The organism is Arthrobacter koreensis (assembly GCF_035792275.1).
Lineage (GTDB): Bacteria > Actinomycetota > Actinomycetes > Actinomycetales > Micrococcaceae > Arthrobacter_B > Arthrobacter_B koreensis_A.
Window position 1 is genome coordinate 1 of record NZ_JAMWKK010000007.1, and the last position, 56,381, is coordinate 56,381.

The following is a 56,381-nucleotide window of genomic DNA, read 5'->3' on the forward strand; positions in this document are numbered from 1 at the left end:
AACCAAGCCCGCACCGATGCCCTGCAACCGTGGCTAGACTTCTACAACCACCAACGCCCACACAGCAGCCTCGGAGGCAAAGCACCCATCACCCGGTGTAACTAACGTGCTGTCTCAGTACAACTAGCCCCGCACGACGGCGGCCATTTGGTCGCAGAGCAGTAGCCCTCCAGAGAAATCCCGGCTCCCCTGAGGGAGCCGGGATTTTCCGCATGTCCAAAAAGGCCCATTGACGGAAATGTGATCCATGCCATACATTTTCCGTAACCTGAATCGCCTTTCAGGTTAGTGCTCCAAAACCCCGGCCCGGCCGGCACCGAATGCATCCACTGCAGCCACCGCACTGAAAGGCACACCACCGTGAAGGCAACAACGAAGTTCCTCCTCGCCACGGCCCTGACCACCGGGCTGGCCCTGTCCGCCTGCGCCCCGTCCACCGACGCCGGCACCGCACCGGCAGAAGGCGGCGAAGCGCCGTCCAGCGTCGACGTCGGAATCGTCTACTCGAAGACCGGGCCGCTGGCGGCCTACGGCGAGGCCTACTACGAAGGCCTGCAGGCAGGCATCGATTACGCCACCGACGGCACCGGCAAGGTAGGGGACACCGAGCTGAACATCACCTACCACGACGACGGCGGAGACCCGGACAAAGCTGTCACCGTCGCCAAGGACCTCATCGGACAGGACTACAAGATCCTGGCCGGCACCGTGGTCTCCGGCATCGCACTCAAGCTCGCCGAACAGGCCGAGCAGAACCAGGTCCTCTACATCTCCGGCCCTGCGGCAACTGACGCCATCCAGGGCATCAACAAGTACACCTTCCGCTCCGGCCGCCAGTCCCTGCAGGACGTAGCCACGGCAGGTTCCTTCGTGGATGACCTGTCCGGCAAGAAGGTAGTGGTCTTCGCCCAGGACAACGCCTTTGGCCAGGGCAACCTCGCCGCCGTTGAAGCCGTCCTCGGTGCCGAAGGCGCGGAAGTCTCCAGCGTGCTGGTGCCCGAAGACGCCACGGAGTTCACCCCGTTCGCCCGCCAGCTGATCGATGCCGCACCGGACATGGCGTTCGTCGCCTGGGCAGGAGCGACGTCGGGCTCCATGTGGCAGGCACTGGACCAGCAGGGAGCCTTCGACGCCGCGCCAATCGTCACCGGACTCGGCGACGCCGCCACCTTCGGAGCCTACGGCGCGGCCGGCACCAAGATCTCCTTCCTGAACCACTACTTCCCGGGTGCCGGGGACAACGAGGTGGAGAAGGCGATGATCGAGTCGGTGGAAGCAGCCGGAAAGAAAGCCGACCTGTTCACCCCCGATGGCTTCGTGGCCGGACAGATGATCGTCCAGGCCGTCCGCGAAGGAGGCAGCGACGTCGACGCTATGGTCTCCGCCCTGGAGGGCTGGAGCTTCGAGGGGCCCAAGGGCACAACCACTGTCCGCGCCTCGGACCATGCCCTGCTGCAGGACATGTACCAGGTCACCCTCAATGACCAGGGCGGTACCTGGGTTCCCACCCTTGTTGAAACTGTCGCCGCGGACTCGGTTGCTCCGCCGGAAGCCGCAAAGTAGGCCGTGGATTCCATGGACACACCCAACGCCCTTGAACTCACCGGGGTCGGACTCAGCATTGGCGGGGCCCGAATCCTGGAAGACGTGCACCTCACTGTCCGCCGCGGTGAAATGCTCGGCGTGATCGGACCGAACGGCGCCGGCAAGACCACCCTGTTCAACGTCATCTCCGGACTGCTGCGCCCCACCGAGGGCACCGTGGCGGTCTCGGGGAACGACGTCGGGCGGCTTGCCGTGCATCGCCGGGCAGCCGCCGGACTGGGCCGGACGTTTCAGACGTCCAGCCTGTTCCCGCAGCTGAGTGTGCTCGAAAACGTGCGGCTGGCCGCCCAGGCGAAACTGGGCGGAAGCCTTTCGCTGCTGCGCTTTCCGCGCGGCGGAGACGAAGCCACCCGGATCGCTGCCGAGTGCATCGAGGAGGTTGGCCTGGGCACGAAGGCGGCGGCCGGGGCGGGCGGCCTGTCCCATGGAGACAAGCGCAAGGTTGAGATCGCGATGCTGCTGGCCGCGGATCCGGCAGTGATCCTGCTCGACGAACCCATGGCCGGGGTCGGCTCCGGCGACGTCGCTGGCCTGTCTGAAGTCATCCGGCGGATGCACCGTGAATCCGGGCGCACCGTGCTGATGGTGGAGCACCACATGGAAGTGGTCCTGGGCCTGGTGGACCGGGTCGCGGTGATGCACCACGGCAGCCTGCTTGCCGTCGATACCCCGGAAGCCGTCATGGCCAATCCGCTGGTTCAAAGCGCCTACCTGGGAGAACCCGTCTGATGAACACTGCCGCCGCGCCCATCCTGCGGGTGCAGAACCTTTCCGCCTCCATTGGCGGCCAGCAGGTCGTCGAGGATGTTAGCTTCGAGGTCCCGGCCGCCGGCGTCACCGCCTTGCTTGGCCGCAACGGGGTGGGCAAGACCAGCACCATCAAGGCGGTCATCGGACTCATCTCCCGCACCGGTGAGGTGGAGCTCGACGGCGAGCGCATTGACGCCGCCGAAACCCACCGGATCATCGCCCGCGGGGTGGGCTACGTGCCGGAGGACCGGGAAGTCTTCTCCCGGCTCACGGTGGCGGAGAACCTGCGCCTCGCCGAGCGGGACGAACACCCCCGCCGCCAGCTCGTGGAGGACCTCTTCCCGGACCTGGTCAAGCGCTCTGCCCAGATGGCCGGAACGCTCAGCGGGGGACAGCAGCAAATGGTTTCCCTGGCACGTGCCTTGCTGAACACCAACAAGGTGCTCCTGGTGGACGAACCCACCAAGGGCCTGGCACCGAAGATCGTGCAGGAGGTCGCCGATGCCCTGGCCGAAGCCGCCCGCACCGTGCCGATCCTGCTGGTGGAACAGAACCTGAGCGTGGTGCGGCAGCTCGCCTCGACCGTCACCGTACTTTCCGGCGGCAAGGTGGCACTGACTGGCATGGACGCCGGGGAGTTCCTTGATGACACGGATCTGAACCACCGGCTGCTGGGCGTGCATACCGGCACCGCAGACCAGAACCCGAACCCTGCCGGCACAGCCGCACCGAAAGGAGCCTGAGGCATGAGCACCGTCATTCTGCTCACCGTCACCGGCCTTGGCCTGGGCGCGCTGTACTTCCTGGTCGCTTCCGGGCTGTCCCTGATCTACGGACTGATGGGCGTGCTGAACTTCGCCCACGGCTCCTTCCTGACCCTCGGTGCGTTCATTGGCTGGCAGGCGGCCCAGGCACTCGGTGCCGGGGGCTGGGGAGTCTTCTTCATCTCCCTGGCCGTGGGTGCCGCCACCGGCGCGGTGTTCGCCGCCCTGACTGAGCGGATCCTGATCCGCCCGCTTTACCAGCGCCACATTGAACAGGTCCTTGTGACGGTTGGCCTGTCCCTGGCCTCGGTGGCCCTGTTCGAAGGAATCTGGGGCACCGATCCGTCCTTCATCACCGGTCCCGCCTGGCTGAAGGAAACCACGGACATCCTTGGCGCCCGGATCCCCAATGACCGGTTCGTGGCCATCCTCGCCGCAGCCCTTGTCCTGGGCGGGCTGCTGCTGTTCCTGAAGAAGACCAGGTACGGCATGATCATCCGGGCCGGCGTTGAAAACCGGTCCATGGTCACGGCCCTGGGCATAGATGTCCGCAAGGCGTTCACCCTCGTCTTCACCATTGGAGGGGCCGCGGCAGGCATGGGCGGCGTGCTGGCCAGCCACTACTTCGGCTATGTGTCACCCCTGCTGGGCGGTTCGCTGCTGATCTTCGCGTTCATCGTCACGGTAATCGGCGGCCTCGGATCACTTACCGGCGCAGCGCTGGCCTCCGTGGCGGTGGGGATCCTTCAGCAGTTCGCAAACTTCTACTGGGGTGTGGGCGACTTTGTGGTGGTCCTGCTCCTCGCCGCGGTCCTGCTGGCCAGACCGGCGGGACTGATGGGAAAGGCGGTAACGGCATGAGCGCAGCCCAGGTCCGGGAGGACACCAAGACTCCGCCAGCGGTGCGGCAGGAAGGCAAAGCACGACGGCGGCCGGTTGCCTGGGCAGCCGGTGCTGCCGGTGTGCTCGTGCTGGCGGTGCTGCCGCTGTTCAACCTCTCTCTGCCCGGGCTGCTGCCCGGGCCCACCTACACCCCCGGTTCGCTGCAGCTGATGGCCCTCTGCATGCTGATGGCTGCCGCAGCCCTGACCTACCATCTGCTGCTCGGCGTCGCGGGCATGCTCTCCTTTGGGCACGCCCTGTACTTCGGCGCCGGCGTGTACGGGCTGGCGATCATCCTGGACCGGACCGGCCTGCCGCTGCTGCCGGCCATGGCGCTGACCCTGGTGGTGGTGATCGTGCTGGCCAACCTGACCGGCGCCGTCGCGCTGCGGGTGACCGGCATACCCTTCGCCATGGTGACCCTCGCTTTCGCCCAGGCCGGATCCGTGATGGTGAGGCGCAACCCGGACGGCGCCACCGGGGGAGAAGAAGGCCTCAGCCTGGCCACGGAGCATGTGCCGTCTTTCCTGGTCGGGGTGGCGAACACCCGGAACCTGTACTGGCTGGCGCTCGCAGCCCTGGTGGCGGTGTTCCTCGTGACGGCCTGGATCCAGCGCAGCCGTGCCGGTCACGTCGCAGCCGCGGTTCGGGAGAACGAGATGCGCGTGCGGGTGCTGGGCCTGCAGCCCTACCTGGCCAAACTGCTTATCTTCGTCGTCGCAGGCACATTGGCCGGAGTGGTCGGCATGACCTATCTGCTGCTGCAGTCCGGAGCGGTGCCGCGGGCAGTGTCCTCCGACTTCACCATCACCCTGCTGGTCATGGTGGTCCTGGGCGGTGTGGGTTCCCGCTGGGGAGCGGTGCTGGGCGGAGTGGTCTACACCCTCCTGGACCAGCGGCTGACGGCGCTCGCCAACTCGGATGCGATAGCCGGCCTGCCGCGGATCCTGCAGATTCCGCTCTCGGAGCCCCTGTTCATTCTCGGTACCCTGTTCATTCTGGTGGTGCTCTTCCTTCCCGGCGGACTTGCCGGGGCCGCCGCCCGGCTGCGCAGCCGCGAAGCCGCCCGCCGGCCGCAGCAGATCCTGGAGGAAGCCGGATGAGTTCACTGCATACACTGGGCCGCTGGACGGCCGACCGTGCACTCTCCACGCCGGACCGGACCGCGATCGATGACCGCGGTGTCCCGCTGAGCTACCGGGACCTGGAAAACAGGTCCGCAGCTCTTGCCCGCGCGCTGAAGGAGGCCGGCTACCGGCGCGGAGACCGCATCGCCACCGTCACCGGAAACAGTGCCGACCACGTGGTGGCTTTCTTCGCCTGCGCCAAGGCCGGGCTGGTCCTCGTACCGCTGTCCTGGCGGCTTTCAGCCCGTGAACTGGCGGCACAGCTGGCGCTCGCAGACCCCGCGCTTCTGCTGGTTGAAGATGAGTTCTCCGCCGTGGCCATGGAGGCGTCCGCCCGGCTGGCTGTTCCGCCGCCGTCGGCCGCCCTGGGCCGCACCGGTGTGGAAGCCGGACCGCCGTCCCCGCTGCGGCTGCTGGAGGAAACCGGCAGCACGGGGGATCAGGTCCTGGATGATGACCCGCTGCTGATGGTTTTCACCTCCGGCACCGAAGCGGATCCCAAAGCGGTGGTGCTCAGCCACGCGAACTGCTTTTGGACCAACCTCTCCCTCTCCCGCACCGCGGAGATCGGAAGCAGGGATGTAGTGCTTGCCGTGCTGCCTCAGTTCCATGCCGGGGGATGGAACATCCAGCCCCTGTTGGCCTGGTGGACCGGCGCCACGGTGGTGCTGGAACGCACATTCGACGCCGGACGCGTGCTGGCGCTGATAGAGGACCGGAAGGTCACCACCATGATGGGGGTTCCCGCGCATTACCTGATGCTCGCCTGCCATCCGCGTTTTGACCGGACGGACCTTTCCAGCCTGGGCCGCGCCGTCGTCGGCGGAGCGCCGATGCCGGCGCCGCTGCTGCGGACCTGGCACGCCCGCGGCGTAGCCCTGGCCCAGGGCTACGGGCTCAGTGAAGCAGGCCCCAACGTGCTGTGCCTGCCAGAGGAGGAAGCCGGCGCCCGGGTGGGCATGGCGGGCAAACCGTATCCGCACGTGGACGTTGCCGTTGCCGATCCGGTGACCGGGGAACCGCTGCAGGGACCGGGAACGGGGGAACTGCTGGTCTCCGGACCGGGGGTCTTCACCGGCTACTTCCGTGATCCGGAGGCAACGGCTGCTGCGCTCGCCGGGGGCTGGCTGCACACCGGAGACCTGGTGGAGCGCGACGCCGACGGGTACCTCCGTGTGATCGACCGGCTTAAGGACATCTACATTTCCGGCGGCGAGAACGTCTCCCCGGCAGAGGTGGAGGCAGTGCTGCTGGAGCACCCGGCGGTGGCAGAAGCCGCGGTAGCCGGTGAACCGGATCCGCGCTGGGGTGAAACCGGGGTTGCCTGGGTGGTGCGCCGTCCGGGAACCGCCCCTGACGCCCTGGACATCCTGGAGCACTGCGCCGCCCGGCTGGCCCGGTACAAAGTGCCCGCCCGCGTCTGCTTCGTGGAGTCGCTGCCGCGCACCTCGCTGCACAAGGTGGCCCGCTCCCGGCTGCGCGCCCGCTCCGACAACCAACACCCCGCGACCCCGAACCGGCAGGACACCACATGAGCACCACACCCCGGACAGCCCGCGGCACCAGGACCCGTGCCCGGCTGCTTGAAGCCGCGGAACAGGTCTTCGAATCCGTGGGCTACCACGACGCCTCGATCGTAAAGATCACGGAACAGGCCGGGATTGGCCTGGGCACCTTCTACCTGTACTTCGAAGGCAAGCAGGCCATCTTCGACGAGGTGGTGGAGGACCTGAACCGCCGCGTCCGCCAGGCCATGACGGAAGCAGCCAAAGCCGCCGGCAACCGGATCGAAGCGGAACGGGCCGGGTTTCGGGCATTCTTCCGCTTCACCGCCGAACACCCCGCGCTCTACCGGATCATCCGCCAGGCCGAGTTTGTTTCGCCTGGTGCCCTGCGCATGCACTACACACGGATCGTGAACGGCTACGTGGAGGGCCTCAAGGCAGCCCGCGACGCCGGGGAGATCCGCCCGATGGACGTGGACACGGTGGCGTGGGCGCTGATGGGGATCGGCGAGATGCTGGGCATGCGCTGGGTCCTGTGGCACGCGGACCGGTCCGGCGGGGGTACCGCACCGGAAATCCCGGAAGCTGAATTTGAGGAAATGATGCGGTTCATCGAACGAGGCATGGCGCCTGAGGCGCCGGAAGACGGAGGCGGAGCATGAGTACTGAGGGAATTCTCCCGGCAGGCCTGGAGGGCAGGACGGCGCTGGTCACCGGAGGCGGGTCCGGCATAGGGGAGGCCTGCGCCCGCACCTTCGCCGCGCTGGGCGCAAAGGTCACCGTAGCGGACGTGAACCGGGAAGCGGCAGAACGGGTGGCAGCAGCCACCGGCGGCACAGCGTGGGAAGTGGACCTCAGCGACACGCGGGAGCTGGAGAACCTGTCCCTGGACACGGACATCCTGGTCAACAATGCCGGCATCCAGCGGATCAATCCGATCCAGGACTTCGACCCGGAGACGTTTCGCCTGATCCACCGGCTGATGGTCGAATCGCCCTTCCTGCTGATCCGAGCGGCGCTGCCGGGAATGTACGAGCGGGGCTTTGGCCGGATCATCAACATTTCCTCCGTCCACGGGCTGCGGGCCTCAGCATTCAAGAGTGCCTACGTCAGCGCCAAACACGCACTGGAAGGGCTCAGCAAGGTCACCGCACTGGAGGGCGGCCCCCATGGCGTCACGTCCAACTGCATCAACCCCGCCTATGTGCGCACCGCGCTGGTCGAGGCGCAAATTGCCGACCAGGCCCGCATCAACTCGATTCCCGAAGAAGAAGTAGTCGCTTCGATCATGCTCACCGAGTCCGCGGTGAAGCGGCTGGTCGAGCCGGAGGAAGTTGCGTCCCTCGCCGCCTGGCTCGCCGGGTCCGGTGCGGGAATGGTCACCGGTGCTTCCTACACCATGGACGGCGGGTGGAGTGCACGATGAGCACCTACACCAGCGCTGCCGTTCCTGTCCGGGGCGGAACCCTGCACACCGGCGTTTGGGGGCCCAACGACCCGGATGCGCCCACCGTCCTGGCCATCCACGGAGTCACGGCGTCGCACCGGACGTGGGGGATGGTTGCCGCAGCCCTGCCGGACGTCCGCTTCATCGCCCCGGACCTGCGCGGCCGCGGCCGCAGCAATACCCTGCCCGGACCGTACGGGATGCCGGTCCACGCCGACGACCTCGCAGCCGTGCTGGAGGCACTCGCGGTGCCGAGCGCCGTCGTCGCCGGCCACTCGATGGGTGCCTTCGCGGCACTGGTGCTGGCCAACCGGCACCCGCAGCTGGTGGATTCCCTGGTGCTGGTCGACGGCGGCCTGCCGCTGGACGTGCCGGCCGGGCTGAGTGATGAGCAGATCATCCAGGCCGTGCTGGGTCCGGCAGCCGAACGGCTGGAACAGGTGTTCGGCTCCCTCGCGGACTACGAACAGTTCTGGGCTCCGCATCCTGCGTTCGCCGGTCACTGGAATGACCTGCTGCGCGACTACCTCGCCTACGATCTGCAGCCGCACGGCAACGGATTCCGGGCTGCCACCTCGGGCCAGGCACTGGTCGAGGACACGGCTGAGCTGCACCGCGGGACGGCGCTTCTGAAGGCCCTGGATGAGCTGGCCCATCCGGTCCGCCTGCTCCGTGCTCCGCGCGGCCTGCTGAATGAGGAGCCGGGGCTGTACTCGCCCGCCTACATCGGTTCCTGGAAGGAACGGCTGCCGGAGCTGGAAGTCGCCGACGTGCCCGGAACCAACCACTACACGGTTGTCATGGATGATCCGGGAGCTTCGGCCGTCGCGGCCGTGCTGGCGGAACAGGTTGCCTCCCGCCGGCTGCCTGCCGGTGAACCGCCGGCCGGGTGAACCTTCGGCCGGGTCAGCAGCTGGCTGCCGGAACGCAGCGGCTGACCCGGCGACACACCACTCGGTGCTCTGCCCGGTGGAGGGATCCGCTGGCTATAGTCGAAAGGCCGGTTCCCTGCTCCCAAGGCCAAAGGCCCTTGCCGTTCCGGCTGCTACGTAAGGGCATGAAACAGTAATGATCACTTTCGACAACGTCACCAAGGTCTACGACCGGAACTCCAGGCCTGCCCTGAACCAGGTCAGCCTGGACGTAGACCGCGGCGAATTCGTCTTTTTGGTGGGCGCCTCCGGGTCGGGTAAATCGACGCTCATCCGGCTGGTGCTCAAGGAAGAGCACGCAACGCGGGGAACCGTGTACGTGGCGGGCTCGAACGTCGCGAAGATTCCCAGCTGGCGCGTACCGCGCCTGCGCCGCGGCATCGGCGTCGTCTTCCAGGATTTCCGCCTGCTGCCCAACAAGACCGTGTTCGCCAACGTTGCCTTCGCCATGCAGGTCATCGGCCGCTCCCGCGCCGTGATCCGGGACTCGGTTCCCGAAGTCCTGAAGACCGTCGGACTTGAAGGCAAGGACAACCGTCTGCCTCACGAGCTCTCCGGCGGTGAGCAGCAGCGCGTAGCCATCGCGCGGGCCATCGTGAACCGGCCCGGCATCCTGCTGGCCGACGAACCCACCGGCAACCTTGATCCAACCACCTCGCTGGGCATCATGAAGGTCCTTGACCGCATCAACCAGAACGGCACCACCGTTGTCATGGCCACGCACGACCACGACATTGTGAATGCGATGCGCAAACGCGTAATCGAACTGCGCAACGGCAAAGTGGTCCGTGACGAACGTGAGGGCATCTACCTGGCGACGGCGATGCAGCCGGTCGTGCCCGCTGCAGGAACCGAAGCTGCGTCCGAGGCTGATACTGCGTCCGACGCCGCGCCCGCCGACGCCGCAAAGACCCCGGACCCCGCGAAACAGAACAGCCCGGCCGGATCGGAGGTCTCCGAATGAGGATGGCATTTGTCCTGGGCGAGATTGGTTCGGGGATCCGCCGAAATCTGTCCATGGTGGTTTCGGTCATCCTGGTGACCTTTGTATCGCTCACCTTCGTGGGGGCTGCCGGCCTGCTGCAGATGCAGATCAACCAGATGAAGGGCTACTGGTACGACCGCGTCCAGGTAGCTGTCTTCCTCTGTGTGGACAATGACGTGTCGCCCTCCTGTGCTTCCGGCTCCGTGACTGATGAACAGCGCAGTGCCATTGAGGCCAAACTGAACTCGTCCGAGTTCGAGCAGTACATCGACACCGTGCATTTCGAAGACCAGGAAACGGCACTCGGCCACTTCCGCGAACAGTTCGCCAATTCCCCGATCGTGGACAGTGTGACGGCGGACCAGCTGCCGGAAACCTTCCGCGTCTCCCTCGTGGATCCGGAAAAGTACGAGGTTATCAACGAGGCGTTTTCCTCCATGCCCGGCGTTGAATCGGTCAGTGACCAGCGTGAACTGCTGGAGAAGGTCTTCTCCTTCATGAACATTGCATCGCTGGTGGCGCTCATCGTCGCCGTTCTGATGCTGGTTTGTGCGATCCTGCTCATTGCCACCACCATCCGCCTCTCCGCGTTCAGCCGGCGCCGGGAAACCGGCATCATGCGCCTGGTGGGGGCGTCGAAGGCCGTGATTCAGCTGCCCTTTGTCCTTGAAGGCGTGATTGCGGCGCTGATTGGAGCAGTACTGGCCTCCGGAACCCTGTGGGCAGTGGCGCACTTCTTCATCGGGATGCTGGCCCGCCAATACCCGGCTACCGCGTTCATTTCCGCACGTGAAGTGCTGCTTTTGAGCCCGGTCCTACTCATTTTGGGTACATTACTGGCAGGTGTGTCCTCACTGCTGACGCTCAGACGCTATATCAAGGTTTAGAGTGTGGGCACTGGTCAAAGGAAAGCAGAACGCTACATGTATGGTCTCGATAATGAATAACCGCCGCGGTTTCCCTCCGGGGAGCGCAGCAGTACCTGCTGCGCGGCTGGGTGCTGCACGGAAAACCGCCGCCGCCGGAGCAGCAATGCTCATGGCACTGGTCCTTGGTTTTAGTGCTGTCCTCACGCCTGCCCAGGCTGATGAGCTTAACGACCGCAAGAACGCACTGCAGGCAGAGCAGCAGCGGGTCCAGGAGGAGTACGAATACCTGGACGCTGACATTGCCAAGACGGTTGCCCAGCTGAATATCTACCAGAACGAGGAGCTGCCTGCAGCGCAGTCCGTCCTGGCTGACGCGGAAGGCAGGGTTACTACCGCCTCGGCAAAGGTTGGCGCACTCACTGACCGGGTAGCGCTGGCACAGGAAAGCCGGAATAGGATCGCCGCCCAGATCGAAGAGGACCGCAAGGCGCTGGACGAGACCCAGAAGGTCATTGGGCAGATCGCCAGCCAGGCCTACAAGAGCGGCGGCGTACCCTCCAGCCTGACCCTGATGTTCGGGGCCGACGGCGCTGACAGCCTTACCGACTCCATGGGCATGGCCGGCCAGGCGCTGCGCGGCCAGAATGCCGCCGTCGAACGCCTCTCCCAGCAGGCCGCGACCAACGTAAACTCCGAGGCCCGTCTCACCGCAGTGGAAGAGGAGATCTCTTCGCTGAAGGCCCAGGCTGAAGAAGCGCTGCGGGCAGAGCAGGCAGCCCGTGACGAGGCGGCCGCTGAAAAGGAGAAAGTCGACAGCCTCATTGCCAGTGCCGAAGCGCTCAATGGCCAGCTGGAAGCAAAGAAGCCGGTAATCCAGGCGAAGCTTGCCTCGATCCAGTCCGAGCAGGCCGCGGTGCAGGCGGAGATCGCCGAACGCCAGCGCATCCTCCTCGAAGAGGCACGGCGGGCCGAGGAAGCCCGGATCGCCGAAGCGAACCGACGGGCCGCCGAGGAAGCTGCGCGCAACAACCAGCCCGCACCGCCGCCCCAGACCATCCAGCCAACCAACCCGTCCGCATTCGGACTGCGGTACCCCGTCAGCGCGCCGCTGACCTCCGGGTTCGGGTGGCGTGCGACGCCGGCAGGAACCATCGATTTCTCCGGAACCGGCGGTTATCTGCACTCCGGCATCGACTTCGGAGCCCAGTGCGGCACACCCGTGTACGCCGCTGCGGCGGGAGAAGTCTGGCGTTCGGATACCGGCGGCGGAGAGATGATCGGCACCGGAAACCGCATCGTGCTGAACCACGGCGTGATCGGCACCAGTGCCCTGGCCACGAACTACTATCACCTGAGCAGCCGTATCGTCTCTGCCGGACAGTGGGTCAACGCCGGGCAGCTGATCGGCTATGTGGGTACCACCGGCAACTCCACCGGCTGCCACCTGCACTTCGAGACCATGCTCAACGGGCAGCTCGTAAATCCCATGGGACTGCTCTAGGGCCTAGAATGGGTGTTTCGCCTCCGGGGAATCTAGCCGGAGGCGGAACCCGCGAGACGCAAAGCGATGAAGGAGAGTTGAACCGTGCCCAAAGAAAGTGGCCGAAAAGTCGTGGCCACCAACCGCAAGGCCCGGCACAACTACGAAATCCTGGACACCTACGAAGCCGGGATGGTGCTGATGGGCACCGAGGTGAAGTCCCTGCGTGAGGGTCGTGCCTCCCTGGTGGACGGGTTCGCAACGTTCTACAACGACGAACTCTGGCTTGAGGCTGTCTACATCCCGGAATACCTCAACGGCAGCTGGACCAACCATTCCGCCCGCCGGCGGCGGAAGCTGCTGCTGCACCGCGAGCAGCTGGACAAGATTTCGCAGAAGATCCGCGAATCCGGCTTCACGATCGTCCCGCTGCAGCTCTACTTCCTGGACGGCCGCGCCAAAGTTGAGATCGCCGTCGCCCGCGGTAAGCGTGACTATGACAAGCGGCAGACCCTGCGGGAAAAGCAGGATAACCGTGAGGCACTGCGTGAGATGCGGGCCAAGAACCGGGGCTCGTAGTGAGCGGTACCTTCTGGGAGCCACAGCCCGAGGAGGATACCCCGGCGGGGGAGCGCAAGCCGATCTGGGCCTGGGCGGTTACTGCCGTTGACCTGCTGATCGTGGCGGCCGTGGTTCCGGTTGTCATTTTGGTTGTGGTGCCGTTCTTCGTGGTTTTCTACGTGTACCTGGCGCAGCTCCTGGTGTGGATTTCCCCGCTGCTGCTGGCCGCGAACGCTGTGCTGTTTGGCTGGGCATTCCGCCGAAAGTACGCCGGCATGACCGCCCTGGCCATCCTGTCGGTACTGTTTGTGCTGCTCTCAGTGCTGGTGCTCGTGCTCTGGGGCGCGCCGGTCACGGTGTTCGGCCTGACGTTCTAGCGCAAATGCGTTATAGTTAACGGTCCGGCCGGTAGCGGCACGGACACATCAGTTTGGTAACTGAATACGGGGATGACAGGTTTCGACGATGTTAGTCGCGACAGGTGAAGCGGGCCGAGGATGCAGGGTTATCTCGTAAACGCTCTCTGCAAACCAATAAGTGCCGATTCTAAGCGCACTGACTTCGCTCTCGCTGCCTAAGCAGCGGGCATAGTCCGTCAGACCGGGAATGCTCTCGTCCCGGATCCTGGCGTCATTTAGAGGGCCACTGCTGAGTACTCTTGCCGTTGGAGTGCTCGGGACTTTTAGACGGCTGGGCCTGGATCAGCCACTTGTTCACATGATGGCTGGGGCCGAGAAAATCCGACGTGAACTGCGCCCGGAGAAGCCCTGACAACACGACATCGGACGGGGGTTCAATTCCCCCCATCTCCACAAACCACAAAGCACCTCGGCCTTCGGGCCGGGGTGTTTTTTGTGTTGTGTTCACTTGCCGCCTTGCGTGCGGTTCGGCGGGCAAGAGACGGGCAGAACTACCCATGTCAGGGCCGTGGGCCGGCAGCCGGAGACGGCCGGGCGGACCAGCGGCCGGGAAGGCGGCGATCGCTTTTGGCTCCCGCCCCGGCCAGCCCTTGGTAAGCTTGGAGGAAGCCCTTCGCCCGCCGCCCTGCTCCACAGCAGTGTCCGGCTTCCGGCGCGGAGGCGCCCCTTTCCACCGCACCCACCACTGACCTGCTGCTCCGCCGCGCCCTTGCGCTTTCCCAAGCGCCGCCAAGCCGGAGCACTGCGACGTGCCCCCACGCCCCGCGGCGGGAAGACACGCAATACCGTAGGAGAAGCGCCACCCCCATGCAGTCCGCCCCCGCAGAAACGTCCGCAGAACCGCTTGCGGAATCCCCCGCAGAAACCCCCGCGCTGTCGCTGTTCGACCGCCGCTACGAACCCAACGTCGCTGAAGTCAACCAGTTGTGCGACACGCTCGCCGAGCTGAAGCCCGGCAGTGAAGTGCCCTACGTTGATCCTCAGCATGACGTGGAAGAAGCCCGGATCGTGAGCCTGTTCTCAAACAACGGACCCGCTCACCCGTCGGGCTTCATCACCGCCGGCAGTGACGAAGCCGTCACCCGCCTCCTCGGCGTCCACTGGCAGGTAGGCCTGCAGCCCAAGTACGTCATGCCGTGGAACGTCCACCCTTGGTACACCCCGGGTGAGCCGCACACGAAGCTCACCAAGGAAGAGGTTGCCGAAGGCCTGAAGCCGCTGCTGCGCTTCCTGGCGCTGGTGCCCCGGGCATCGGTGATCGTTGCCCACGGCACCGAGGCACAGCGGCTGGCCGCAGCCTTCCTGAAGACTGAAAACCGGATGATCTACCGCCGCAGCCTCAAGGTCTACAAGGCCCGTTCGGCCGAGGGCCGTTCATTCGGCGCCACGGAAGAACGCCAGCAGGAATCACTGGCAGAAATGCGGATCGTCTACAAGGACGCCATGGCCCGCACCGGCCTGGCTGCCACCGGCCGCTAGAAAGAGCTAGTTCCCGCTCACCGGAACATCGACGATTCCGGTGAAGCGGGAGCCCACGCCCTCGTATTCGCTGCGGATATTTCCTTCGGGAACTGCCGGCAGTTCGCGGGCACTGTGGTCGTAGCAGGCCACAAAGGTGAACTCCGGCCACCACTTCTTGGGCCGGGCAGTTTCACGGAAGCCGCAGACCTCACACTCAAGGCGGACCCAAACAGGACGCTTGCCGGTCCGGTTGGCCCGCGACTGCGCCAGCCATGCGGGAGGATTCACATCCAGCTCATCGAGCTCGGCCTGCTCCAGGCGGGGCGGGATCCCGTGCTTTGCGGCCATTTCGAGCGGAATATCAAGGTACTGTGCGGCCTGGCGTCTGGTAATCATCACTTCAACGATACGGCAGGGCACGACGCCGGTTCACCGCCGTCGTGCCCTGCCGCACACTTCACAGCTCCAGGCTGCCGGAACCTAGTCTGCTTCGGCGAATGCCTTCCGCAGATTTGCCTCCTGCTCCTTGGAGAGGTTGGTGGCGATCAGCGTCGCACCCGGGAAACCGTCCTTGAAGGCATCCAGGACCCGGTCCTCCACAGCGTCGGAGGAGAGCACAAACAGGGCCGAGGTACCGGGGCTGACTTCCTGGCGAACCTGCTTGATGAAATTGTCATCGATGCCAACGTCAACCATGGAACCGGTCAGCGCGCCGATGGCAGCTCCGACGGCCGCACCAATCAGCGGGATGAAGAAGATCAGCCCAAACAGCAGTCCCCAGAAGCCGCCGCCTAGGGCGCCGGCGCCAGTCATATTGTGTTCCTGGATGGTCCGGGGCTTTTTCTTGTCCTGTGGCCAGGTCACGATTGCCTCGTCCTGCACGGTGATAAGGCTCTGGGACTCAAGGCTGGCGAGGGTTTGCGTCGCCCTTTCAGCTGCGTCCGCATCAGGGAATTTCCATACGGTAAGTGTTGCCATGGCAGATACTCCAAACAGTTGGGATCCAGGCACTATCCGGCGTGTGTCCGGCACACGGACGGTTAGAGTAGGTGCCACGCTAGCCAGCGGCTGCCACCCGCGGCAAGGGAACAGGGCTGCAGGAGCCCCCTGCCGTCCAAGTCTTCTTCCGGTCCCTGTCGCCCCGGGTTCCCCAGCCGTAGACTGAGGTTTCGGCACCACCGGATCGCCGACCCAGGAGTCTGCATGAGGGACCTCTCCCGCCCGCCCTGGTGGACCAACGCCGTGGTCTACCAGATTTACCCGCGCAGCTTCCAGGACACCACGGGCGACGGTATTGGCGACCTGAGCGGCATCATCCAGAGGCTGGACTACCTGGAAGAACTCGGCGTCGACGTCATCTGGCTCTCGCCCATCCACCAGTCGCCCCAGCGGGACAACGGATACGACATCAGCAACTACCGGCGGATCGATTCTGTCTTTGGAACCGAGGAAGAGTTCGACCGGCTGCTCGGCGAGGTCCATGCACGCGGCATGAAGATGATCATGGACCTGGTGATCAACCACACCTCAACGGACCATGACGCTTTCCGGGTGTCCGCTTCCTCCCGCGACAACGTCTCCCGTGACTCCTACTTCTGGCGTGATCCGCGTCCCTCCTTCCAGGGCGGGGAGCCTGGCGCAGAGCCCAACAACTGGGGATCGATTTTCGGCGGATCTGCCTGGACCTGGCACGAACCAACCCAGCAGTATTACCTGCATCTGTTCTCCCGGCACCAGCCGGACCTCAACTGGGCCAGCACACGGGTGCGGACCAGGATTTTCGAAATGATGAACTGGTGGATGGACCGGGGGATCGACGGTTTCCGGATGGACGCCATCAACTACGTTTCCAAGGACCAGCGCTTCCCGGACAGCATGGTGCAGTACGGCGGAGTGTGGGGAGACGGGGCGCCGTTCTTCACGTCCGGGCCGCGGGTCCACGAGTTCGTGCAGGAAATGATGCGTGCCGTGTTCGGGAGCCGGGAGGCAGACTACCTGGTGGTGGGAGAGACGACCGGAGCCACGGTGGAGGAGGCCCGGCTCTTCACTAATCCCTACCGCGGCGAACTGGACATGCTCTTCCAGTTTGAGCACGTGAACCTGGACCACGGGCCGGGTGGAAAGTGGGACCGGCGTCCGGTGCTGCTGCGTGACCTGAAGACCAGCTGGAACCGGTGGCAGCGCGGACTCGCCGACCGCGGCTGGAACAGCCTCTACCTGAGCAACCATGACCAGCCCAGGCACGTCTCCCGGTTTGGTAATGACGATGCATTCCGCTACGAGTCGGCGACGCTGTGGGCGACCCTGCTCCATCTTCAGCGCGGTACGCCGTTTATCTACCAGGGCGAAGAATCGGCATGACGAACGCCGGCTTTACCGGCATCGAGCAATACCGTGACGTTGAGTCACTGAACTTCTACACGGAGTCCATCGCGCGGGGTATGGAGCCGTCAGCTGCCCTGGAGATCCTGCAGCACTCCAGCCGGGACAACGCGCGGACACCCATGCAGTGGACGCCAGGGCCGAACGCCGGTTTTACAGAGGGTGTTCCCTGGATCGGGATTGGCCCCCGGTCCGAGGAAATCAACGTCGAACGGGACCGGGCCTCGGCGAAATCGATCTTCAGGTACTACCGGCAGCTCATCCGCCTGCGCCATGAGCTGCCGGTTGTGGCAACGGGCGACTTCCTGCTGCTGCATGCCAACCATCCAGCCCTCTTCGCCTTCCGACGCAGCCTCGGGGAGATGAAACTGGGGGTGCTGGGCAACCTCTCCGGCCGTGAACTGACAATTCCCGAGGACCTTCAGCAGGGCGAGCTGATCCTCAGCAACTACGGGACCGGCCGGCAGACGACGACGCTTGGACCGTGGGAAGCCCGCGTGATGGACATCAGCGGGCAGCCCTAGGCGGTACCGGGGGATACCTGCCATCCACCTGCCGGCTATTCACCTGTCAGCGCGGCCCCGTAAAGATCCAGCAGCCCGGATGTTCCGCCGGAGTCCATAGCGCGGCGCTGGCGTTCGGATCCGGTGCCGGATTCCCAGACGTCTTCCAGCCCGGCGCGTACCCACTCGGTATCGTTCTCGGCGTCGAGCGCCTCGGCAGTGAATTCCAGCAAAGCCTGGATCCGGTCCCGCGCCGGGACCAGATCCGCACTGACCGGATCCACGAGTTTGCCGGTCAGCCCTTCGCGGGCTGCCTGCCACATGGCAGCATCGAGCAGTTCGGACTCCGGCACCGGGCGGTCAATGCCGCGTCCGGCTTCGTCCACGGCGGTGCTCACCAGTCCACGGACCAGGGCAGCAATGAGCACCGAGTCCCGGGCCCGCAGCTGCGCATCACCGGCCCGCACCTCCAGCGTGGGATAAGAATCCGAAAGCCTGGCCATCCAGGTCAGTACGCCCCGGTCGAGGATCGCGCCGGTGGATACCAGCTGCGCCACCCGCCGCTCGTAGTCCGCAGCGTCCCGGAAGGTGGGAGGGCAGCCCTGGACCGGCCAGCGGCGGTAGTGCACCACGCGCCAGCTGCCAAAGCCGCTGTCCCGTCCCAGCCAGTAGGGGGAGTTGCAGCTCAGGGCGACGATGGCCGGAAGCCATTCCCGGATCCGGTTCAGTGCCTGGACCCCGGTTTCGCGGTCCGGAATCGAAACATGGACGTGGAGCCCGTTCACGAACTGGTCCCCGACGATTCCGGGAGCGCTGTCGCGCAGCTGCCGGTAGCGTTCCTTGTCCGTCAGTTCGGGGTAATGGTCTTCAATGAACGGCGCGGAGGCTGTCCCGGATGCCACGACTGATGCCTTGCGGGCCGCAGTTTCGAGCTGGCCGCGGAAGTTCAGGAGGTATTCCTCGGCCTCCGTCAGCGTGGCAGAGACCGGTGTGGCGGTTTCAATCTGGCAGCTGAGCAGTTCGCGCTGGATTTCGCCTTCAGTAACCCGCGGGGAGCGGTGCAGGTACCCTGCCACTTCCTCTGCCTTGTGCACCGGGAGTCCGGTGACCGGATCCAGCAGCAGGTACTCTTCCTCGATGCCCAGTGTCGCCATGCATCCCTCTCCATCTTTCGCGGCTGCAGGCATCCACCCGCAGCACTTCCTCAAAAAGACTAGGGCCGAAGGGGGGCCCGAAGCCAAATGAGAAGCAGGCTGAGGTTTTGTTGCGGCGCTACCCCTCCGCGGTGAGGGCCTGCCCATACAGGCGGGCCAGCCCCTCCCAGCCTGCGGAGGCATAAGCCGAACGCTGGCGGTCGGCTCCGGTTCCGGTAGCCAGCAGCCGCTGCACCCCGGCCAGCACGTAGTCCAGGTCTCCGCTGTCTTCCAGGGACGGACGGATGTGCTCCACCAGGGCCCCCACCTGGTCCGCTGCAGCAGCTGAATCTCCGAGTGCTCCCATGAGCCGTCCGCCCAGGCCGTAGCGTGCGGCCTGCCACAGGCCGGCGTCGAGCAGCTCGGGCTCAGGCGGTGTGTCCGGTTCCGTGCCGGCGGTCAGTACCAGGCCGCGCACCAGGGCAGCGAGCAGAACGGAATCGGCGGCTTCCAGCTGCGCGTCGCTGACGCGGACCTCCACGGTGGGGTAGCGCTGGGAAAGCCTGGCGGCCCAGCCAATGTGTCCGGCGTCCAGGACGGCGTCGGAGGCCAGCAGCCGCGCAAGCCTGCGCTCATAGTCCGCTGCATCGGCGAACTCGGGCGGGCAGCCCTGGACAGACCAGCGGCGGTAGTGGATCAGCCGCCAGCTGGCGAAGCTGGTGTCCCGCCCGCGCCAGAAGGGGGAGTTCGCCCCCAGGGCTGCGAGAGTCGAGAGCCAGGGGCGGAGTGCGTTCAGCGCGGCGATCCCGGACTCCCGGTTTGGAACGGCTACATGGACGTGGGTGCCGTTGAGGTAGTGCTCCCCGGCGACGGCCCCGGTCAGCGCACCCATGGCCAAGTAGCGTTCGGTACCGGAGACTTCGGCGGGAGCATTCGCAATGCGGGGGGCAGCACCGGAGAGCACGACGCCGGTTCCGGTCTCGGCGGCGGCGCGGGCTATCGCTGTGCGGGCGCTCAGAAGGGACTCCGCTGCCTCGTCCAGGGTCTCGCAGATAACAGTGGAGGTTTCCAGCTGGCAGGCGAGGAACTCAGCCTGGCCAGCGGGTGCGGGTGCGCCGGGAGCTAAGGCTCCCGGGGCTGCTGCCAGGGCCTGGGAGAGCTCTGCGGCGCGGGGTTCGGGAAGACCCGTGGCCGGGTCAACGAGCAGGAACTCTTCCTCGATGCCGAACGTAGCCATGCATTCCCCCTGGTAGCGGAGAGATCCGGGAGCTGCCTGCCCGTCGGTTCAGTTTAGGGCAGTGCAGGGCAGCGCAGGGAGGGCTCCGGAGGAAGTAGCGGGCGGCGGCTGCTACGCCCGCACCGCACGCCAGGTGAGCGTGAGATACGGCAGCTGCAGTTCTTCGCCAGGGGCATGCCCCAGATGCTCGTAGAGGTACCAGGACAGGTTCGCCATGACCTTGGCCCGCGTGGACTCGGATGCGGAAAGGTAATAGGCACGTGACTGGGCAAGCTCCGCCAGGGCTTCCGGTGTCATGGCAACCGACCAGGCGGTGGTGTGGAACTCCTGCAGTTTCAGCTCCGGCCCGAGTTCGGGGCGGAAGCCCGGCCGCAGCACATCGCCCGCATGGATGATCCGGGAAAACCGGTGTACCCAGGGCACACTGACATCCAGCTGGTTCCAGATCAGTCCGGCAAAGCCGCCTGGTGCGAGGATCCGGTCGAACTCCCGTGCGGAGGCCTCCGGGTCGCACCAATGCCAGGCCTGCGCCACGGTGACGGCATCGAAAGAGGCCCCGGGAAGGCAGGTGTGCTCCGCTGTGCCTTCCGTGACGGGAACCGAAGGCAGCGTCCGGGAAAGCTGGGCCAGCATGTCCGCCGACGGATCCACGGCGTGGACCCGGAAACCCGCGGAGACAAGCGCCGCGGTATATTTCCCCGTGCCGGCGCCGACGTCTGCCACGGAGACGGACGGCGCAGCCCGCCCGGCCAGTTCAGGCACGTCAAAGAGCCAGTCCACGGCCTCGGCCGGGTAGCCCGGCCGAATCCTGTCATAGTGCTCGGCACCGGTGCGGTAGCTGCCGCCGAGCTGTCGGCGGCGCAGACCGTCAAGCCTGGGTCCGCTGGAAGCCAAATCAGTCCTGGAAGAGGTCGTCGAGGTCGGGGTTGAGGCGCTGCAGTACTTCATTGTGAAGCATGCCGTTGGTGGCCAGGGCGTTGCCGCCGAAGGGACCGTCTTCGCCCTCAAGGGAGGTGAAGCGGCCGCCGGCTTCGGTAACGATCGGCACCAGCGCGGCCATGTCGTAGAGGTTGAGCTCTGGTTCGCAGGCGATATCCACCGCGCCCTCGGCCACCATGCAGTAGGACCAGAAGTCGCCGTAGGCACGGGTACGCCATACGGATTCCGTCAGGCCCATGAACTCGTCCAGGTTGCCGCGCTGCTTCCAGCCGGTAAGGCTGGAGTAGGACAGGGAAGCGTCGCCAAGGCTGGAGACATCCGAAACCCGCAGCCGGGTGGCGGACGCCAGGGAGCGGCCCATGTAGGCGCCGGTGCCCGTCGCTGCCCACCAGCGCTTGCCCAGCGCCGGTGCACTGACGACGCCGACTACCGGAACGCCGTCGTCCACCAGCGCGATGAGCGTGGCCCACACGGGCACGCCGCGCACGAAATTCTTGGTGCCGTCGATCGGATCGATGATCCAGCGCCGCGGGCCGGAGCCGGTGGAGCCGAACTCCTCGCCCAGGACGGCGTCGCGCGGACGGGCACGGGAGAGCTGGCCGCGGATGGCGTCCTCTGCTGCCTTGTCTGCGTCCGTGACGGGTGTCAGGTCCGGCTTGGTCTCGATGCGGAGGTCCTGGGCCTTGAACCTGGACATGGTCTGGTCGTCCACGGAGTCGGCCATTACATGGGCGAGACGCAGATCATCGTTGTAGTTCTGAACGAACGGCATACTTCAACTTATCGCTATTGCCGCTGCACTGCCCACGTTTACGCAGGTGCGCGCGGCGTGTACGGGTCAGGAAGAGGGCTGGAAGATGTGCTGGGCCGGTGCCGGCAGCGTTCCTACTGGGTGCCCAGTTCTTTGGCCTGGGCACGGTTCTCGGTGCGCAGCCCGCCTGATCCCAGCAGCCGGCGGAGGGAGGCCAGCCGTGCCGGGCCGGCCGGGCCGGCGCTGCCTGACCCGACCCAGGCATCCAGTCCGCAGTTCACCGCGTCGTCGTCATGGCGGCAGCCGCGTTCGCACGCTTCGGTGCCCGGTTCCAGGTCGGGGAAGGCGCTCAGGATGCGGTCCGGGTCCACGTGGGCGAGTCCGAAGGAGCGGATGCCGGGAGTATCGATGATCCAGCTGCCCGCAGGGGCGTCCTGGACCTTTAGTGCCAGCGCAGAGGAGGAGGTGTGCCTGCCGCGGCCGGTCACGGCGTTGACGCCTCCGGTGGCGCGGCGCGAGCCGGTCAGCGCGTTCACCAGTGTTGACTTCCCGACGCCGGAATGTCCCACCAGGACGCTCACCTTGCCCAGAAGGTGTTCATGCAGTGCGGCGACGGCGCCGCCGGCCAGCCGTGCGGACATGCCGTCGTCGGATTCCGAATCGACTCCGGCGTCCTCGGCCTGGGCCGTGCGGCTGATGAGGACTTCCAGGTCAAGGTGCTCGTAGTTGGCCAGCAGCTCGGCCGGGTCCTTCAGGTCTGCCTTGGTGATGCAGAGCAGGGGTGAGATGCCGGCGTCGTAGGCCGCTACCAGGGCACGGTCGATGAACCCTGTGCGGGGCTCCGGGTTTGCGGCGGCGACCACGATCACGAGCTGGTCCGCATTGGCCACGACCACGCGTTCCACCGGGTCGGTGTCGTCAGCGGAGCGGCGGAGCAGGGTGGCCCGCTCGTTGACCTTGACCAGCCGGGCCAGGCTGTCGGGGGAGCCGCTGACGTCGCCGACCAGGCCGACCAGGTCTCCGGCGACCACGGGGGTGCGCCGCAGTTCCCGCGCACGGGCTGCGGTGACGATCCGTTCCTGCGGGGTGTCTTCGTCCACGATCGCCGTGTAGCGGCCGCGGTCAACGGTGATGATGCGGCCGGTGACGGCGTCTTCGTGCGCCGGACGGTCCTTGGTGCGGGGCCGCGAGCCCTTTTTATTGGGGCGGATGCGGACGTCTGATTCGTCCCAGCCTGAGGTGCCTCGTGCCACGGCTACTCCTCCTGCGCCGCCGTCGGCCCGGTACCGGCCACCAGCGCCGTCCAGAGCTGCGCGAACTCGGGCATCGTCTTTGAAGTCGCGGCGATGTCTTCCACGACGACTCCGGGAACCGCCAGTCCCAGGATCGCGCCGGCGGTGGCCATGCGGTGGTCCGCATACGTGCCGAAGACGCCGCCGTGGAGCGGTGCCGGCCGGATGGCCAGGCCGTCGGCTGTTTCAGTGACGGAACCGCCCAGCGCGTTGATTTCAGTCTTCAGCGCTGCGAGCCGGTCCGTCTCGTGTCCCCGGAGGTGGGCAATGCCGGTGAGGGACGACGGTGAATCCGCCAATGCGCAGAGCGCAGCGACAGTCGGAGCAAGTTCGCTGGTGTCAGCGAACGTACCCCCGCGGATCGTTCCGGTGCCGGTCACGGTCAGTACGCCGTCGGCCAGCTCGGCCGTGGCACCCATCTGCGGGAGGATGGTGCGCCACTTGTCGCCCACCTGGGTGGTCCGGGCCGGCCAGCCGGGGATGCTCACGCTGCCGCCGGTGGCGACCGCAGCAGCCAGGAACGGGCCGGCGTTGGAAAGATCGGGTTCAATGTCGACGTCGAAGGCCTGAATGGGCCCGGGGGCCACCTGCCACTCGTTGGGCACGGAGTCGTCCACGTCCACGCCGCAGGAGCGCAGCACCTGAACAGTCATGGCGATGTGGTCCAGGCTCGGAACTGTGTCTCCGGTGTGGACCAGGTGAAGCCCGTTGGCGAAGCGTGCGCCGGCCAGGAGCAGGGCGGAGACAAACTGGGAGGAAGCCCCGGCATCGATCTCCAGCCGTCCGCCGGGTACAGCGCCGCGTCCGGTGACGCTGAACGGCAAGGCGCCGCGTCCGCCGTCGTTGACCTCGATGCCCAGGCCCCGCAGGGCATCGATGGTAGCGCCCATGGGGCGCTGGCGGGCATGCGGGTCGCCGTCGAACGATGCGGTGCCGGTACGAAGTGCGGCAAGCGGCGGTACGAAGCGCATCACCGTGCCGGCCAGGCCGCAGTCCACCTCGGTGTCGCCCGAAGCGTCAGCTGGAAGCGGCTCAACCAGCAGATCCGGACCGAAGGGGCCGCTGCCGGGCGCCTCGGTGATCTTCGCGCCGAGGGAGCGCAGCGCCGTGACCATCAGGGCTGAGTCCCGCGAGTGCAGGGGAGCGCGCAGGCGTGACGGACCATCGGCGAGTGCGGCCAGGACCAGGTAGCGGTTGGTGAGGGATTTGGAGCCTGGGACCCTGACCACCCCGGTAACGGGGCGGCCAGGGGTGGGGGCCGGCCAGCCTTCTGCGACGGGCGCGGATGTTTCAGTCATGGTGCTTAGGAACCTGCAATATCTGATGCGGTGCTGCGGACGGCGCGTTCTGCCCTGGCCAGCTGCTTACGGGTCTGCTTGGTGACTTTTCGGGAGCGGCGGCCGGCATCCTTGCCCATGGCCCGCACACTTCGCTGCGTGTCCGAGACCAGGTGCTCGGCCCGCCAGGCCAGTCCGGGGCGGCCGTTGGTATCCACCGCAGCGAGAAGGACTCCGCCAATCAGGGACAGGTTCTTCAGCAGCTGGGTTCGGCGTTCCTTGCGGCCTTCGGAGGTGGTGGCATCGCCGTTGCGGTATTCGACGAGCGTGCTCACGCCGGCGGTTGCCGCAAGGACAAGGCCGGCCAGCCGGGAGAACTTGCCCAGGCCCAGCATGGCAGCGGCGCCAAGCTGGGTGGCACCAAGAACCCGGGCAACGGCGGCCGGGTTCTCTGCAAGTCCAGCGGCCGAGGGCACTGCAGAGCCCAGCCGGTTAAGGGTTGGGGTGAGCTGCTGGGCGGTCTGCTCGGCGTTGCGCAGCCGCTCCACACCCGCAGCCGCGAATCCTGCGGCGAGGAGCGGGCGGGCTAGGGTTCGGACAATGCTCATGCGTGGCCTCCTGGGTTACGCCGGACCGGCGTGCGTTCAAAGATGATACGGCTGTGTCTGGCGGGACACGCCGTACGCAACGGATACCCCCTAGTCTGGCACCTTTGGCCCCCTTGTACACCTCAGCCGCTTTAACGCTCAGCCGGTCCGCAGTCAGGAATATCCGCAGGCGGGCGGCCGTTATGGTTCACGTCGGTCTCATGCCGGCAGCTCCGGTGCGCACGGCACCGGGGAGTCGGATGCGGAGTCGGAGGCTAAGGATGGCAGGTTCGCTGGTCCAGGAGCGGAACGCGGCAGAGGGGGCCGTGCCCGGGTTGCTGGCGCGTACACGCCCCTTACACTTGGACGTAATGAGAACTGATGTGCCGGAAGGCAGCCCACAGGTGGAAGATCCGGGCCTGGACGTGGCCAGCGAGCCGGAAGAGGCCCGTAAACTGCGTTTCGAGCGCGATGCCATGCAGTACGTGGACCAGCTTTATTCCGCAGCCATGCGGATGGCCCGCAACCCTGCGGATGCGGAGGACCTGGTGCAGGAGGCCTACACCAAGGCTTTCTCTGCGTTCCACCAGTACAAGCCGGGCACCAACCTCAAGGCGTGGCTGTACCGGATCCTGACGAACACGTACATCAACCTGTACCGCAAGCGCCAGCGCGAGCCGCTCCAGGCGAATTCGGACGGTGTCGAGGACTGGCAGCTGGCCCGTGCGGCTGAGCACAGCTCCTCCGGGCTGCGGTCGGCTGAGGCTGAGGCCCTGGACCATCTGCCGGATTCCGACGTGAAGAGTGCGCTGCAGGCCATCCCGGAAGAGTTCCGCCTGGCGGTTTATTTCTCCGACGTTGAAGGCTTCGCGTACAAGGAAATTTCAGAAATCATGAACACGCCGATCGGCACCGTGATGTCCCGGCTGCACCGGGGGCGCAAGATGCTCCGCGAGCTGCTGGCCGAGTACGCCTATGAGCGCGGCATCAAGGGCAAGGCACAGAAGGCTGCCGCCGGTGAAGCGGAAACCGAGAATCAGGGGAAGACACTATGAGCGATTGCCAAAGCCTGGGTGATTGCGATGACGCACGCATCGAACGGCTGTATGAATACCTGGACGGTGCGCTCTCGCATGAAGACCTGGTAGAGATCAAAGAGCATCTGGACGGTTGCCCGGAATGCGCCGAGGAACACGACCTGGAGTGTGTCATCCGCTCCGTTGTGAAACGGTCCTGCACGGAAGCGGCCCCGCAGACGCTGAAGGCCAATATCCTCGCCCGGATCAGCCAGATCCAGTCCGTGGACCACTAAGACTGACATAAAAGAAAACCCCCGCTGCCGGAAGGCTGCGGGGGTTTTCTTTCGTTAGCGCGGAAAATCCGGCCGGACGTCCTGACTTAAGTGTTGGGACGCTTGCCGTGGTTTGCGCCGCCGCGCTTACGGTCACGACGCTTGCGTGCTCGCTTGCTCATGGCTGCCTCCTTCTTTCGCTTTCAAGTTCTGCCCTTCAGTCTCCCACACACTGTGCCCTCGGCATAAATGCCGGCCCCGTGCACGCGCGGCCGCGGCGGAGCTTCACCTAGGATGAATCAACCAAGCGACCAAAGGAGTTCAGTATGCGAGCCGTGTACGCCCAGTCCCAGTCCCAGGAGGACCCGCTCAGCGGCCTGGTGGTAGGGGAGCTTCCCAGCCGCGAACCGGAGCCGGGCTTTCGGCGCGTGCAGGTCAGGGCCTCGGCGCTGAACCGGCACGATCTGTGGTCCCTGCAGGGGACCGGCCTTCCTGCTGACCGGCTGCCGATGATCCTGGGCTGCGATGCCGCGGGCGTGGACGACGACGGCAATGACGTGATTGTGCACTCCGTCATTTCCACGCCGGGCTGGGACGGTGACGAGACCCTTGATCCGCGCAGGACCCTGCTTTCCGAGCGTTACCCGGGAACCATGGCTGATGAAGTCTGGGTTCCCGAACGCAACCTGGTGCCAAAGCCTGCCCAGCTCAGCTTCGAAGAAGCAGCCTGCCTGCCTACGGCGTGGCTGACCGCATACCGCATGCTCTTTACGGTGTCGCCGGCCGCTCCGGGGTCCACGGTGCTTATCCAGGGCGCCGGGGGAGGAGTGTCCACTGCCCTCGTTGCCCTGGCCTCGGCAGCCGGATTCCGGGTCTGGGTGGCCGGACGCAGCCCGGCGAAGCTCGAGGACGCCCGGAGGCTCGGTGCCGAGGCGGTCTTTGAGTCCGGCGCCCGGCTGCCCGAGCGCGTGGACACAGTGTTCGATTCGGTGGGTGAAGCCACCTGGAGCCATTCCCTGAAAGCACTCAAACCCGGCGGAGCCCTGGTGACCTGCGGTGCCACTTCCGGACCGAACCCGCCGGCGGATTTGAACCGGATCTTCTTCCTGCAGCTCAAGGTCCTTGGCTCCACCATGGGCACGAGGGCTGAGCTCCAGCGGCTGGTCCAGTTCCTGCTTGCCACGGGAGTGCGGCCGGAAATCGACTCAGTGCTTGGCCTCGAGGACGCAGCGAAGGGATTCCGGCGGATGCACGACGGCGCTGCCACCGGAAAGATCGTCTTCCGCCACTAGCCGGGGATGGCCAAATGCAAAAGGCGTCCGCCGGAGCGGACGCCTTTGTGCGTGGGCGATTGTCAGTTCATGTCCGGGAGGTCCAGCCAGCGGAACCATCCGCGGTGCAGGACCAGCCAGGCGATGAGGCCGTATCCGGCCTGTCCCGGAGTTCCGCCATTGGCTGCGAGGTCCGTACGCCACTGCTCATGGTTCAGCAGCGGGGTCAGGGTGTCCACGTAGACGTGCTTCCGGCGGGTCGTGACGTCCCCGAATGCTGCGGAGAGGTCCGCGAGGCGGCGGTTGCGTTCGGCATCCAGCCCGGGCGGGGGACCAACCACCAGGACCTTGATGCTCATCTGGGCGGCACCGTCCAGGATGTTGGCAAGGTTGAGCCGGCTGCGTGCCGTGGAAAGTTCCAGATCCAGGTCACGGTCTGAAAGTCCGATGACCAGCCGGTTTTCGCACGACTCATCGAACCTGCGGCCGGCCTCCATCAGCCAGCGGTTGGCGAGTGCCTCGGTGCCCTCGCCGGGGGCTGCGAGGCTGTAGGCCTCCAGCGTTGCGTTATCCGGCGTGGTGCGGGCCAGCACGCGTCCCAGCCAGCCCAGGGCGCGGGGATCGCCATGACCGGCGAGCAGTTCGTCACCGACCGCAGCGAGCCTGATTCTGCGTTGTTCCACGAGTTCCCTTTTCAGTTGCTTCAGTGTCCAAATGAAGGGTGGTTAAAAGCCGGGTGGGGCACCATCCGGTGCCCCACCCAAACCTAGCCCATTAGCGGCGTTCGAATGCCTTCTTGACCAGGATGTCCTGCTCAACGGCGTGGCGCTTGGCCGAGCCGGTGGCCGTAGAAGCCGACGCGGGACGGGAAACCAGCCGCAGCGGGCGGTCCAGTTCCGGCGGCAGGTTCAGGCCGATGAACGGCCACGGTCCCTGGTTGGCCGGTTCGTCCTGTGCCCAGATGAGTTCCGCGTTCGGGTACTTGGCAACGGCGTCCTGGATTTCCTTGTAGGGCAGCGGGTAGAGCTGCTCGACGCGGATGATCGCAGTCTTTTCGTCGCCGGCCTTCTGGCGGTTGGCCAGCAGGTCGTAGTACAGGCGGCCGGAGACCAGCAGGACCTTGTCGACGGCGTTGCCGTCCAGCTCTGCGTGTTCGCCGATGACCGGCTGGAACGAGCCCTGCGTGAACTCCTCCACCGAGGTGGCAGCTGCCTTCAGGCGCAGAAGCTGCTTCGGCGTGAAGATCACCAGCGGCTTGCGCGGCCGGCTGTAGGCCTGGCGGCGGAGCAGGTGGAAGTGCGAGGCGCCGGTCGTGGGGTTGGCCACGATCATGTTGTCCTCGGCGCACAGCTGCAGGAAGCGCTCGATCCGGGCCGAAGAGTGGTCCGGGCCCTGCCCTTCGTAGCCGTGCGGCAGCATCATGACGAGCGAGGACCGCTGGCCCCACTTTTGCTCAGCAGAGGAGATGAATTCGTCAATGATGGTCTGGGCGCCGTTGACGAAGTCGCCGAACTGCGCCTCCCACAGCACCAGGGCGTCGGGACGCTCCACCGAGTAGCCGTATTCGAAGCCGAGGGCGGCGAATTCGGACAGCAGGGAGTCGTAGATCCACAGCTTTGCCTGGTTCGGGTCGAGGTCGCCCAGCGGGGTCCACTCGGCGCCGGTGGCGCGGTCGTGGAAGACCGCGTGGCGCTGGGTGAACGTGCCGCGGCGGGAGTCCTGGCCGGCAAGCCGGACGGGAACACCTTCCATCAGCAGCGAGCCGAAGGCCGCAATTTCGGCGAAGCCCCAGTCGATGTTGCCCTCGCGGGACATCTGCTCGCGCTTCTCCAGCAGTGACTTCAGCTTCGGGTGGACCGTGAACCCTTCGGGGATGGTCACGTGTGCCTTGCCGATGCGCGCCAGGGTATCCGCGGAGATCGCAGTGCTGGCCGGCGCCACGATGGTGGAGCCTTCCTGCTGTGCGGCGGGCCGCTCCAGGTCCGAGACAGCCTCGGAGTCCTTCGTAATGACCGGGATCGGGGAAGTCTGGGCGGCATGCGTTTCCGCGAAAACCCGCTCAAGGCGGCTCTGGTAATCGCGAAGTGCCTGCTCAGCTTCTTCCTGGCTGATATCGCCGCGGCCGATCAGCGACTCGGTGTAGAGCTTGCGCACCGAACGCTTGGCCTCGATCAGGGAGTACATCATCGGCTGCGTCATCGAGGGATCGTCGCCCTCGTTGTGGCCGCGGCGGCGGTAGCACACCATGTCGATGACGACGTCCTTGTTGAACCGCTGGCGGTAGTCGAAGGCCAGCTGGGCCATCCGTACAACCTGTTCGGGATCGTCGCCGTTCACGTGGAAGATCGGAGCCTGGACCATCTTCGCGACGTCGGTGGCGTACACGGAGGAACGCGAGGACGTCGGGGCGGTGGTGAAGCCAACCTGGTTGTTTACGATCACGTGGATCGTTCCGCCGGTGCGGTAGCCGCGCAGCTGGGAGAGGTTCAGCGTTTCCGCCACCACGCCCTGGCCGGCGAACGCCGCATCGCCGTGGATGAGGATCGGCAGGACGGGGAACTCGTCGCCGCGGTCCAGCCGGTCCTGCTTGGCGCGGACAATGCCTTCAAGGACGGAGTCGCCGGCCTCGAGGTGGGACGGGTTCGCGGCCAGGTAGACCTTGGTCTGGTTGCCGTTATCCGACGTGAAGGTGCCCTCGGTGCCGAGGTGGTACTTCACGTCGCCGGAGCCCTGCACGGAGCGCGGGTCCTGGGTGCCTTCGAATTCGCGGAAGACCTGGGCATAGGTCTTGCCGGCGATGTTGGTGAGCACGTTCAGGCGGCCGCGGTGGGCCATGCCGATTCCGACTTCTTCCATGCCTTCGTCCGCGGCACCGGAGATGATCGCGTCCAGCAGCGGAATCAGGGATTCGCCGCCTTCCAGTGAGAAACGCTTCTGGCCGACGAACTTCGTCTGCAGGAAGGTCTCGAACGCTTCCGCGGCGTTGAGCTTGCTCAGGATGCGCAGCTGCTCTTCACGGGAGGGCTTGCTGTAGGGAGCCTCGAGGCGGTTCTGGAACCAGGAACGCTCTTCCGGATCCTGGATGTGCATGTACTCGATGCCTGCGGTGCGGCAGTAGGCATCCCGCAGCACGCCGAGGATCTTGCGCAGCTTCAGCATCGGCTTGCCGCCGAATCCGCCGGTGGGCCATTCGCGGTCCAAGTCCCACAGGGTGAGTCCGTGGTTCAGGACGTCGAGGTCCGCGTGGCGGCGCTGCACGTACTCCAGCGGGTTCGTGTCCGCCATCAGGTGGCCGCGGACGCGGTACGCGTGGATCAGCTGCTGGATGCGGGCAACCTTGTTGATCTGCTCGTCCGGGTTGACCTGGATATCAGGGCTCCAGCGAACAGGCTCGTACGGGATGCGCAGGGACTCGAAGATGTCGTCATAGAAGTTCTGCTCGCCCAGCAGCAGCTGGTGGACGATGCGCAGGAACTCGCCGCTGCCGGCACCCTGGATGACACGGTGGTCATAGGTGGAGGTCAGGGTGATGATCTTGGAGATCGCGTTGCGGGCAAGGATCTTCTCGTTAGCACCCTGGAACTCGGCCGGGTATTCAAGGGCGCCGGCGCCGATGATGCAGGCCTGGCCCTTGGACAGACGGGGAACGGAGTGAACCGTTCCGATTCCGCCCGGGTTGGTCAGGGAGATGGTGGTGCCCTTGTAGTCATCGGCGGTGAGCTTGCCGGCGCGGGTGCGCTTGACCAGGTCTTCGTAGGCGTGCCAGAACTCGGAGAAGTTGAGGGTCTCGGCCTTCTTGATGTTCGGTACCACCAGGAGGCGGGTGCCGTCCGGCTTGGGCATGTCGATGGCCAGGCCGAAGTTGATGTGCGCGGGCTGGACAGCAACGGGCTTGCCGTCCACCTCGTCGTAGTAAACGTTCTGGGACGGGAACTGGGCGGCAGCACGGATGATGGCGTAGCCGAGCAGGTGGGTGAAGGAGACCTTGCCGCCCCGGGCACGTTCCAGGTGGCTGTTGATGACAATGCGGTTGTCGATCAGCAGCTTGGCCGGAACGGCACGCACAGTCGTGGCCGTGGGCACGCTCAGGCTGAGGTCCATGTTCGTGGCGATCGCCTTCGCCGGGCCGCGAAGCACCGTGACGGTGTCTTCTTCCGTCTCCGTGCTGGGCTTGGTCTTGGGCAGCTGGGCCGGGATGGGCGCAGACTTAGTCTCCGGCTTCGTTTCCTGCTTGGCGGAGGCGGCAGCAGACTTCGGCTCGTCCTTGGCGGAGGCTGCTTCCTTGGCCACAGGCGGCTTTCCTGACTGCTGCGTAGCGGCGGGGGACTCAGCAGAGGCCTTCGGAGCCTGGGCCTCGGTATTCACGACGGGCAGCTGGCGGGTGGCCGGGTTGGCACCGAGTTCGCTCGGGGGAGTGGAACCGTTGCCAGAGGCTGAATTGCCGGCGGCGGACTTGGCGTCCTCCGCTTTAAAGGAGTCGAAAATGCTCCACCACTTCTTGTCGACAGAATTCTTGTCCTTGAGGTACTGCTCGTACAATTCGTCGACAAGCCATTCGTTCCCGCCGAATTCCTCCGGCAGGCGGTGGTTGGGTTGGTCTGGCACTAGATATACGCCTCTTCCATGAGTTGCCGTTTGCCCTGATGGCACCATGATCTGAGCGCTTCCGCCTCAAGACTTGCTGGTGCGGCCCGGTGCGCAGTGACCGAGACTTGATTGCAAGTCTAGTTATAGATCAACCGAAGTGGCCAATCTCAGGGGTGTCCGCCTGTGGGATGCGACACACTTTGCTCAGCCATTGGCGCGATTCTGCGCACAGTGCTCCGGTCCCGGAATTGATCTGGTGCGGCACCGCCAAAGCTGTAAACTGAAAGGTCTATGGACAGCAACTCTAGGCGCCGGCCTGCATCCAGCGCGGTTTCATCCGCCAGGACGCACAGAGCCGGCAACGCCCGCACAAGATCCCCGCACTCTCCGGCAGCGTCATCGGAGCCTTCCAGTCCGGCTTCGGCCGAACCCCCTCCTTCCGGCGGTAACCCGCCAACAGGCTCCCGGGGAACCCTGATTCCGCACCTGCGCGCGGAGAGTGGTTCCTGAGATGGAGTGGCTATTCCTTCTGGCCGGCCTGCTGCTTATCTGCGGCACCGGCTTTTTCGTGGCCGTTGAGTTCTCCCTGGTTGCACTGGACCAGCCAACGGTCCGCCGTGCGGTGGAAGACGGAGACACCCGCGCGGAGCCGCTGCTCCGCTGCCTGACCACGCTTTCCACACAGCTTTCAAGCTGTCAGCTGGGCATCACGCTCACCACCCTGCTGACCGGCTACGTGATGGAACCGTCCGTGGGGCGGCTCCTGCAGGGTCCTCTCGCTTCGCTCGGACTTCCCCCTGCGGCGTCGCTCTCCGTGTCCGTCGTCGCGGCCATGGTGCTGGCTACCCTGCTGTCGATGCTCCTGGGCGAACTCATCCCCAAGAACATGTCCATTGCGCTTCCCTTTAAAGTGGGACGCCTGCTGGCCCGCCCGCAGCTGGCCTTCACCTTCGTGTTCAAGCCGGCCATCCTGCTGCTGAACGGATTCTCCAACAAGGTCCTGAATCTCTTTGGCCTTGAAGCCAAGGAAGAGGTCTCCGGAGCCCGGACACCGGCGGAGCTCTCCTCCATGGTCCGCCGGTCGGCTGAGATGGGCACCCTCGACGCAGGTACCGCGAACTTCCTTGCCCGCACGCTGTCCTTTTCGGAGCGGACCGCGGCGGATGTCATGACTCCGCGGATCCGGCTTGAAACGATCGACGCCGACCAGCCGGTTTCCGACGTCATCGATGCAGCCCGCCGCACCGGTTATTCACGCTTTCCCATCCTTGGTGATTCCCCGGACGATATCCGGGGCGTGGTGCACGTCAAAAAGGCCGTTGCGGTTCCGCGCCGGAAACGGTCGGAGCTGCCGGCAGCTGCCATCATGAGCGACATCCTCCGGGTGCCGGAGACTGTGCACCTTGATTCGCTGCTCTCGGAACTGCGCAGCGCCAACCTGCAGCTCGCCGTCGTACTGGATGAATACGGCGGCACCGCCGGAGTGGCCACGTTGGAGGACCTGGTGGAAGAAATCGTCGGCGAAGTGTCCGATGAACATGACAAGCTAAAGCCCGGTGTGCTGCAGAGTGCCTCCGGGTACTGGTATTTCCCCGGCATCATGCGGCCTGATGAGGTATCCGACCTGATTCCGTCCCTGCACGTCCCGGACGATTCCGGCTACGAAACGGTGGGCGGCTACATCATGGCTGACCTGGGCCGAATCGCCGAGGTGGGCGATACCGTGCCCGTTCCCGGCGGAATGCTGGAAGTCGAACGTATGGACGGACGGCGGATCGACCGGGTCTGTTTTGTGCCCGGCGAACCGGATCCGGAAAGCGAACCTGAGGGTGAGGCAACGCCGTCGGGCAGGCAGGAACGCGCTGCTGCGTTGGCTGGTCCGGGTGCAGGCACGCAGGGCCAGAGCGCCCAGCAGCGGCAAGGTCCGCGGGTGACCCCGGGTGCCGCTGGTGCCGCCGGTGCCGCGGGGGCTGATCCGGCTACCGCCCATGGTGCCAGTGCCGCCGGCAGTGCAGTCCGCGGGCCCGCCCGCAGGGAGGGAACGCGATGAGCGACATCGCAGGTATTTTCTGGCTGGTCGTCCTGCTGCTGGGCAACGCCTTCTTTGTTGGCGCGGAATTCGCGGTCATGTCCGCGCGCCGCAGCCAGATCGAACCGCTGGCCGAGGCCGGTTCCAAGCGGGCCAAGACCACGCTCTGGGCCATGGAACACGTTTCGCTGATGCTGGCGTGTGCCCAGCTGGGCATCACGGTCTGTTCCCTGCTGATCCTGTATGTCGCCGAACCCGCAATCCACCACCTGCTGGCCGCTCCGCTGGAAGCCGTGGGAGTGCCCATGGAGGTCGCCGACCTTGCCGGGTTCCTTGCCGCGCTGCTGTTCGTGACGTTCCTGCACGTGACCATCGGCGAGATGGTTCCGAAGAACATTTCCGTGTCCGTGGCTGACCGGGCCGCCCTGGCCCTGGCACCCCCGCTGGTCATGGTCTCCCGGGTGGTCCGCCCCATCACCGCAAGCCTCAACTGGATTGCCAACCATGCCCTGCGTGTCGTGGGAATCACGCCCAAGGACGAGGTGACTTCTTCCTTCACGCTGCAGGAAGTGCAGTCAATCGTGCAGGAATCCACCCGGCACGGTCTTGTGGCGGACGATTCCGGAGTCATTTCCGGGGCGCTTGAGTTCTCCGGCCAGACTGCCGGGGAAGTCATGGTGCCGCTGGATGAACTGGTGACCCTGCGCACCGACTGCACTCCGGCCGAGTTCGAGAAGGCCGTAGGGCGCACCGGGTTCTCCCGCTTTGTGCTCATGGACGAAGCCGGAAACTTCACCGGCTACATGCACCTGAAGGACGTCATGGCGATCCCCGAAGAGGCCTATGACCGGCCGATCACGGAGAACAAGGTCCGCACCCTGGCCAACCTGCGGCTGAGTGACGGAATCGAGGATGCGCTGGCTGTCATGCAGCGCACCGGATCCCATGTTGCCCGTGTCCTCGGGGACGATGCGCAGACCCGGGGAGTGCTGTTCCTGGAAGACATCATTGAGCAGCTGGTCGGGGAAATCCGGGATGCCACACAGTCCCAGGGGCTGCGCAGGTCAGGTGAGAGTTTCAGCGGATGACAATCCAGGGCATTAGATGCGAATGATTCGCGTTTAGGTTATGCTGATCAAGCCCCGGTGCCGCCGGAGGTTGTACCGAGACTCGAAACGGGGATACTGACACTATGCGCCGCCTGCCCATCCGTGTGGCTGGAATCCTGACCGCTGCCGCACTCGCACTGTCCGCCTGCTCCGCGAACACGGGAGATGAGGGCGGTGCCGGCGAAGGCGGGGATACCATCCGCGTAGTTGCCTCGACCAATGTGTACGGGAACATCCTGGAATCGGTCGGCGGTGAGTTCGTCAGCGTCGAGTCGATCATCAACCGCCCGTCCCAGGATCCGCACTCCTACGAGGCGACCGCCCGGGACAAGCTGGCTGTTTCCGAAGCGGCAGTGGTAGTCCTGAACGGCGGAGGATATGACTCCTTTATGGAGACCCTGGTCCAGGAAGAGTCCGTTGCCTCCGAGAACGTGCTCAACGCCGTCGAAATCTCCGGTCTGGAGGAAGACGGGCACGAGGGTGAGGACCACGGCAGCGAAGAATCCGGTGATGACCACGCCGGGCACTCGCACGGCGCCTTCAATGAACACGTCTGGTACGACCCGGATGCCATGGGGCTGCTCGCCGAGGCAGCAGCTGAGCGCCTGGCCGAACTTGATCCGGAAAACGAGCAGGCTTTCCGCGACAACGCAGCAGCATTCAATTCCGGGATCCAGGAGCTGGAAGACCGCCTCGCTGAGGTCCGCACTGTGGCCGCCGGGCGAGACGTCGCCATGACTGAGCCGGTTCCCGCCTATCTGCTGGAAGACGCAGGGCTGCACAACGTCACCCCGGATGATTTCACCGAGGCCGTGGAGGAAGGGCAGGATGTTCCTCCCGCCGTACTCAAGCAGATGCAGGACCTGATGGCCTCCGGGAAGATTGCGTTCCTCGCCTACAACGAACAGACCTCCACATCACAGACCGAGGCCGTCCGCAGCACTGCCGAAGATGCGGGAATTCCCGTCGTCGACTTCTCCGAAACGCTGCCCGAGGGCGAGGACTTCCTCGCCTGGATGGACCGCAACGTGACGGCCATCCAGGACGTCCTGAAGTGAGCCGTGCCGTCGTCCAGCTGCGCGGGGCCTCCATGGCCTTTGGCAGCCGTACGCTCTGGCAGGGACTGGACCTGGATATCAACGCGGGGGAGTTCCTTGCGGTTCTGGGACCGAACGGCACGGGAAAGACAACGCTCCTGAAGGTGCTGCTGGGACTGCAGCCCCTTAGCGCCGGCACTGTGACAATTGACGGGCACAGGGTCGAGCGCGGCAGCAAGGATATTGGCTACATTCCGCAGCAGAAGACCTTTGCTCCCGGTACCCCGCTGCGTGCCCGTGATCTTGTGGGCATGGGGGTCGACGGCGACAAATGGGGTATCCGCCTGCGCCGCGGTCCGGTCCGGGCCCGGGTTGATGAGCTTCTGGCCCAGGTTGGTGCCACCAGCTATGCCGATGCTCCTGTTGGGAAGCTGTCCGGCGGCGAGCTGCAGCGCCTGCGTGCTGCCCAGGCATTGGCTACGGACCCCGACCTGCTGCTGTGCGACGAGCCCCTGCTTTCCCTTGACCTGCATCACCAGCAGGCCATTAGTGCCCTCATCGACGCGCGTGCGCATGTTCATGACTCTGCCGTGGTGTTCGTGACGCACGAGATTAACCCGATCATCGATTATGTTGACCGGGTGCTTTACCTTGCCGGCGGGCAGTTCCGTACCGGGACGCCGTCGGAAGTCCTGCGCTCTGACGTGCTCTCGGATATGTATGGCTCGCATGTGGAAGTGCTGCGCAGCCACGGCCGGATTGTGGTGCTCGGCGTTCCGGACGCCACTACGCACCACCACGGCGAAAGCGAGGCCGATCTTGGACCTTTCTGAGTTCTTCTCTTCGGTGTTCGACTTCAGCGACTACGGCCAGCTGCTGCCTTTGGTCACCAACTCGCTGTGGGCTGCCGCGATTCTGGGTCTGGTTGGCGGCCTTATCGGCGTTTTCGTGATGATGCGGGATCTGGCATTTGCTGTCCACGGCATTGCTGAGCTGTCTTTTGCCGGTGCGGCCCTGGCCCTGCTGCTGGGTGCGAATGTTGTTCTTGGCTCTCTTGCCGGTTCCATCGCTGCTGCGCTGATTCTTGCCCTGCTCGGTTTGAAAGCCCGTGACCGGAATTCGATTACCGGCGTCATCATGCCGTTTGGTTTGGGTCTCGGTATCTTGTTCCTGGCCTTGTATGAGGGGCGTTCGGCGAACAAATTTGGTCTGCTGACCGGTCAGATTGTTGCTGTGGACAGTGTCCAGCTGAACCTCCTGGCCATTTGTGCCGCCGTCGTTGTTGTCGGTCTTGTTGTGGTGTGGCGTCCGTTGACGTTTGCCAGTGCCGATCCGGAGCTTGCCCAGGCCCGTGGCGTTCCGGTTGGGGCGCTTTCAATAGTGTTTATGTTCCTGCTGGGGCTTTCCGTGGCGCTGTCCATCCAGGTTGTGGGTGCGCTTCTGGTGCTTTCGCTGCTGATTACGCCTGCCGCTGCGGCGCTGCTCGTGACCTCGTCTCCGCGTCTGGTCGTTGGGCTGAGTGTCATCTTTGCCCTGGTCTCTGCTGTTGGCGGCATTCTTCTGGCCTTGGGCGGACGTATTCCCATCAGCCCGTACGTGACCACGATTTCCTTTGCGATTTATGTGGTTTGCCGGATCATCATGGCTGTCCGCGGCCGGACCCGCCGGTTGGCTGCTGCTGCGTGAGGCGGCATCGTGAATCGGCTCCTGCTCCAGGCACCCTGGCGGCATAGGGATCAGGGGGCCGGTTGATGGGCACCTGTTCAAGACTTTCTGCCCGAGACGTATTCGTAAACCATCAGGCAGATGACTGACACGGCCGCAGCGACCGGGAGTGCCCGGAGAACGCCTGCTTGGGGGACGAACGTGCCTATCACCGCGCTCAACAATGCTCCGGCAGTGACCACTCCGATGGAGATGAGTGCGATTCTGGGTCCAGACATTTGGGAACCTTCCGGGAGCCTCAACTCCGGTTAGGGTAACTTCCATCCGGTTTGCCGTCACTATGGACACCGGCCCCTGGTCTCTGGACTCTGGACTCTGGACCCTGGCCGCTGGGCGCCGGCCCCCGGCCCCCGGGCCCTGGCCGCTGGGCGCCGGCCCCCGGCTCCCGGGCCCTGGCCCCCGGGCCCTGGCCGCTGGGCCCTGGCCGCTGGGCCCCGGACCCTGGACACCGGACCCTGGAGAATCACTGCCGTCGCAAGTGCAGCGCCGGGCAGAGCCGCCCAGAGGGGGCCGAGCTAGAGGCGTTGTGAGGAGCTAGAACGGTGGTGGATCATCGTCAGGACTCTTGTCTTCCTGTGCCAGGGCCGAGGACCTGGCTGTTGTGCTGGCCGGCATGAAGGCCAGTTCGGCGCCGGTGGTGTAGGTGCGGCCGGTGGGTGAGTTCCATTCGATGGTTCCGGCCTCTGGCTGGCGGGCTTTCCAGTGTCCGAGGGTTTTGAACCGGTGGTGTTTGGGGCAGAGGTGTTCCAGATTCGTGTGCTCTGTTGGTCCGCCGTGGGAATAGGGCGTGGTGTGGTCGATTTCTGCGTGGGTGACGGTTACTGAGCAGCCGGGGAAGCGGCAGGTTCCGTCCCGGGCCTGGAGCCAGCGTTTGAGTCCGGCGGGGATGCGGCGTGTTCGTCCCACGTTCAGGATTTCGCCGGTTGCGGGGTCCTGGAGCAGGGGTGTCCAGTGCAGGGCGCCCAGGATCATGGTGCGTGCGGTTTCGGCACTGATGGGTCCATAGCCGTTGAGTTCTGCGGGGTTCTCGTCGAGGCCGGCGAGGGTGTCAGCGTTGATTAGGACAATGACTTCGGTGCGGATTTTTGAGCGGTTCTGGTTCCGGTGCCGTTCGGCCCGGCGGGGACGTCTAGCGTTTCGCTTGGTGTCGCTGTGTGAGTCCGCCGGCTGGTCCGAACCAGAGCCGGTGCCTGACCCAGAGCCCGTGTCCGAACCGGAGTGGGGACGGGAACCGGAGACCGAGCCGGTGCCTGACCCAGAGCCCGTGTCCGAACCGGAGTGGGGACGGGAACCGGAGACCGAGCCGGTGCCAGCTCCAGAGCCAGCGCTAGCGCCGGAGCCCGAGCCCGAGCCCTTGCCAGCGCCAGAGCTAGAGCCCTTGCCTGAGCCAGAGCCCGTCCCCGTGCCCAGGTCGGTACCGCCAGACGATGCAGGGGTGCCTGACCGTGCTTCCTCTGAGGTGTCGGGCGCGCTTGCTGGAGTGAGAGTGTCGGCGGATAGGGCCGCGGGTTCGCCTTCGAGGAGCAGCTCGGTGAGGGTGTCGGCGCGGAGCTGGTCCATAGTTCGTGGATCTCCGGCCCGCTTCCCGGCCTTCGCAGCACCGGTGAGGGCGGCGAACATGGCCTGGCCCTTCTCCGCTGCGATGTTCGCGCTGAGGCAGGACATACCATCGGGCAGTGGTTGGAACATGACCCGGCGTTTGTCCTTGGCCTCCCGGTGCCGGACAGGGATCAGATCCGGGAAGCGGGACTCGCGGAGCCTGCGGGCCCGCCGGCCGAATCCGGCAGCAGTCCTGCCCTCAGCCTCCGTGAGCAGATCCCGTTCAAACGCACCGCGCACGCTCAGCGCGACGCTGACTGCTGCAGTGTCGTCGGTCCCGGTTCCCGTTTCTTCGCCGACTGCTTCGTCCGGGGCGTCGGGACTGGGCTCAGTGCCCAGCCCGCCGTCCTGCCCAAAGTCCAAGTCCAGCTGGCCCGAATCATCGGTGGGCGATTGGTCCGGTGCCGGCGGGCTTGCGGCATCTTGGACTGGCCCCGCTTCCGGAACGTCAGGGACGTCGGCGGGAAGGTTGTGGGTTTCTTCGAGGATGATCCGGGCGTGCTGGAGCGCGATCTTCCCTTCGGTGAGACGGTCAAGAGTGTCCGGTGCCTGAGTACACAGCCGGGTGGATTCGCTGATCAGCTGCATCGCGGTCATGTGCGGAATGTTCAGGACAGTGGAAGCCTCGGCAGCTGCAAGACTCATGGCCAGGGCTGGTTCTTCCCGGCCGGATGCTTCGGCAATGTCCCGGGCGAAAAGCACTTCCAGGCGGGCAGCAACACGTGCCTGCTGCGCCTGCGCCCACGAGACCAGCATGCCCAGACGCTGCAGGGCGGAGACGGTTTCCTCATAACCCAGACGTTCGGCGCCCCGGAATGACAACCGCCCGGCAAATCCCTCCGGCAAGGACAACACCGACGCGTCATCAGCCACCGCCGGATCGGCACAGAACACGGATCCGGAAGAGTTAGAGGAATCGGGATGCCGCCCAGGCGGGTTTCCGGGATGCGGGCTAGATGGGTCAGGATGCGAACCAGACGAGTTCTCGGGCTCAGGCTCAGACGGGGCAGGATACGGACCAGACGAGTTCCCGAGATCAGGGCCTGATGGCTTACCAGAACGAGGCCCAGACGTGGCACCGCCGCCCGGGTTAGCAAAGGTTTCGCCACCCGGGCAGGCACCGGTCTCGGCACCCGCTTCCATCCCGAGTTCAGCCCCCGGCACACCACCACCATCCCGGTCAGCTAACCGGGAGAACGGTGTATCCGAGGAACGGTTCATACCCCAACACTGTCAGCTGCCACCGACATTTCAGGGCCTAAATCGGCCCTTTTCAGTACCACCAATTACCGGTGATTTACCCGCTTTTCGCGAATCGGGAGTCAATAGGTACGAGGAGATATGAACGCCAAGGTGCCCCGGCCGAGCGCTCGAAGAAACGCTGCTCGCCCTAGAAACAAAGCGGAACTCAGTCATAGGCAGCGACACGCGGCCGGACAACCGCAGGACAGGCAGCAGCTACCGCGAACACTCCGGACAAAGCCCAAAGACCTCAACAGTGTGCGCAACCTCAGTGAAACCGTGCTCTCGGCCCAACCGGGCAGCCCAGCTCTCAACAGCAGGAGCCTCGACTTCCACAGCCTTCCCGCAGTTGCGGCACACCAGATGGTGGTGGTGGTGTTCGGCTTCGCAGCGGCGGTACAGGACCTCGCCGTCTGCTCCGCGGAGTACGTCAACCTGCTCGTCATCCGCCATGGACTGCAGGATCCGGTAGGTAGTAGCAAGGGACACCTTCTCGCCACGGTCCTGAAGCAGACGGTGAAGCTCCTGGGTGCTCACGAAATCATCAAGCGAATCGAGAGTGCGCCCCACAGCCAGCCGCTGCCGGGTAACCCGGGGCTCGGCAGTCCGCCGCGAGGACGATGGCTGCGCTGACATGTGAGCCTCCTGGGCTAACGGGAATCGGACCTGCCTCCCAGATTATCAGCGTTGGCAGAAACGTGGCCTGCCCGGAGACCACACAAGACCCGGAGTATCGTGACCCTATGAAAATGACCAAGTACACGCATTCCTGTGTCCGTTTCGAAAAAGAGGGATCAGTCCTGGTGCTGGATCCGGGCAACTTTTCCGAGGTCGAAGAAGCGCTGCAGGACGCTAACGCAATCCTGCTGACGCACGAACATCCGGATCACATCGACAAGGAGCAGGTACTGCCCATCCTTGCCGAGCGGTCAGACCTCCAGCTCTACGCACCCGCGGCGCTGGCGGCAGCTCTGCGCAACGAAGCAGCAGAGAATGCACAGGACCGCATCCACGACGTCCAGCCCAACACCGTGCAGGAAATCGCAGGGATCTCGGTCCGTTCCTTCGGCGGACAGCATGCGCTGATCCATCCGCTGATCCCCATGGTGGAAAACCTCGCGTACCTGATCGAAGACCGGATCTACCACCCCGGAGACTCATTCACCGTACCCAACGGACTCAAGGCCGAGGTGCTGCTGGTTCCGATCCACGCTCCCTGGTCAAAGGTCGGAGAAGTAATCGACTTCGTGATCGCCGTCGGGGCCCAAACCGCGCATCCGATCCACGACGCACTGCTCAACGGCAAGGGCCGGGCACTCGTTGAAAAGCACCTTGAACGCTTCGGCAGCATGTACGGGACCAGTTACCAGCCGCTGGCACCGGGCGATGTGGTGGACCTGTGACTGACATCCTCATCAGCGCAGCCGGGCTCCGCACGGCACTGGAAAACAAGGAGCCGGTGCGCCTGCTCGATGTGCGGTGGGAACTTGGCCGCAGCGACGGCCACCGCAGGTACCTCGAGGGCCACCTTCCCGGGGCCGTGTACGTGGACCTCGACACCGAGCTTTCCGCACCGGCCGGGCCGGGAGGACGGCACCCGCTGCCCTCGCCGCCGGTCTTTGCCGCGGTGGCACGGGGCTGGGGAATCAACGACGGCGACACAGTCGTCGCGTACGACGCCTCCGGAGGTGCCGCAGCGGCACGGGCCTGGTGGCTGCTGCGCCACGCAGGCTTTGACAACGTCCGGCTGCTCGACGGCGGGCTCCAGGCCTGGCAGGCCGACGGCGGAGAACTTGAAACAGGACAGGCAACCCCGGTGCCGGGGTCAGTGACGCTGTCCTGGGGCCACATGCCGGTGGTTGATATGGCCGAAGCGCCGGCTCTGGCAGCCAACGGTGTGCTCATCGATGCGCGGGCACCCGAACGTTTCCGCGGCGAGAGCGAACCCATCGACCCGCAGGCAGGGCACATCCCGGGAGCGGTCAACGTACCCGCGTCCGGAAACCTGGACGCGAACGGCCGCTACCTGCTGGTCCCGGAACTCAGGCAGCGCTTCGAGGCAGCGGGGATAGACGGCTCGAAACCCGTAGGAGCCTACTGCGGTTCCGGCGTCTATGCGTCGGCAGAAGTCGCGGCCCTGGCCATGGCAGGCATCGACGCCGCCCTGTATCCCGGCTCCTGGTCCCAATGGTCCTCCACACCGGGACAGCCGGTGGCAACCGGAGCCGCAGACGGGTAGCGTCAAAGCCATGTTTACCGGCCGTCCCGTTCCGCCCCCGCTGCGTCTGCAGCTGCCCGGCGGGGACCGCCAGCAGCCCGAGCAAGGAGAACGCATGAGCACGCTTTTCACCAGGATTATCGAGGGTGAAATCCCCGGCCGCTTTGTCTGGAAGGACGACGACGTCGTTGCCTTCCTGAGCATCGGTCCTCTCGCTGACGGACACACCCTTGTGGTCCCGCGGCAGGAGATCGACAAGTGGACGGACGCGCCGGCGGACCTTCTGACGAAGCTGACTGCCGTCGCCCAGGCCATCGGCAAGGTGCAGGTGGACGTCTTCGGCGCCGAGCGTGCCGGACTGACCATCGCCGGTTTCGAAATCGACCACCTGCACCTCCACGTGTGGCCGGCGAACTCGCTGCAGGACTTCGACTTCAGCCGGGCAGACACCAATCCCGACCAGGACCGGATGGAAGCCAACGCCCGGAAGCTGCGCGAAGGCCTCAAAGCCGCAGGCCACGGCGAGTTCGTCCCCGAGGCCTAGCCCGGCAGGGCCTACGCCGGAGCCAGCGCCTGGTTCAGAGCGGTCCGGATCCGTTTCTCCGAAACGGACCGGGCCGTTCCCAGTTCCTGGGCGAAGAAGCTGATCCGCAGCTCCTCGATCATCCAGCGCACCTCGGCCAAAGCCGGCGGAGTGCCGCGCCCGGGCACCAGCGCCGCCACGGCGTCGTCGTAATCATCTTCGAGGCCCTGTACCACCGCCATGCTCAGCGAATCCCGCTGCACGTTGGTGGGCAGTTTCTCCAGCCGCCGCTCAATGCCGGCCAGATACCGCGGCAGCTGAGCCAGCTGCGCATAACCGGTGCGGGCCACAAAGCCGGGGTGGACCAGCTGCTCGAGCTGGGCACGGATGTCATTCAGCGCCGATATCAGCGCCAGCGACGTGGTGGCCTTCAGCTGCTTCTGGATCCGCCGCGTAGCTGAAAGCACCTTCTCAACAATTGCCGTCACGGTGAACACGGTGTCGATCAGGTCGGCGCGCACCCGCTCATACAGCGCATCAAACTCCTCGCGGGTCCACGGCAGCGCCTCCGGAGTGAGCTTGTCGATCGCAGCAAGCGTGCAGTCCTCGATGAGCGCTGAAACGCTGCCGTGCGGATTCTGGCTGAAGGTCAGCTTCTCGGCATTGCTGAGGTGTTCGAGCACGTACTTCGCCGGACTCGGCACCCGCAGCGCCAATAGCCGGATCACTCCGCCGCGCATGGCAGCTTCCTGCTCGGCAGCACTCTGGAAGACCCGCAGGCCGGCGGTGGATCCTTCGTCCACGAGGGCCGGGTAGCCGGTGACAGTATGCCCGGCAACCAGGGTGTCGATCCGCCGCTCGACAGTGCCCACGCTCCACTCGGTGAGGCCGGTTTCTTCACGGAACGACGGCGATGCCTTGCCGTTGGCGGCAGCGCCGGCACGCGCCGGCTTGCCCTTTGCAGCCTTCGGTGCGGGCTTCACCGTTCCAGGCGTGGCCCCGAGAGAATCCGCAATGGCCCGGCGGGTTGCAGGAGCCAGTGACTCCTGCAGCGCGGCCAGATCCTTGCCTTCATCCAGCACCCGGCCGGAGGAATCCACCACGGAGAAGCGCATGCGCAGGTGTTCCGGGATCGCGTCCCAGTTCCACGAGCCGGGAGGAATAATGTGTCCCTTCAGCCGGCGCAGGGCCAGCTCAAGCGACGGTTCCAGGGGATCCGACGCCGGATCGAAGTCAGCTGCCAGCGCAGCCGCCGCGGCACGCGCCACGTCCGGTGCGGGAATGAAGTTCTTGCGCACAGCCTTGGGCAGCGACTTGATCAGCGCAGTGATGAGCTCGGCCCGCAGGCCGGGAATCTGCCAGCGGAACGGCTCGGGATCCAGCTGGTTCAGGAACAGGACCGGCACCTCGACGGTCACGCCGTCGTTGGCTCCGGTAACGCCGGGGGTGAACTCGTAGGAAAGCGGCAGATCGAAGTCCGCGTACCGGAAGGACTTGGGGAACTCGTTCTCGTCCAGTCCCGCGGCGTCGTCCGTGCGCAAGGCATCCGGATCGAAGTCCAGTAGCGACGGGTTCTGGTGCCGTGCGTGCTTCCACCACTTGTCGAAGTGCCGTTCGGAAACCACCTCGGAGCTAACGCGTTCGTCGTAGAACTCGAAGAGGGTTTCGTCGTCCACGCGCAGGCCGCGGCGGCGCACGCGCGTCTCCAGCTCCTCGACTTCGGCGAGCAGCGCCTGGTTGCGGTGGAAGAACTTGTGGTGCGTGCGCCAGTCGCCTTCCACCAGGGCATGCCGGATGAACATTTCACGGGAAAGCACCGGATCGATCCGGCCGTAGTTCACGCTGCGGCGCGGAATGACCGGCACTCCGTACAGCGTGACCTTCTCATAAGCCATGACGGAGCCGTTGCGCTTGGACCAGTGCGGTTCGCTGTAGGTGCGCTTGATCAGGTGCGGGGCCACTTCCTCCACCCACAGCGGATCAAACCTGGCCGCGATCCGCGCCCAGAGGCGTGAGGTTTCCACCAGCTCGGCAGCCATGACCCAGTCCGGAGACTTCTTGAACAGGGCCGAACCGGGGAAGACCGCAAAGCGGGTACCGCGCGCACCGGCGTACTCCCGCTTGCGCTGGTCATAGAGGCCAATGTGGCTCAGCAGGCCCGAGAGCAGGGAAACATGGATGTCCTTGTCCTTGCCGACCGGATCCACGTCCCCGGGGGAAAGCGTGATGCCCAGCGGCTTGGCCAGCTGGCGCAGCTGGGCGAAGAGATCCTGCCATTCGCGGATGCGAAGGAAGTTCAGGAACTCGTTTTTGCACAGCTTGCGGAACTGGGAGGAGGAGAGCTCCTTCTGCTTCTCCTGCACGTAGCGCCACAGGTTCAGGAACCCGGTGAAGTCCGAGTTCTCGTCCACGAACCGCTTGTGCAGCTCGGCAGCCTTCTGCGCACGGGCCGGATCGTCCTTCGACGGCCGCTCACGCGGATCCTGGATGGTCAGCGCGGCGGCCAGGACCATCACCTCACGGACGCAGCCGCGCTGGCCGGCCTCCACGATCATCCGTCCCAGCCGGGGATCGACGGGCAGCTGGGCCAGCTTGCGCCCGACGGCGGTGATCCCGCCCTTGGGGGCCAGGGCACCGAGCTCACGGAGCAGAAGCGCGCCGTCGTTCACTGCCTTGGGATCCGGCGGCTGGACGAATGGGAAGTCCGCGACGTCCTTGGGTCCCTTGGCCACGCCCATGGCGGCCATCTGGAGGATGACGGCGGCGAGGTTGGTGCGGAGGATTTCGGGATCGGTGAACTCCGGCCGGGCTTCGAAGTCTTCCTCGGCGTAGAGCCGGATGGCGATGCCGTCCGAGACGCGGCCGCAGCGGCCGGAGCGCTGGTTGGCCGATGCCTGGGAGATGCGCTCGATCGGCAGGCGCTGCACCTTGGTGCGGTGCGAGTAGCGCGAGATGCGGGCGGTGCCGGTATCGATCACGTACTTGATGCCCGGGACCGTCAGCGAGGTCTCGGCAACGTTGGTGGCCAGGACAATCCGGCGGTGTTTGCCGGGGGAGAAGACCTTGTGCTGTTCGGCCAGTGAGAGCCGGGCGTACAGCGGCAGGATCTCGGCATTGGCCAGCCGGGGGTTCCGGGTGACCGTCCCGCGCAGCGCATCGGCGGCGTCGCGGATCTCCCGTTCACCGGAGAAGAAGATGAGGATGTCCCCGGGAGCCTCGCGGGAGAGCTCATCGACGGCGTCGCAGACGGCGTCCAGCGGGTCGCGGTCTTCCTCGAGCTCGTCCTCGTCGTCCTCCGCGGCGCCCAGGACGGGCTGGTTCAGCGGCCGGTAGCGGATCTCCACCGGGAAGGTCCGGCCGGACACCTCTATGACCGGAGCCGGGGTGCCGTCCGGGGCAGCGAAGTGCCGTGCGAAGCGTTCCGGATCGATGGTGGCGGAGGTGATGATGATCTTGAGGTCCGGCCGCTCAGGCAGCAGCCGCTTGAGGTAGCCGAGGATGAAGTCGATGTTGAGGCTGCGTTCATGCGCCTCGTCGATGATGATGGTGCTGTATTTCTTCAGCTTGCGGTCGTGCTGGATTTCCGCGAGCAGGATGCCGTCGGTCATGAGCTTGATCTTGGTGTCCCGGCTGGTCTCCCCGGTAAAGCGGACCTGGAAGCCCACTTCCGCACCGATCTCGACGTCGAGTTCCTCGGCAATGCGCTCCGCGACCGTCCGTGCTGCCAGCCGGCGGGGCTGGGTATGGCCGATCAGGCCCTTCTCCGCCAGGCCCAGCTCCAGGCACATTTTCGGTATCTGGGTGGTCTTGCCCGAACCGGTGGCACCGGCGATGACGGTGACCTGGTTCGCCGCGATGGCGGCCATAATGTCTTCACGGCGTTCCGAGACCGGAAGCTGCGGGGGATAGGAGATTGTCAGTGCCATAGTTGGCACCAGTCTAGTGCGTAGGCGGAACAGGCCCTGCGGCCGGAGCGGGCCGGGCGGGGGCCAGAGCCTGGGCAGGCGCAGCATCCGGCGTTTGCCCGCCGGCTGCGCGGGCGAGGAGGCCGGAGGCAGCACGTGCACGTTCCCGCATCTCCTCCGGAGCCAGGATCTCGAACTCCACTCCCATGCCAGCCATACGGACCAGCGGCTGGTCCAGCGAGTCCCAGCCGCTGCGCAGCACGGTGTGCCCGGGACCGTCCGCTTCCAGCACTGCAACCTCGGCGGGAACCTGTTCCGCCACTGAGGCCAGGGGAGCCGCGATGCGGATAACGACGTCGTACCGGTAGGGGCTGCGCGTAATGGCTGCCTGGACGTAGGCAGCGAGGTCCCTGGCCGGCAGCGGGCGGGGTGTAAAGCGCTCGCGGAGCACGGGCACGGACTGGCAGCGGTCCACCCGGAAAGTCCGCCAGTCCTGCCTCTCCGTGCACCATGCCACGAGATACCAGCGCCGTCCGGTGCTCACCAGTTTGTAGGGCTCCACGATGCGCCGCCCTTCGGCAGCTTCCAGCGCCTGGTAGCGGAAGGCTGCCGTGCGCCGCTCGGAGATTGCCGTCGAAAAGGCCGTGAGGATGTCCGGATTGACAGCCGAGGCGGCCGCCGGCGGCCCTGCCAAAACGCTCACGGAGTGCCGCAGCGCAGAGAACTTGGGGCGCAGCCTGCCCGGCAGCACCTGTTCCAGCTTCACCAGGGCCCGGACCGAGGCCTCGCCGATGCCTGAAACGGGACCTGAAGCCACTGCCGTGAGGCCGAGGGCGACGGCGAGCGCTTCCTCGTCGTCCAGAAGCAGGGGCGGCAGCTGGGCACCTGCCCCGAGCTGGTAGCCGCCGGCAATGCCGGGGGACGCGGAGATCGGGTAGCCAAGGCTGCGGAGCTTGCCGATATCCCGCCGCACCGTGCGTTCGGTTACGGACATGCGTTCGGCCAGGGCCGCCCCGGTCCATTCCCGGCGCAGCTGCAGGAGGGAGAGAAGATGCAGCAGCCTGGCTGAAGTCTCGAGCATGGTCCCAAAGCTACTCCCGTATGCGGACAGAAGCTGTCCTGGATGAAAACTAGTCTTGGGGGCACCCGACAAACCCGAACTCAATGACCAGGGAGCCGTCATGACTGAGCACACCCACGTCCACCATCCGCCGCCGCAGCCCGTGCTGCATTGGGGGACGGAGCTCGCCGACCAGCTTAAGTGGCACTGGAAAAACCAGGCCAGGCCGAGGCTGGAAGGCCTGAGCGACGGGGAATACTTCTGGGAACCGGTGCAGGGGTGCTGGAATGTCCGCCCCCGGGGGACCGGAACCGCTCCGGTCCAGGCCGGTTCCGGGGCCTACACCTGCGACTGGGCCTTCCCCGAACCGGTTCCCGCGCCGGTGACCACGATCGCCTGGCGGCTGGCCCACATCCTCTCCGGTGTCCTGGGTCAGCGCAACGCGGCCCACTTCGGCGGTCCGCCGGCGGACTATGAGAGCTTTGATTATCCCGGCAGCGCTTCCTCCGCCCTCGCCCTGCTCGATGAGTACTACGAACGGTGGATCACCCATGTCTCTGTCCTGTCGGACGAAGACCTTGCCCGGCCCGTCGGCCCGGCTGAAGGCGGATGGGCCGAAGCGCCCATGGCCACGCTGGTGCTCCACATAAACCGGGAACTGATCCACCATCTAGCCGAGATTGCCCTCCTGCGGGACCTTTACGCCCGCCGGGATACGTCCGCGGCACATCAGCCGGGAGACGGTGCTGCCGGACGGCAGGACACCGGCACCTAATAACGGCGGGGCTGGTAGTGCTGGTCCGTGGACATGTCCCGCGGATCGGTGACGTCCCACAGCGCATTGCCGTGCCACGGCCGGCCAGGGGACACCGGAGGAAGGTGCCCCCGCCCGTCACTGCGGATTGCTGAAACGACGACGGCGGTAACCCCGGCGAGGAGGAGGACGGCTGCAAGAGTGAAGAAGAGTTCCATGGCTCCAGACTCCGCCCGTACCGCAGCAAAAATAAGTGGCAGATATGCCCATTAGCAGCGAAAAACTGCCATACTCGCCGCATGTTGAGAAGCGTTGCCCTGATCGCCCTGGAGAACACCGGTCCCTTTGAACTTGGGCTGGTTGCCGAAATTTTCGGGATTGACCGTTCGTCCCGGGGTACCGGCGTCCCGCGGTTCGATTTCCGCATGGCCACGCTCGTTCCCGGGCCGGTGCGGACCTCTGCCGGATACTCGATCCAGGTCGAAAACGGGCTCGAGGCTGCCGAGGACGCCGACCTGGTGGTGATGGCGCCCTATGGACGGTGGCCGGACGGTCCCGAGCCCCTGCCTGCGGTCGTGCTGGAGACCCTGCGGAAAGTCCACGAGCGTTCGGCTTGGGTTATGTCGGTGTGCACGGGAGCTTTCGCGCTCGCCGAAGCCGGAATCCTGGACGGCCGGAAGGCGGCGACCCACTGGCGGAACTCGGCACTGCTCGCGAGCTTGTATCCGGCGGTCGAGGTGAACGAGGACGTACTGTATGTCCAGGACGGCAACGTGATCACCAGCGCGGGAACCGCAGCGGGTATTGATGCGTCTCTTCACCTTCTCCGGCAGGAGCTGGGGGCCAAGGCTGCAGCCGCCGTCGCCCGCGACATGGTGGTGCCGCCCCACCGCGACGGCGGGCAGGCGCAGTACATTGACCGTCCCGTGCCGGTGACTCCGGGCGACACCCTCGAAGGGGTCCTCCAGTGGATTACCGTCAACCTGGACCAGGAGCACTCCGTAACTGCGCTCGCCGCCCGTGCCCACATGTCTGAGCGGACTTTCGCGCGCCGGTTCAAGGCCGAAACAGGTACGACTCCCGGTTCCTGGATCAACGTCCAGCGCGTACTCAAGGCGCAGGAACTGCTTGAAGACACGGGCATGAGCATTGACGAGGTGTCCCGCGCGGTCGGGTACGGCCAGGCGTCAATGCTGCGGCATCACTTCAACCGGGCCGTGGGCATCAGTCCGGCAGCCTACCGCCGGGTGTTCCGCGGCCGCGCAGACCGGCCGGCTTGGGCACAGCAGGGGTATCCGGTTCATCCACAGGCTCCGCGGCCCGCACTATAGCCTGCTTCGAAATCCGGTGCCGCTCACGGGCCGGCCGCAGCCCAGCCTGGCCGGAAGCCTCAGCCGCCGGGATGAATCCGCTCACCCCGCGGGATGGATTCGGCGCGGCGGGGACGGTTTCGCCGCCGTCGGCTGCCTGCCGCTGGTAGCGTCCCATCCGAATCAACCGGTACCGGGGAAGTGCACCTGCTGAACCCGGAAACCGGACCATACCCGCTCCTGGCCACGCCGGCAGCGAATCATCCTTGGGGGATCTGAATGGGTGCTGCCCGGCGCTTGGTATTTCCAATTCTCTGGCTGGTGGTGCTTGGAGTAATCGCCGCCGCCCTGTTCAAGCTGGCCTTCCTGGACGGCCTGTCAGCGGAAGCAGAGACACTCGCTCCTTCCGCTGAACTGCAGACCGCAACTGTCGAGGCGGCCCGCGCCGATGTGACCAATCTGGTCCAGGCACAGGGATCCGTCGTGGCGGACCCTGCAGTCAAGGTCCGCAGCACCAGCGACGGGACCGTCGTGTACATCGACGTCGAACAGGGGCAGGCGGTGTCCGAGGGTGACCGGCTCTTCCAGCTCAAGAAACCCGTTGAAGCACCTCCGGCCCAGCTTCCCCGGGACGGCGAGGAGGACACCCCGGCACCGGCCCAGCTTTACACCTACGTCGACGTCGTCTCTTCAGCGTCAGGAACCCTGGCGGACTTCCCGGTCCTGCTGAACCAGCAGGTCACCGTAGGTACCGACGTCGCATCTGTGGCTCCCGGATCGTTCTCGGTGCAGGGCAGCCTCAGCACGGAGCAGCAGTTCCGCATCCTCGACCGTCCGACGACTGCCATGGTCACGCTGAACGGCGGCCCGGCACCCTTTGAGTGTGGAAGCCTCACCACCGGCGGCGCGCCTGGCGGGAACTCCGGCGAAACCCCTGAAACGGGCCCGGCGCAGCCGGGCCCGGGATCCGCGGGAACGTTCAGCTGTGCGGTGCCTGCCGGAGTTTCCGTCTTCGCGGGGCTCGGGGCAGCAGTGGACATCACTGCGGGCAAGGCCGAGGGTGTTGTCACCGTGCCGGCCACTGCCGTCCGCGGAACGGTGCAGAACGGTGTTGTGTGGGTGGTTGCGGACGGCGTTGAGGGACCCGAAGAACGGGCAGTGGGCCTGGGACTCAACGACGGCCAGCAGGTGGAAATCACCGAGGGGCTTGCCGAGGGGGAGCAGATTCTCCAGTTCGTACCCGGCGCACCGGCGCAGGACGGCGGCCAGCCCGGGATGACCGGAGCGATGGGCGGATGACCCGGTACATCGATATGTTCCCCGATCTTGCCGGTGCAGCTGCGGCGCAGGAGCAGCCGTTTGTCCGGCTGCGGGACATCACCCGGACCGTGCGGCTTCCGGACAACAGCGAACTGCACATTCTGGGCGGCATCGACCTGGACGTCCGGCGGGGCGACCACCTTTCGATCGTGGGACGCTCCGGCTCCGGAAAATCGACGCTGCTGAACATTCTCGGCATGCTGGACCTCCCCACCACCGGGTCCATTGAATTCGGCGGAGTCCCGGTGGAAACGATGGGAGGCAACCAGCGGGCCGTCCTGCGTGGCGCCGCCGTCGGGTTTATCTTCCAGCAGTTCAACCTCCTGGCGGAGCGGACGGCGCTGGAGAACGTCATGACGCCGCTGCTTTACGCAAAAGGAAGTGCCTTCTGGCGCCGGGAGAAGCTGGCAGCCGAGATGCTTGAGCGGGTAGGGCTGGGGAACCGTCTGCGGGAGAAGCCGCAGCGGCTCTCCGGCGGAGAGCAGCAGCGCGTCGCCATAGCACGGGCACTGGTCCGCGGTCCCCGGCTGATCCTGGCCGATGAACCCACCGGTGCCCTGGACATCGTTACCGGACAGTCCGTGATGGGGCTGCTGGCTGACGTCGCAGCAGAATCCGGCGCAGCACTCATCACGATCACGCACGATCCGAACGTGGCTGCGCTGGCACACAGCCACTATCTCCTCGAAAACGGGCATCTCCGGCCTGGGGCGGTGGCAGCGGCATGAGCCTCTCCGGAATCGCCGGTTCCCTCGTCGAAGCGTGGGCGGAACTGCGGACCCACAAAACCCGTATCCTGCTGGCGCTCGTGGGCGTAGCCCTTTCGGTGGCATCGCTCACCACGGTCGTCGCGCTGGCGGACATGTCCCGTGAAGCGATGGAGCAGGGAGCCGAAGCCACGAGCGGACGCCCCGCGACGCTGTCCGTAAGCGCGTGGCCGATGGACGGGGCTGCGCCGGATCCGGAGCCGCTGCGCCAGGCGTACATGTCCGTAGTGGACCGGTACGCGGTTGAATACGCGTCGCTGAACCTCCTCACAACTGTCCCCTTCCAGTTTCCGGACGGTGTGGTGCAGGCGGAAACCTCGGTGGTCGACGCCGATTACGGGGTGATGCGCCGGGCCAACCTGTCCGCCGGGTCATGGTTCAGTGAGACCGACGGGCAGCGCCTGGCACCGGCCGTCATCGTGAATGAGGCGTTCTACGCCCGCCTGGGTTCCCCGGACCTTGCAGTCGATCCCGTGGTGCGGATTTCGAACGGTGCGCCGGTGGACGCCGTTGTGACCGGTGTCCGGCGGAACCTCTGGCCGGATGAGCCGCCCGCAGCGTACATGCTTGCGGAGGCCTTTGACCGGGTGGGTGCCGGAGCCGGGCCGGACACGAATTCGTCGCCGATGCTGGAGCTGTGGGTGCCGAAGGACCTGGCCGATCCGTTGCTGGCAGCGATCACCTCGGATCTCAGTGCGCAGTTTCCGGCACTGCAGATCGATGCCTACCGGGCAGACTATGCCGCCTGGGGCGATCCCTATGCCGGCATGCAGCTGGCGGTCGGCGGGATCGCCGGGCTGGTGCTGCTCCTGGGGGCAGTTGGGCTGCTGAACATCTCCATGGTCACCGTGAAATACCGGGTCCGGGAGATTGGAATCCGGCGCAGCTTCGGGGCTACCTCGGGCCGGATTTTCTTTGGGGTCATGCTCGAGTCCGTTGTCGCGACCTTCGTCGCCGGACTCATTGGTGTCATGGCAGCCATCGCCATAGCCAAACTGCCGGTGGTCCAGCGCCAGGTAGCCTTCGGTATTTCCGAGCTGCCGCCGTTCCCCATCGAGGCGGCGCTCCTGGGGCTGGGTGCGGCCACGGCCGTGGGAGCGCTGGCCGGACTGATTCCGGCGCTGGTGGCAGTGCGGGTGAAGGTCATCGACGCGATTCGCTTCTAGGCGGGAGACCTGGAAAGGACACAAAAACCCCGCTGCCGGTAATGGCAGCGGGGTTTTCCCTGCAGATCTGGTGCCCTCGATAGGATTCGAACCTACGGCCTGTTGCTCCGGAGGCAACCGCTCTATCCCCTGAGCTACGAGGGCGGGTCACCGGAAATCCGGTGAGTCCTGCAGGGACTAAAGAAGCTTAGCAGGTTCTTGCCGCTGCCCGGAAACCACTTGGGCTTCCTTTCCGTCGAGAGGCCAGTTACGGCTCGTTTCAGCGCTGAAAAGAGCCGTAACTGGCCTCTCGAGGGAGCGGGAGGGGAGGGGAAGGGGAGTGCCTAGTAGCCCAGGAACGGATCTGTATGGATCCGGCGCACTCCGGCGCCCCTGAGCGCCCGGCGGGCGGCGGCCACAGCCGACGGCGAGCCTGCAACGAAGGCGGTCCGCTCAGCGGCGTCGGGCACTGCTTTGGCCAGGGCGGCGGCATCGGGCAGACCCGCTCCGAGCCAGGTCCATTCCGGCACCGAAGGGTCGGCGGGAGTGCAGGCCAGCACGCGGATTCCCATGGCCTCGAGTTCCCCGGCATACGCGAGTTCCTCCACCGAGGACGCGGCATAAACGAGCACGATGTCCCGGCCCCTGGCCTCGGCGGACCGCAGCTGGCTCAGGAACGGGGTGATGCCGATTCCCGATGCCACCATCAGGACCTTGCGGGTGGCCTCGCGGGGGAGCTGGAAGTCACCGCCGACCGAAGTCGCTGAGATCCGGGCACCTGGTTTGAGCGCCAGGAGCTTCGTCTTGAAGGAGCTGCCGGGTGTGGACACGCGCAGGGCCACGGCCACGGTCTCCGGATCCCCCGGATCGGAGGTGAGGCTGAAGATGCGGCGCAGTCCGCGGCTGTCCGGGCTGGGATGCGGCAGGCTCAGTTCCAGGTACTGTCCGGGCGCGTAGCGCAGCGGCCGTTCCGGTTCGAAGACCAGCTCACGCGAGCTCGGAGTCAGTTCGCGCGACGAACGCAGCCGCAGTGAAATGCCGCCGCGCTGTCCCGCGGCGAAGGCCAGCAGGTTGCCGATCAGCAGCGCAAGTTCCGGGGACATAAACACCGGGCCCACGGAGAACGGAACCGCGAAGAGGACACCAACGACGGCGGCTTCCGCGAGGCGCTGCCAGCGCAGCGGCGGCAGTGTCAGGGGCTCCGAGAGCATAAAGCCCGCGAAGAACAGTACCGGATAGGACGTGAACGCGGTCGTGAGCCCTTCCAGCACCGGTTCGCCGGCGGCTGCGAAACGGATGGTGACGATCGCCGCCGCCACGGCGGTGAACACGCCTGCCATCGGCAGCAGACGGCTGCGGTAGAGCACCAGCAGTGCTGCCGGGATCACCACGACGAGCATCAGCGGCGCGGCCACCCACCAGACCGGAGCATTCAGTCCGGTAACGCCCATGACAAAGGCGCCCACCGCAGCAGGGTTGAAGATGTGCCGCCGCCGCCATACCAGCAGGTACTTGGAGGCAGTGGCAGCCAGGGCGGCCAGCGCAATCCAGCCCAGCTGGGCACCGTCCGTGGTGGGCCAGAACAGGAAGAACAGCAGCAGGCCGGTAATCAGGGCGGAGTCCGTCTGCGGGAAGGTCCGGAACAGCAGCCCCATGACCCGGCTCGCCATCAGGGTGGAGACCAAGGCGGTAGCCAGGGTCGCCGCCAGCTCGGCCGGTGTATAGAAAAGGGCGCCCGTCAGGGAGAGCACAAAGGACCACGCGGCCATGGCAAGCAGCAGGACCACCAGCATGCGGTACATGCTCATCTTGCCCAGCAGGCGCTGCAGCCGTGCGGAGGGAGTGCTCAGGGAAACGGTCATGAAAAAAGGACTCCAGCCATTGCGGATGAATACTCTGCCCTGCCGTCGGAAAACATCCGCACGTAGTCGAAATCGAACTCGGCAGCGAGAGAAGAGGGATCAGTGAGGAACAGTGCTGTGGCCAGGCCGTCTGCCGTCATGGCGTCCCGGGCCAGGACCCAGGTGGCAGCCACGGCATCGACCGGAAGGCCGGTTGAAGCATCCAGGACATGGTGCAGGCCGTTGCCCCACGCCCGCCGGTTGATGGCGGAGGCGCACAGGGCGCGGTCCTGGAGGTGCACGACGCCGATGACCTGCTCGGGATTGAACGGATGCTCGAGCCCTACCCTCAGGGCGGGCCCCGAGTGGCGCATGTCGGAACCAGCATCAACCACAACCGAAGCATAGCCGCGGGCGGTTATCAGCTCCCAGACGAGGTCTGCCAGCTGGCCCTTCCCGGCAGCCCCGACGTCCACGGTTCCGGGGCGGTTGAGGCTTAGCCGGACACCGGACGTGCCGGCGGATTCGTCCTGCACCGGCTCCCACTGCACGGCTTCCCGCCAGGACGGGGCACCGGCAGCCCGACCCTGCGGAGTCAACCGGTAGCCGGGCCCGTAGCCCAAGAGCTCCAGCGAGCCGCCTACCAGCGGGTTCAGCCGTCCCCCGGTCAGCCGGTCCAGGGAATCAAAGAGCGAGAACAGCTCCGCCGTGTAGCCGGGCAGGGATACCGTGCCTCCGCCGGATGCAATCCCGGCAAGGA

Annotated in this window: 53 protein-coding genes, 1 tRNA gene, 1 other RNA gene and 1 pseudogene (1 of these 56 running past the window's edge); 36 read left to right on the forward strand and 20 right to left on the reverse strand. The window is 65.7% G+C overall.

The genetic code is table 11. The annotated features are described in order from the left end of the window. The first annotated feature begins 21 nt into the window (after positions 1-21). The 18 genes and pseudogenes from NGB94_RS08590 to NGB94_RS08670 all read left to right on the forward strand — a co-directional run bounded on the left by NGB94_RS08590 (position 22) and on the right by NGB94_RS08670 (position 14,805). The gene (locus tag NGB94_RS08590) at positions 22-105 is read left to right on the forward strand and encodes an integrase core domain-containing protein (protein ID WP_418910588.1); all 84 of its coding nucleotides are present in this window, start codon (positions 22-24) and stop codon (positions 103-105) included. Between the two features lie 255 nt (positions 106-360). Then, positions 361-1,563, forward strand: coding sequence for a substrate-binding domain-containing protein (locus NGB94_RS08595; protein ID WP_325790203.1), 1,203 nt, complete (start codon positions 361-363; stop codon positions 1,561-1,563). Between the two features lie 90 nt (positions 1,564-1,653). Further along, a pseudogene (locus tag NGB94_RS16790) lies at positions 1,654-2,049 on the forward strand (ATP-binding cassette domain-containing protein); the annotation flags it as partial. Between the two features lie 192 nt (positions 2,050-2,241). Beyond that, positions 2,242-2,334: a hypothetical protein gene (locus NGB94_RS16795; protein ID WP_418910630.1), complete on the forward strand. Its 93-nt coding sequence runs from the start codon at positions 2,242-2,244 to the stop codon at positions 2,332-2,334. Further along, positions 2,334-3,098 (forward strand): ABC transporter ATP-binding protein, encoded by a 765-nt coding sequence (locus tag NGB94_RS08605; RefSeq protein ID WP_325790205.1) that lies wholly within the window; start codon positions 2,334-2,336, stop codon positions 3,096-3,098. Before NGB94_RS16795 ends, NGB94_RS08605 begins: the two co-directional genes overlap by 1 nt. Positions 3,099-3,101: 3 nt before the next feature. Further along, the gene (locus tag NGB94_RS08610; RefSeq protein WP_325790206.1) at positions 3,102-3,980 is read left to right on the forward strand and encodes a branched-chain amino acid ABC transporter permease; all 879 of its coding nucleotides are present in this window, start codon (positions 3,102-3,104) and stop codon (positions 3,978-3,980) included. Then, entirely contained in the window at positions 3,977-5,104 is a 1,128-nt protein-coding gene (locus tag NGB94_RS08615; protein ID WP_325790207.1) for a branched-chain amino acid ABC transporter permease, read from the forward strand. The genes NGB94_RS08610 and NGB94_RS08615 overlap by 4 nt, the downstream gene beginning before the upstream one ends. After that, complete coding sequence (locus NGB94_RS08620) at positions 5,101-6,663, forward strand: class I adenylate-forming enzyme family protein (protein WP_325790208.1); 1,563 nt, start codon at positions 5,101-5,103, stop codon at positions 6,661-6,663. The genes NGB94_RS08615 and NGB94_RS08620 overlap by 4 nt, the downstream gene beginning before the upstream one ends. Next, positions 6,660-7,295 (forward strand): TetR/AcrR family transcriptional regulator, encoded by a 636-nt coding sequence (locus NGB94_RS08625; protein WP_325790209.1) that lies wholly within the window; start codon positions 6,660-6,662, stop codon positions 7,293-7,295. Before NGB94_RS08620 ends, NGB94_RS08625 begins: the two co-directional genes overlap by 4 nt. Then, positions 7,292-8,059 carry a 3-hydroxybutyrate dehydrogenase gene (locus tag NGB94_RS08630; RefSeq protein WP_325790210.1) on the forward strand — a complete coding sequence of 256 codons (768 nt, stop codon included), beginning with the start codon at positions 7,292-7,294 and terminating at the stop codon, positions 8,057-8,059. Before NGB94_RS08625 ends, NGB94_RS08630 begins: the two co-directional genes overlap by 4 nt. After that, positions 8,056-8,973 (forward strand): alpha/beta hydrolase, encoded by a 918-nt coding sequence (locus NGB94_RS08635; RefSeq protein WP_325790211.1) that lies wholly within the window; start codon positions 8,056-8,058, stop codon positions 8,971-8,973. Before NGB94_RS08630 ends, NGB94_RS08635 begins: the two co-directional genes overlap by 4 nt. Before the next feature lie 175 nt (positions 8,974-9,148). After that, complete coding sequence (ftsE, locus tag NGB94_RS08640; protein WP_325790212.1) at positions 9,149-9,976, forward strand: cell division ATP-binding protein FtsE; 828 nt, start codon at positions 9,149-9,151, stop codon at positions 9,974-9,976. Continuing rightward, positions 9,973-10,884 carry a permease-like cell division protein FtsX gene (gene ftsX, locus NGB94_RS08645; RefSeq protein ID WP_325790213.1) on the forward strand — a complete coding sequence of 304 codons (912 nt, stop codon included), beginning with the start codon at positions 9,973-9,975 and terminating at the stop codon, positions 10,882-10,884. The genes ftsE and ftsX overlap by 4 nt, the downstream gene beginning before the upstream one ends. A 52-nt stretch (positions 10,885-10,936) precedes the next feature. Continuing rightward, entirely contained in the window at positions 10,937-12,367 is a 1,431-nt protein-coding gene (locus NGB94_RS08650; RefSeq protein ID WP_325790214.1) for a peptidoglycan DD-metalloendopeptidase family protein, read from the forward strand. Positions 12,368-12,451: 84 nt separating this feature from the next. Continuing rightward, the gene (smpB, locus tag NGB94_RS08655; protein WP_325790215.1) at positions 12,452-12,925 is read left to right on the forward strand and encodes an SsrA-binding protein SmpB; all 474 of its coding nucleotides are present in this window, start codon (positions 12,452-12,454) and stop codon (positions 12,923-12,925) included. Beyond that, positions 12,925-13,284, forward strand: a complete 360-nt coding sequence (locus NGB94_RS08660; protein ID WP_325790216.1) for a hypothetical protein — start codon at positions 12,925-12,927, stop codon at positions 13,282-13,284. Before smpB ends, NGB94_RS08660 begins: the two co-directional genes overlap by 1 nt. A gap of 68 nt (positions 13,285-13,352) precedes the next feature. Further along, positions 13,353-13,722: a transfer-messenger RNA gene (ssrA, locus tag NGB94_RS08665) on the forward strand. Positions 13,723-14,133: 411 nt separating this feature from the next. Further along, entirely contained in the window at positions 14,134-14,805 is a 672-nt protein-coding gene (locus tag NGB94_RS08670) for a uracil-DNA glycosylase (protein WP_325790217.1), read from the forward strand. Between the two features lie 6 nt (positions 14,806-14,811). On the opposite strand, the gene NGB94_RS08675 is transcribed toward NGB94_RS08670, so the two are convergent. Continuing rightward, the gene (locus NGB94_RS08675) at positions 14,812-15,183 is read right to left on the reverse strand and encodes a hypothetical protein (RefSeq protein WP_325790218.1); all 372 of its coding nucleotides are present in this window, start codon (positions 15,181-15,183) and stop codon (positions 14,812-14,814) included. 84 nt (positions 15,184-15,267) lie between these two features. After that, positions 15,268-15,765 carry a DUF1269 domain-containing protein gene (locus NGB94_RS08680; protein ID WP_325790219.1) on the reverse strand — a complete coding sequence of 166 codons (498 nt, stop codon included), beginning with the start codon at positions 15,763-15,765 and terminating at the stop codon, positions 15,268-15,270. 225 nt (positions 15,766-15,990) lie between these two features. Here NGB94_RS08680 and NGB94_RS08685 point away from each other — a divergent pair, with 225 nt between their 5' ends. Continuing rightward, the gene (locus NGB94_RS08685) at positions 15,991-17,148 is read left to right on the forward strand and encodes an alpha-glucosidase (RefSeq protein ID WP_325790220.1); all 1,158 of its coding nucleotides are present in this window, start codon (positions 15,991-15,993) and stop codon (positions 17,146-17,148) included. Continuing rightward, positions 17,145-17,693 (forward strand): DUF3459 domain-containing protein, encoded by a 549-nt coding sequence (locus NGB94_RS08690; RefSeq protein WP_325790221.1) that lies wholly within the window; start codon positions 17,145-17,147, stop codon positions 17,691-17,693. The genes NGB94_RS08685 and NGB94_RS08690 overlap by 4 nt, the downstream gene beginning before the upstream one ends. 35 nt (positions 17,694-17,728) lie before the next feature. Here the strand turns inward: NGB94_RS08690 and NGB94_RS08695 are convergent, their stop codons facing one another. The 7 genes from NGB94_RS08695 to NGB94_RS08725 form a co-directional block, all read right to left on the reverse strand. Then, on the reverse strand, positions 17,729-18,826 hold the full coding sequence (locus tag NGB94_RS08695; RefSeq protein ID WP_325790222.1) for a glutamate--cysteine ligase: 1,098 nt from the start codon (positions 18,824-18,826) through the stop codon (positions 17,729-17,731). A 118-nt stretch (positions 18,827-18,944) separates the two neighbouring features. Beyond that, positions 18,945-20,042, reverse strand: coding sequence for a glutamate--cysteine ligase (locus tag NGB94_RS08700; protein ID WP_325790223.1), 1,098 nt, complete (start codon positions 20,040-20,042; stop codon positions 18,945-18,947). A gap of 111 nt (positions 20,043-20,153) precedes the next feature. After that, on the reverse strand, positions 20,154-20,936 hold the full coding sequence (locus tag NGB94_RS08705) for a class I SAM-dependent methyltransferase (RefSeq protein ID WP_325790224.1): 783 nt from the start codon (positions 20,934-20,936) through the stop codon (positions 20,154-20,156). Position 20,937: 1 nt separating this feature from the next. Then, positions 20,938-21,753, reverse strand: coding sequence for a histidinol-phosphatase (hisN, locus tag NGB94_RS08710; protein WP_325790225.1), 816 nt, complete (start codon positions 21,751-21,753; stop codon positions 20,938-20,940). 113 nt (positions 21,754-21,866) lie between these two features. Then, complete coding sequence (gene rsgA / locus NGB94_RS08715; RefSeq protein WP_325790227.1) at positions 21,867-22,985, reverse strand: ribosome small subunit-dependent GTPase A; 1,119 nt, start codon at positions 22,983-22,985, stop codon at positions 21,867-21,869. A gap of 2 nt (positions 22,986-22,987) precedes the next feature. Further along, positions 22,988-24,322, reverse strand: a complete 1,335-nt coding sequence (gene aroA / locus NGB94_RS08720) for a 3-phosphoshikimate 1-carboxyvinyltransferase (protein ID WP_325790229.1) — start codon at positions 24,320-24,322, stop codon at positions 22,988-22,990. Positions 24,323-24,327: 5 nt separating this feature from the next. Beyond that, positions 24,328-24,909: a DoxX family membrane protein gene (locus NGB94_RS08725; protein WP_325790230.1), complete on the reverse strand. Its 582-nt coding sequence runs from the start codon at positions 24,907-24,909 to the stop codon at positions 24,328-24,330. A 350-nt stretch (positions 24,910-25,259) separates the two neighbouring features. Here NGB94_RS08725 and NGB94_RS08730 point away from each other — a divergent pair, with 350 nt between their 5' ends. Beyond that, a complete protein-coding gene (locus NGB94_RS08730) occupies positions 25,260-25,943 on the forward strand; it encodes a sigma-70 family RNA polymerase sigma factor (RefSeq protein WP_325790231.1) in 684 nt (227 codons plus the stop codon). After that, positions 25,940-26,200, forward strand: a complete 261-nt coding sequence (gene rsrA / locus NGB94_RS08735; protein ID WP_325790232.1) for a mycothiol system anti-sigma-R factor — start codon at positions 25,940-25,942, stop codon at positions 26,198-26,200. The genes NGB94_RS08730 and rsrA overlap by 4 nt, the downstream gene beginning before the upstream one ends. Before the next feature lie 86 nt (positions 26,201-26,286). Here rsrA and NGB94_RS16800 read toward each other — a convergent pair whose 3' ends face one another. Continuing rightward, entirely contained in the window at positions 26,287-26,361 is a 75-nt protein-coding gene (locus NGB94_RS16800) for a 50S ribosomal protein bL37 (protein WP_369299106.1), read from the reverse strand. 144 nt (positions 26,362-26,505) lie between these two features. Between NGB94_RS16800 and NGB94_RS08740 the strand changes: the two genes are divergently transcribed. Continuing rightward, complete coding sequence (locus tag NGB94_RS08740; RefSeq protein WP_325790233.1) at positions 26,506-27,471, forward strand: zinc-binding dehydrogenase; 966 nt, start codon at positions 26,506-26,508, stop codon at positions 27,469-27,471. 62 nt (positions 27,472-27,533) lie between these two features. Here the strand turns inward: NGB94_RS08740 and NGB94_RS08745 are convergent, their stop codons facing one another. Both NGB94_RS08745 and NGB94_RS08750 read right to left on the reverse strand, forming a co-directional pair. Continuing rightward, positions 27,534-28,133: a GDSL-type esterase/lipase family protein gene (locus tag NGB94_RS08745; protein WP_325790234.1), complete on the reverse strand. Its 600-nt coding sequence runs from the start codon at positions 28,131-28,133 to the stop codon at positions 27,534-27,536. Positions 28,134-28,224: 91 nt separating this feature from the next. After that, complete coding sequence (locus NGB94_RS08750) at positions 28,225-32,055, reverse strand: multifunctional oxoglutarate decarboxylase/oxoglutarate dehydrogenase thiamine pyrophosphate-binding subunit/dihydrolipoyllysine-residue succinyltransferase subunit (protein ID WP_325790236.1); 3,831 nt, start codon at positions 32,053-32,055, stop codon at positions 28,225-28,227. Positions 32,056-32,548: 493 nt separating this feature from the next. On the opposite strand from NGB94_RS08750, the gene NGB94_RS08755 reads away from it, so the two are divergent. From NGB94_RS08755 to NGB94_RS08775, 5 genes are all read left to right on the forward strand, one after another. Beyond that, positions 32,549-34,087 carry a hemolysin family protein gene (locus NGB94_RS08755; protein WP_325790237.1) on the forward strand — a complete coding sequence of 513 codons (1,539 nt, stop codon included), beginning with the start codon at positions 32,549-32,551 and terminating at the stop codon, positions 34,085-34,087. Beyond that, on the forward strand, positions 34,084-35,154 hold the full coding sequence (locus NGB94_RS08760; RefSeq protein ID WP_325790238.1) for a hemolysin family protein: 1,071 nt from the start codon (positions 34,084-34,086) through the stop codon (positions 35,152-35,154). The genes NGB94_RS08755 and NGB94_RS08760 overlap by 4 nt, the downstream gene beginning before the upstream one ends. Positions 35,155-35,258: 104 nt before the next feature. Continuing rightward, positions 35,259-36,233: a metal ABC transporter solute-binding protein, Zn/Mn family gene (locus tag NGB94_RS08765; RefSeq protein ID WP_325790239.1), complete on the forward strand. Its 975-nt coding sequence runs from the start codon at positions 35,259-35,261 to the stop codon at positions 36,231-36,233. 32 nt (positions 36,234-36,265) lie between these two features. Then, positions 36,266-37,045, forward strand: a complete 780-nt coding sequence (locus tag NGB94_RS08770; protein ID WP_325790358.1) for a metal ABC transporter ATP-binding protein — start codon at positions 36,266-36,268, stop codon at positions 37,043-37,045. Further along, positions 37,032-37,898: a metal ABC transporter permease gene (locus NGB94_RS08775; RefSeq protein WP_325790240.1), complete on the forward strand. Its 867-nt coding sequence runs from the start codon at positions 37,032-37,034 to the stop codon at positions 37,896-37,898. The genes NGB94_RS08770 and NGB94_RS08775 overlap by 14 nt, the downstream gene beginning before the upstream one ends. A 573-nt stretch (positions 37,899-38,471) precedes the next feature. On the opposite strand, the gene NGB94_RS08780 is transcribed toward NGB94_RS08775, so the two are convergent. Beyond that, positions 38,472-40,382, reverse strand: coding sequence for an HNH endonuclease (locus tag NGB94_RS08780; protein ID WP_325790241.1), 1,911 nt, complete (start codon positions 40,380-40,382; stop codon positions 38,472-38,474). A gap of 612 nt (positions 40,383-40,994) precedes the next feature. Beyond that, positions 40,995-41,414 (reverse strand): Fur family transcriptional regulator, encoded by a 420-nt coding sequence (locus NGB94_RS08785; RefSeq protein WP_325790242.1) that lies wholly within the window; start codon positions 41,412-41,414, stop codon positions 40,995-40,997. 107 nt (positions 41,415-41,521) lie between these two features. Between NGB94_RS08785 and NGB94_RS08790 the strand changes: the two genes are divergently transcribed. From NGB94_RS08790 to NGB94_RS08800, 3 genes are all read left to right on the forward strand, one after another. After that, positions 41,522-42,181, forward strand: coding sequence for an MBL fold metallo-hydrolase (locus NGB94_RS08790; protein ID WP_325790243.1), 660 nt, complete (start codon positions 41,522-41,524; stop codon positions 42,179-42,181). Next, positions 42,178-43,017, forward strand: a complete 840-nt coding sequence (locus NGB94_RS08795; RefSeq protein ID WP_418910627.1) for a sulfurtransferase — start codon at positions 42,178-42,180, stop codon at positions 43,015-43,017. Before NGB94_RS08790 ends, NGB94_RS08795 begins: the two co-directional genes overlap by 4 nt. Before the next feature lie 94 nt (positions 43,018-43,111). Continuing rightward, a complete protein-coding gene (locus NGB94_RS08800; RefSeq protein WP_325790244.1) occupies positions 43,112-43,540 on the forward strand; it encodes an HIT family protein in 429 nt (142 codons plus the stop codon). An 11-nt stretch (positions 43,541-43,551) separates the two neighbouring features. Here the strand turns inward: NGB94_RS08800 and hrpA are convergent, their stop codons facing one another. Further along, positions 43,552-47,445 (reverse strand): ATP-dependent RNA helicase HrpA, encoded by a 3,894-nt coding sequence (hrpA, locus tag NGB94_RS08805; protein WP_325790245.1) that lies wholly within the window; start codon positions 47,443-47,445, stop codon positions 43,552-43,554. Positions 47,446-47,458: 13 nt separating this feature from the next. Continuing rightward, on the reverse strand, positions 47,459-48,505 hold the full coding sequence (locus tag NGB94_RS08810; protein WP_325790246.1) for a YafY family protein: 1,047 nt from the start codon (positions 48,503-48,505) through the stop codon (positions 47,459-47,461). 100 nt (positions 48,506-48,605) lie between these two features. Between NGB94_RS08810 and NGB94_RS08815 the strand changes: the two genes are divergently transcribed. Then, a complete protein-coding gene (locus tag NGB94_RS08815; RefSeq protein ID WP_325790247.1) occupies positions 48,606-49,259 on the forward strand; it encodes a DinB family protein in 654 nt (217 codons plus the stop codon). Here the strand turns inward: NGB94_RS08815 and NGB94_RS08820 are convergent. Then, on the reverse strand, positions 49,256-49,456 hold the full coding sequence (locus NGB94_RS08820) for a hypothetical protein (RefSeq protein WP_325790248.1): 201 nt from the start codon (positions 49,454-49,456) through the stop codon (positions 49,256-49,258). The genes NGB94_RS08815 and NGB94_RS08820 overlap by 4 nt on opposite strands. Positions 49,457-49,537: 81 nt before the next feature. On the opposite strand from NGB94_RS08820, the gene NGB94_RS08825 reads away from it, so the two are divergent. From NGB94_RS08825 to NGB94_RS08840, 4 genes are all read left to right on the forward strand, one after another. Further along, positions 49,538-50,569 (forward strand): GlxA family transcriptional regulator, encoded by a 1,032-nt coding sequence (locus NGB94_RS08825; protein WP_325790249.1) that lies wholly within the window; start codon positions 49,538-49,540, stop codon positions 50,567-50,569. A gap of 276 nt (positions 50,570-50,845) precedes the next feature. Then, on the forward strand, positions 50,846-51,847 hold the full coding sequence (locus NGB94_RS08830) for an efflux RND transporter periplasmic adaptor subunit (RefSeq protein WP_325790250.1): 1,002 nt from the start codon (positions 50,846-50,848) through the stop codon (positions 51,845-51,847). A 14-nt stretch (positions 51,848-51,861) separates the two neighbouring features. Beyond that, entirely contained in the window at positions 51,862-52,596 is a 735-nt protein-coding gene (locus NGB94_RS08835) for an ABC transporter ATP-binding protein (RefSeq protein ID WP_325790360.1), read from the forward strand. Continuing rightward, the gene (locus NGB94_RS08840; RefSeq protein ID WP_325790251.1) at positions 52,593-53,801 is read left to right on the forward strand and encodes an ABC transporter permease; all 1,209 of its coding nucleotides are present in this window, start codon (positions 52,593-52,595) and stop codon (positions 53,799-53,801) included. Before NGB94_RS08835 ends, NGB94_RS08840 begins: the two co-directional genes overlap by 4 nt. A gap of 68 nt (positions 53,802-53,869) precedes the next feature. Here NGB94_RS08840 and NGB94_RS08845 read toward each other — a convergent pair. The 3 genes from NGB94_RS08845 to NGB94_RS08855 form a co-directional block, all read right to left on the reverse strand. Beyond that, positions 53,870-53,945: transfer RNA gene (locus NGB94_RS08845), tRNA-Arg, on the reverse strand. Between the two features lie 179 nt (positions 53,946-54,124). Then, positions 54,125-55,642, reverse strand: coding sequence for an oxidoreductase (locus NGB94_RS08850; protein ID WP_325790252.1), 1,518 nt, complete (start codon positions 55,640-55,642; stop codon positions 54,125-54,127). Further along, positions 55,639-56,381: the 3' portion of an FAD:protein FMN transferase gene (locus NGB94_RS08855; protein ID WP_325790253.1), read on the reverse strand. The gene runs 142 nt beyond the window's last position; the window shows 743 of its 885 coding nt (coding positions 143-885); the start codon falls outside the window, past its right edge; its stop codon occupies positions 55,639-55,641. The genes NGB94_RS08850 and NGB94_RS08855 overlap by 4 nt, the downstream gene beginning before the upstream one ends.

Bases quoted from the DNA above. Each gene is read 5' to 3' on its own strand.
- NGB94_RS08840 (WP_325790251.1), top strand. From the start codon at position 52,593: ATGAGCCTCTCCGGAATCGCCGGTTCCCTCGTCGAAGCGTGGGCGGAA.
- NGB94_RS08760 (WP_325790238.1), top strand. From the start codon at position 34,084: ATGAGCGACATCGCAGGTATTTTCTGGCTGGTCGTCCTGCTGCTGGGC.
- ftsE (WP_325790212.1), top strand. From the start codon at position 9,149: ATGATCACTTTCGACAACGTCACCAAGGTCTACGACCGGAACTCCAGG.
- NGB94_RS08615 (WP_325790207.1), top strand. From the start codon at position 3,977: ATGAGCGCAGCCCAGGTCCGGGAGGACACCAAGACTCCGCCAGCGGTG.
- rsrA (WP_325790232.1), top strand. From the start codon at position 25,940: ATGAGCGATTGCCAAAGCCTGGGTGATTGCGATGACGCACGCATCGAA.
- NGB94_RS08815 (WP_325790247.1), top strand. From the start codon at position 48,606: ATGACTGAGCACACCCACGTCCACCATCCGCCGCCGCAGCCCGTGCTG.
- NGB94_RS08765 (WP_325790239.1), top strand. From the start codon at position 35,259: ATGCGCCGCCTGCCCATCCGTGTGGCTGGAATCCTGACCGCTGCCGCA.
- aroA (WP_325790229.1), bottom strand. From the start codon at position 24,322: ATGACTGAAACATCCGCGCCCGTCGCAGAAGGCTGGCCGGCCCCCACC.
- NGB94_RS08825 (WP_325790249.1), top strand. From the start codon at position 49,538: ATGTTGAGAAGCGTTGCCCTGATCGCCCTGGAGAACACCGGTCCCTTT.
- NGB94_RS08625 (WP_325790209.1), top strand. From the start codon at position 6,660: ATGAGCACCACACCCCGGACAGCCCGCGGCACCAGGACCCGTGCCCGG.
- NGB94_RS08685 (WP_325790220.1), top strand. From the start codon at position 15,991: ATGAGGGACCTCTCCCGCCCGCCCTGGTGGACCAACGCCGTGGTCTAC.
- hisN (WP_325790225.1), bottom strand. From the start codon at position 21,753: ATGCCGTTCGTTCAGAACTACAACGATGATCTGCGTCTCGCCCATGTA.
- NGB94_RS08630 (WP_325790210.1), top strand. From the start codon at position 7,292: ATGAGTACTGAGGGAATTCTCCCGGCAGGCCTGGAGGGCAGGACGGCG.
- NGB94_RS08620 (WP_325790208.1), top strand. From the start codon at position 5,101: ATGAGTTCACTGCATACACTGGGCCGCTGGACGGCCGACCGTGCACTC.
- NGB94_RS08635 (WP_325790211.1), top strand. From the start codon at position 8,056: ATGAGCACCTACACCAGCGCTGCCGTTCCTGTCCGGGGCGGAACCCTG.
- NGB94_RS08800 (WP_325790244.1), top strand. From the start codon at position 43,112: ATGAGCACGCTTTTCACCAGGATTATCGAGGGTGAAATCCCCGGCCGC.
- NGB94_RS16795 (WP_418910630.1), top strand. From the start codon at position 2,242: ATGCACCACGGCAGCCTGCTTGCCGTCGATACCCCGGAAGCCGTCATG.
- NGB94_RS08820 (WP_325790248.1), bottom strand. From the start codon at position 49,456: ATGGAACTCTTCTTCACTCTTGCAGCCGTCCTCCTCCTCGCCGGGGTT.
- NGB94_RS08670 (WP_325790217.1), top strand. From the start codon at position 14,134: ATGCAGTCCGCCCCCGCAGAAACGTCCGCAGAACCGCTTGCGGAATCC.
- NGB94_RS08605 (WP_325790205.1), top strand. From the start codon at position 2,334: ATGAACACTGCCGCCGCGCCCATCCTGCGGGTGCAGAACCTTTCCGCC.
- hrpA (WP_325790245.1), bottom strand. From the start codon at position 47,445: ATGGCACTGACAATCTCCTATCCCCCGCAGCTTCCGGTCTCGGAACGC.
- NGB94_RS08700 (WP_325790223.1), bottom strand. From the start codon at position 20,042: ATGGCTACGTTCGGCATCGAGGAAGAGTTCCTGCTCGTTGACCCGGCC.
- NGB94_RS08785 (WP_325790242.1), bottom strand. From the start codon at position 41,414: ATGTCAGCGCAGCCATCGTCCTCGCGGCGGACTGCCGAGCCCCGGGTT.
- NGB94_RS08730 (WP_325790231.1), top strand. From the start codon at position 25,260: ATGAGAACTGATGTGCCGGAAGGCAGCCCACAGGTGGAAGATCCGGGC.
- NGB94_RS08690 (WP_325790221.1), top strand. From the start codon at position 17,145: ATGACGAACGCCGGCTTTACCGGCATCGAGCAATACCGTGACGTTGAG.
- NGB94_RS08680 (WP_325790219.1), bottom strand. From the start codon at position 15,765: ATGGCAACACTTACCGTATGGAAATTCCCTGATGCGGACGCAGCTGAA.
- NGB94_RS08650 (WP_325790214.1), top strand. From the start codon at position 10,937: ATGAATAACCGCCGCGGTTTCCCTCCGGGGAGCGCAGCAGTACCTGCT.
- NGB94_RS08740 (WP_325790233.1), top strand. From the start codon at position 26,506: ATGCGAGCCGTGTACGCCCAGTCCCAGTCCCAGGAGGACCCGCTCAGC.
- NGB94_RS08810 (WP_325790246.1), bottom strand. From the start codon at position 48,505: ATGCTCGAGACTTCAGCCAGGCTGCTGCATCTTCTCTCCCTCCTGCAG.
- NGB94_RS08610 (WP_325790206.1), top strand. From the start codon at position 3,102: ATGAGCACCGTCATTCTGCTCACCGTCACCGGCCTTGGCCTGGGCGCG.
- NGB94_RS08675 (WP_325790218.1), bottom strand. From the start codon at position 15,183: ATGATTACCAGACGCCAGGCCGCACAGTACCTTGATATTCCGCTCGAA.
- NGB94_RS08770 (WP_325790358.1), top strand. From the start codon at position 36,266: ATGGCCTTTGGCAGCCGTACGCTCTGGCAGGGACTGGACCTGGATATC.
- NGB94_RS08725 (WP_325790230.1), bottom strand. From the start codon at position 24,909: ATGAGCATTGTCCGAACCCTAGCCCGCCCGCTCCTCGCCGCAGGATTC.
- NGB94_RS08790 (WP_325790243.1), top strand. From the start codon at position 41,522: ATGAAAATGACCAAGTACACGCATTCCTGTGTCCGTTTCGAAAAAGAG.
- NGB94_RS08850 (WP_325790252.1), bottom strand. From the start codon at position 55,642: ATGACCGTTTCCCTGAGCACTCCCTCCGCACGGCTGCAGCGCCTGCTG.
- NGB94_RS08695 (WP_325790222.1), bottom strand. From the start codon at position 18,826: ATGGCGACACTGGGCATCGAGGAAGAGTACCTGCTGCTGGATCCGGTC.
- NGB94_RS08835 (WP_325790360.1), top strand. From the start codon at position 51,862: ATGTTCCCCGATCTTGCCGGTGCAGCTGCGGCGCAGGAGCAGCCGTTT.
- NGB94_RS08755 (WP_325790237.1), top strand. From the start codon at position 32,549: ATGGAGTGGCTATTCCTTCTGGCCGGCCTGCTGCTTATCTGCGGCACC.
- ftsX (WP_325790213.1), top strand. From the start codon at position 9,973: ATGAGGATGGCATTTGTCCTGGGCGAGATTGGTTCGGGGATCCGCCGA.